Below are 54,738 nucleotides of genomic sequence, written 5' to 3'. Positions count from 1 at the left end.
TCTGCACCGGCAAGTCCACGCTGCACAACGCCGCGCGCGAGCCCGAGATCGTCGACCTCTGCAACCTGCTGGTCGCCATGGGCGCGCAGATCGAAGGGATCGGCACTTCGGACCTCACCATCCACGGCGTGTCCCGTCTTCACGGCGCGACCTACATGGTCATGCCCGACCGTATCGAGGCCGGCTCCTATGCCTGCGCGGCGGCGATCACCGGCGGCGAAGTGACGCTGAAGGGCGCGAAGATCGAGGATATGGAAGCCACCGTGCAGGCCCTGCGCGATGCCGGCGTCCATGTCGAGCCGACGGCTGACGGCCTCCATGTCGCGGCCGACGGTCCGCTGAAGCCCGTCACCCTTTCCACCGCGCCCTACCCCGGTTTCGCCACGGACATGCAGGCCCAGCTGATGGCCCTGCTGTGCCGTGCCGAAGGCTCCAGCGTGCTGACCGAGACGATCTTCGAGAACCGCTACATGCACGTTCCCGAACTCAACCGCATGGGCGCGCATATCGAGACCAAGGGCCGCACCGCCGTGGTCCACGGCGTGCAGAAGCTGACCGGCGCGGAAGTGATGGCCACGGACTTGCGCGCGTCGATGAGCCTGGTCATCGCCGGCCTGGCGGCCGAGGGCGAGACGCAGGTACACCGCCTCTACCACCTCGATCGCGGCTACGAGCGGCTGGAAGAAAAGCTCGCTCTGGTCGGCGCACAGATCGAACGGGTCGGCGGCGAGTAACGCAACCTATCGGCGCGATGGCGCGTTGCTCCCCCGAATACCCGAAAGGGTCCGGACACCCCAGGAGGAGCAACGACCATGGGCTTGATCAAATTGGCCGCAGCCGGAGCCATCGGCTACGCGCTTTACAAGTATGCCAATCGCGACGGCCAGCAGGCGGCAACCGCCGGCGGGTCCGAGAACTATAGCGTGCGCGATGCCGGGCCGGAGAACATGACTCACAAGCCGCCCCGCTGGTCCAAGACCGACGAGGCGATCGACGAGAGCTTCCCGGCCAGCGATCCGCCGTCCACTTACTGATTTCCTGCGGGAACACGATCTCCTGCGAGCCATCGCAGTGTACCCAAGGGGCGGGACCGCAAGGTTTCCGCCCCTTACCGTTTGGCGCCTCATCGCTTTGTATCGCAAGGCCGGGCGTTCAGGCCTGCAGGGCCGCGACCAGCCATACGCGAATGGCGCTTGCCAGACCGGGCGGGGTATCCGCTTCCAGCCGCTCGGCATCGATCCGGGCCACGAGCGCGTTGATCGGAATCCCCCCTTCCGCGGCGACCTGGCGCAGCAGGTCCCAGAACACCGGTTCGAGGCTGATCGAGGTCTTGTGACCCGCGATCTCGATCGAGCGCTTGACCGGCGGGTGGTAGATCGACGTCATTGCCCTTGCCTAGCAGGCGGCGCGACCCGGGTGAATGGCCTGGCCTCGCGTCAGGCTGACTTGCGCCGCTGATTCCGGGACGCCGGCGCTTTCGTCGCCTGCAGCCTGGCCGTTGCGCCATGGCCCGAGAAGCCGGGAGACAGGCTGGCCGCCCCTCGCTATCGATCGGGAATGCAGAGCGTTATCATCTACATCGGCGCGGCGCTGGCCGAAATCGGGGGCTGTTTTGCGTTTTGGGCCTGGCTGCGGATGGGGAAGTCTTCCCTTTGGCTATTGCCGGGCTGCGCTTCGCTGGTGCTTTTCGCCTGGCTGCTGACGCTGGTGGACAGCAGCAATGCCGGGCGGGCCTATGCCGCCTATGGCGGAATCTACATCTCGTCGGCCCTGTTGTGGCTCTGGATCGCCGAGGGCGTTCGCCCGGATCGCTGGGATCTCGGCGGAGTGGCCGTCTGTCTGGTGGGCGCGGCCATGATTCTCTTCGGGCCGCACAAGGTCTGAACCAAAGGGTCAGAAGAGCAGGGCGGACCGACCCGACGCGCGGGCCGGTCCGCCGATGGCTCAATACATGTGCTGGCCGCCGTTGATGCTCAGGGTAGAGCCGGTGACGAAGCCCGCATTATCGGAGCAGAGGAAGGCACAGCCGCGCGCGATCTCGTAAGCGTTGCCGAGGCGGCCGACGGGGATCTTGGCGACGATCTTCTCAAGGACCGGCGCCGGAACGGCGGCGACCATGTCGGTATCGATGTAGCCGGGCGCGATGGCATTGACGGTGACGCCGTACTTGGCGCCTTCTTGGGCCAGCGCCTTGGTGAAGCCGTGGATGCCGGACTTAGCGGCGGCATAGTTCACCTGGCCGTACTGGCCGGCCTGGCCGTTGATCGAGCCGATGTTGACGATGCGGCCCCAGCCGCGCTCGCGCATGCCGGAGAACGTGGCCTTCGCCATGTTGAAGCACCCGCCGAGGTTGATGCGCATCACCTCGTTCCAGTCATCGAAGCTCATCTTGTGAAGCACGCCGTCGCGCGTGATGCCGGCGTTGTTGATGACGATATCGACGGGGCCGACTTCCTCGGTCACCCGCGCGACGCCGTCGAGCACGGCTTCATGGTCGCCTACGTCCCACTTGTAGGCGGCAATTCCGGTCTTGTCCGTGAAAGCCTTGGCCTTCTCGTCATTGCCTGCATAATTTGCAACTACGGTGTGGCCCCTCTCCTGGAGGGCCAGCGACACAGCCTCCCCGATACCCCTGGTTCCGCCGGTAACGATAGCAACGCGCGCCATTCAAATAGCCTTTCGCTTAGTGAGCATCCACCAAGCACAGGCTAGGAAATGCCGTGCGCAAGGGCAAGCGGAAGCCCTCCCGCAGCAAGCTTTAATTACGCCATGTCGGATTGAGAGAAATGCAGCCTGAGTTGCAAAAATCAGAACTTGAACTGCGTGCCCACATAGACTGCCTGGCTGTCCTGCCTGCCGTCGGTCAAGGGCACCAGACGTTCGCGATCCTGCGAGTAGCGAACGCCTGCCGTCAGATCGAGATTGTCGGTCACGCGGTAGGCTCCGGCCAGGTCGACCTCACCCGCTTCGCCCACGAAAGTGTGCGGTGCGCGGCCAGGCGCGCGCTTTTCGTCGATCGACAGCCGCGTGGTGAACCGCGGTTCCTTCTGCGAAGGCGTTCCGGCCTGAAGGCTGAACTTCTTCAGTTCCGGCGCATCGGCAAGGCCGCGGGCAGGGGGGGCGGCCGGGGTGATGTCGGCCGCGAAGTTCTGATAGCCGCGCGCCACGCCCAGGTTGAAGGCGGCGGGGGCGATCTTCAAGCCGCCGACGCTGGCCAGCTCGCTATGCGGTATCGGGTTGCGATTGCGCACGATGATCGCCTGCGCGGCTTGGGGATCGACGCGCACCGCCACCGTGACGGCGCGTTCGCGGCGGCCCGCGGCCCCGGCGGGGGTGAACGGGAAGGCATCACCATTACCCAGCGAGCGCATGGCAATGGCGCGGGACAGATTCTCGGGCGAAGTCTCGGCATCGAGCGCATCGAGGGCGCGATTCGAGGGATCGGCCTTGAACGTGGTGGTGAAGGCCAGGACGGCGCTGGGCAAGGCGAGCACGGTCACGCAGCAGGCCAGCATCATGCTGGTCCTCATGCCGCTTTTCGACGCGTGGTTGCGCTCGCTTTCCGTCACTTCAAGTCCCAGTCATCTTCCATACCGGCCGGCCCCACTTCCGCCCTCCGGCGCCAAAACACCCTGTCCGGCCATGCCGGCCTGCAGGATGGTGCGGCGAAAGGCGATAGCCGGTAGCTCCATTCTGGCCGCGGTATCTTAACACAGGCTGATCCACGCGGGGAAGGGGCAGAAAGGCGCTTTCCCGCGCCGCGCCGCCGTTCAGCAAGCGTTTAGCCTTGCAGGGGTTATGGCCGCAAGCTGAAGAAGCCGCACTTGCCGCCGGGCAATGGCGGCTATAGAGGCGTTTCACGGCAGGCGCGCGGAAAGTCCGGCGCCTTCGCCAAGACAGGAACTGGGAATTACGATGACAGGCAGCACCCATACCGGCCTTCTCTCTGCTCGATCGCTGGCAACCGCGGGCTTCTGCGCCGTGGCCGCGCTTGCACTGGCCGGCTGTGGCGGTGGCCGCAAGCAGGTGAATTCCTCGATCGCGCCCTCGGCGGTGACCACGATCGGCGTGAACAGCTACCTGTGGCGCGCCAGCCTCGATTCGCTCTCGTTCATGCCGCTGCTCCAGTCGGACAGCGCCGGCGGCGTCATCGTCACCGACTGGTACGTGAATCCCAAGCAGCCGGGTGAGCGCGTCAAGGTCACCGTCATGATCCTCGACAAGGACCTGCGCGCCGACGCCCTGCGCGTCACCGCGCAGCGCGAAGTCTCCGCGAACGGCGGCTGGGCTGCGGCACCGGTGCAGGCTGCCACCGTGCAGAAGCTGGAGGACATCATCCTCACCCGCGCCCGCGACCTTCGCCGCGATTCGATCGGCGGCTGATTGTTTTTTGAACGCGGCACCGGCCGGTGCCGCGACTGTGCGGGGGCTTACCCGCAGGAGACTCGATTAAGATGACCGAGCGGTTCGATCCGGCTCAGGCGGACACGCGCTGGCAGGCGGCGTGGGACGACGCGCAGTGCTTCAAGGCGGACGACACCTCGTCGAAGCCGCGCAGCTTCGTGCTTGAGATGTTCCCCTATCCTTCGGGGCGCATCCATATCGGCCACGTCCGCAACTATACGATGGGCGACGTGCTGGCGCGCTACAAGCGCATGACCGGGCACGAAGTGCTCCATCCGATGGGCTGGGACGCGTTTGGCATGCCCGCCGAGAACGCGGCGATGGAAAAGGGCGTCCACCCCGGCGGCTGGACGCGCGAGAACATCGCCAACATGAAGGCGCAGCTGAAGCGCCTGGGCTTCGCGCTCGACTGGAGCCGCGAAATCGCCACCTGCGAGCCGGAATACTACGGCCATGAGCAGGCGCTGTTCATCGATCTCTACGAGAACGGCCTGGTCTACCGCAAGGAATCGGCGGTCAACTGGGATCCGGTCGACCAGACCGTGCTCGCCAACGAGCAGGTGATCGACGGGCGCGGCTGGCGCTCGGGCGCGCTGGTGGAGAAGCGCAAGCTCTCCCAGTGGTTCCTCAAGATCACCGACTTCGCCGACGAACTGCTGGACGGGCTTTCCACGCTCGACAAGTGGCCCGAGAAGGTCCGCACGATGCAGGAGAACTGGATCGGCAAGTCGCAGGGCCTGCAGTTCAAGTTCGACCTTACCGCCGAAGTGGGCGGCATCGGTTCGGTGGAAGTTTACTCGACCCGTCCCGACACGATCTTCGGCGCCAGCTTCGTCGCCGTCGCCGCCGATCACCCGATCGCGCAGGCGGTTGCCCAGGGCCGTCCCGAGGTCGAGGACTTCATCGCGCTGTGCAAGCAGGGCGGGACGACCGCTGCCGAACTGGAAACCGCCGAGAAGCTGGGCTTCGATACCGGCGTCAAGGCCAAGCACCCGTTCACGGGCGCCGACCTGCCGGTGTTCATCGCCAACTTCGTGCTGATGGACTACGGCACCGGCGCGGTCATGGCCGTTCCCGGCCACGACCAGCGCGACTTCGAATTCGCCACCAAGTACGGCTTGCCGATCCTGCGCGTCGTCGCGGCGAGCGAGGCCGATGCCGACAAGCCGTTCGACGGCGAGTCCGAGGCCGGTGATGGCGTCTGCGTCCACTCCGACTTCCTCAACGGCATGGCCGTGAAGGACGCCAAGGCCGCCGTCATTGCGCGCGCCGAGGCGGAAGGCTGGGGCGAGGGCAAGACCGTGTGGCGCCTGCGCGACTGGGGCGTCTCGCGCCAGCGTTACTGGGGCACGCCGATCCCGTTCATCCACTGCGAGGTTTGCGGCGTGGTGCCGGTGCCCAAGAAGCACCTGCCGGTCACGCTGCCCGAGGACGTCGATTTCACGACCCCCGGCAACCCGCTGGTGCGTCACCCGACCTGGAAGCATGTCGATTGCCCGCAGTGCGGCCATGCCGCGCGCCGCGAAACCGACACGCTCGACACCTTTGTCGACAGCTCGTGGTATTTCCTGCGCTTCGCCAGCCAGCCGGAAGATCGTCCGTTCGATCCGGCCAAGATCGCCGAATGGCTGCCGGTTGAGCAGTACATCGGCGGTATCGAGCATGCGATCCTGCACTTGCTCTACGCCCGCTTCTGGACGCGCGCGCTGGCCCGCATCGGCAAGATCGAGGTGAAGGAACCCTTCGCCAGCCTGTTCACGCAGGGCATGGTCACGCACGAAACCTATTTCCGCATCAACGATGCCAATGGCCAGCCGGTCTACTTCTCGCCCGGCGAGATCGAGCGGGGCGCCGAAACCGCCACGCTCAAGGCCGATGGCGCCCCGGTCGAAGTCGGCCGCGTCATCAAGATGTCGAAGTCGAAGAAGAACGTCGTCGATCCGGATGAGATCGTCGCGACTTATGGCGCCGACGCGATCCGCTGGTTCATGCTGTCGGACAGCCCGCCGGAGCGCGACCTGCCGTGGTCGGAAGCCGGCATCGAAGGCTGCGGCCGCTTCGTGCAGCGGTTGTGGCGCCTGTTCGCCCAGTACGACGCTGCGGCGACTGGCGAAGACAAGGCGATCGACCGCAAGGCACACCAGACGGTGGCCGCGGTCGCTTCGGACATCGAATCGCTGGGCTTCAACAAGGCCGTGGCGCGCATCTACGAGCTGACCGGCGCGGTCGAGAAGGCGGCCCCTTCGGCCAGCCGTTCGAGCGCGATCCGTACGCTTCTGCTGCTCGTCTCGCCGATGATGCCGCACTTGACCGAGGAAGCTTTCGCCCAGTTCGGCGAAGGTCTCGTCGCCCAGGCGGCCTGGCCTGCCGTCGATCCGGCGCTGCTGGTCGAGGACGAAGTGACCGTGGCCGTCCAGGTGAAGGGCAAGCTGCGCGACACCCTGACCGTGGCCAAGGGCACGTCGAAGGAAGAGCTTGAAGCGCTTGCCCTTGCCAGCGAGAAAGTGCAGCGTGCACTGGATGGAGCCGAGGTGAGGAAAGTGATCGTCGTGCCCGACCGACTGGTAAATCTCGTCGCGTGAAGGGTTTCCTGCGCCCTCGTTTCCTGCGTCTCGTCAGCCCGGCTCTTCTCGGGGCCGCTGTGCTGTCCGGATGCGGTCTCCAGCCCATGTATGCGGGGGGCGGCAGCGGTGCCGTTGCGCGCGGGCTTCAGGGCGTGCAGGTCGCGGCGATCGAAGGGCGTGCGGGCTGGCTGGTCCGCAATGCCGTGGTCGATCAGCTCGGCGCGGAAAAGAGCGGCGTAGCGCCGCGCTACCGCCTCGACATCCGCCTGGACGACAAGCTCGAAGGCTTCGCCCTGCTTTCGGACGATACCATCGGCCGTGAACGCCGCACGCTTCGCGCGCGCTATCAGCTGGTCGACATGTCCAGCAACGAGATCGTGCTCGACGCCACTGCCGGATCGGATGCGGGCATCGACGTCGTCTCTTCGGACTATGCGACGATCGCGGCGGAACAGACCGCGCTCGAAAACATGTCGAAGGACGTCGCCACCCGGATCGTCACCGCCGTCGCGCTGCGCCTGCGCGGCGACACCAAGCAGTAACCGGGCCGATGCGGCCCAGAGAAATGAGGCCAGCGCCCGTGCGTCCTTGCGGAGCGGGGGCGTGAAGGCCACCCAGAAGGACTTCGGCGGCCTTGCAGCCCGCGCCGCACAGCAGGCGCGGGTTTTCTTCTTCTGCGGCCCGGACGAGGCCGGCGCGAGCGACGCCGCGGCGAAGATCCTCTCTTTCCTGCCCGAACCGGGCGAGCGGGTGGAGATCGCCGGCTCCGAACTGCGCCGCGACCCGGTCAAGCTCGGTGACGAGGCGCGCTCCAATTCGCTGTTCGGCGGCACCTCTCGCCATATCTGGGTGCGCGCCCAGGGCGACGAGGCGCACGATGCCGTCCAGATCCTGCTCGAAAACGAAGTGGACGCCTGCCCGGTCCTGATCGTGGCGACTGGCGCCACCGACAAGTCGCGCACCGCCAAGCTTCTGGCGAATCGGCCCGACGGGCTGGTGGCGATGTTCTACCCGCCCGACCTGTCATCGGTGACCAGCGCGGTGCGCACGATGGCGAATGGCGCCGGCCTGAAGATGGGCAGCGACCTTGCCGAGCGAATCGCCCGGGCCTCCGGCCTGGATACCCGTCTGGCGCGCTCGGAAGTGACCAAGCTGGCGCTCTATCTCGATGCCAGCGCGGAGACGCCGCGCCCGGTATCCGCCGCGGATCTCGATGCCGTGGGCGCTGCGACCGAGGATGACGATTTCGGACCGCTGGTCGACGCGGTGCTGGGCGGCAAGCGGGATGCGATCGGCCCCGAACTCAAGCGCTTGCGCGACCAGGGCATCAATGCCGTTGGCCTGCTGCTTGCCTTCGAGCGGCGTACGGCGCAGCTCGCCGGGCTGAATTCGCGGCTTGGAAGAAGCGGCGACGTGGCCGCCCTGATCGATTCGGAAGCGGCTTCCCGCCGAATTTTCTGGAAAGACAAACCAGCACTTGGGGTGCAATTGCGGATCTGGCGTGGTAATCGTTTGGAGCGGCTGGTTGCCCGTCTTATTGCAATGCACCAAACCCTTTTGGGTAATAGCCAGGATGCTGACCTTCTTCTCGCGGAAGGGTTAGTCGAAATAGCTAGAATTGCTACGCTTGATGGCAAACAACGGATAAAAAGAACAGCTTAACTGAATCGGCTTTCCCGCGCCGATGGAATGTTCATAAGGACATTCGCCTATTGCAGTGCAGCACGGACTTTCATTCGTGGCATTGGTGGTAGGACAGGACGAGGGGATCCGGGGGGCATGAGTTCGACAATTCGGGAGTGTTGAACGCATGAATGCGCCATTTGCAGTATCGACCCAAGCCGTTCAGCGCTCCGAAGCAGACGAACTTCTCGTCGCACCTTCGCTCGAACGTAGACGGCTTCAATGTTATCTTGCCTTGCTGGTTGGGGACCTTGTGGCCCTGCTGGCTGGCTTCGCACTGGCTGGCTGGCTTTATGATACCGGCCGGGGATTTCAGATGGCACTCGTCTACGGACAAGTGCTCTTGCCGATTTTCCTCACATTGGCCTTGTACAATGCCGCCTACTCCACCGACGCGCTTCGCGACGGCTGGCGAGGTATCTTCCGTGCGGAAGTGTCGATGGTGGTGGCGGTCGTCGTCGTCGTCTTCGTGCAGTTCCTCATGAAGTCCTCCGCCGAGCTGTCCCGCGGGGCGTTCAGCGGCGGGGTGATCTGCGCCATGGGCTTTATCGCCTGGTCGCGCCTGCAGCTTCGCAGCTTCGTCCACTGGCGCTGCGGTGCCAATGTCATCAATGAGCTGATCATCGATGATGGCGGTCCGCAGCTGCGCATGCCGGGCGCGATCCGCGTCTCGGCGGCAGCCATGGGGCTGCGGCCCAACCTCAAGGACCCCGATTCGCTCGACCGCGTCGGCCTCGTGCTGCGCAACATCGACCGGGTCGTGGTGAGCTGCCCGGCCGACCGCCGCGCGGAATGGGCCATGGTGCTCAAGGGGGCCAATGTCGACGGTGAAGTGCTGGACGACGAAGTCGCGCGTCTGGGTGCCCAGGGTGCGCGCGTCACGGGTCAGCACGGCCTGCTGCTCGTCTCGGCAGGGCCGCTCGGAATACGTGAGCGCGCCATCAAGCGCATCTTCGACGTCGCCTTCTCCGGCGCGGCGATCCTGGCGCTCTCGCCGCTGCTGCTGGTCGTGGCACTGGCCGTGAAGCTGCAGGACGGCGGACCGGTGTTCTTCGTCCAGCGCCGGATGGGCCGCGGCAACCGCTTCTTCAACATGTACAAGTTCCGCAGCATGACGCAGGCCTTGTGCGACACGAACGGCAACGTCTCGGCCTCCAAGGAGGACCAGCGCATTACCCGGGTCGGCCGCTTCATTCGCGGCACCAGCATCGACGAGCTGCCCCAGCTCTTCAACGTGCTGCTGGGCGACATGAGCCTGGTCGGGCCGCGTCCCCACGCCACGGGCTCGCTGGCGGGCGAGAAGCTGTTCTGGGAAGTGGATCGCCGCTACTGGCAGCGCCACTGCCTGAAGCCGGGCCTGAGCGGCCTGGCGCAGGTGCGCGGCTATCGCGGCGCCACGGACCAGGAATCGGACCTGATCAATCGCCTCCAGTCCGATCTCGAATATCTCGAAGGCTGGACCATCATGCGCGACCTGCACATCATGTTCCTCACCCTGCGGGTTCTCGTCCACGATCGCGCCTTCTGACCCGGCGCGGAGCGCGGCCTTTCCCGAAGGCCGCCTCCGCCCGGAAGAAGGTCCAGGCACAGCAAAAAGGCCGGTCATGACCCCAGGGTCGTGACCGGCCTTTTTGCTGTGCCTGCTGAATGCGCTTTCGTCCTGGGGGGGTGCCCTGAGACGTATCGACCCTTCGGCGTCAGTTGGTCTTCTTGGGGACGTTGAAGGTGCCCTTGACGCGGCCGCCCGAGGCCGAGGAGACGCCGCTCTTGAGGTCCATCACGAAGCGGCCGCCGTGCAGGGTATCGCCGGTGCCGCGCTTGAGGCTGGCATTGCCGACCATCGTGATGATGCGCTGGTTGAAGTCGTAGATGGCGGTATCGCCGGTGGCCACCTGGTCCTGGCGGGTGACGACGACATTGCCGCTGGCGGTGATGCGCTGCACCTGGGTCTGGTCGCCCTTGGTGAAGTCGATCACCGTGCGCGCGCCGCGCAGGCGCAGGTCGGCCTGGGTAATGTCGACATTGCCGGTCAGCACGACCCGGTTCTGCTTGTCCTGCAGCTCGATGCGGTCTGCACCGAAATCGACGGGCGCATTCGAATTGTGGCCCGAGATCGCCTGCGCGCCCAGCTGCTGGCCGGCGGCGAACAGGGCCAGCCCGGCCACCGGGGCCGCGATGGAAGCGCGGAACAGGCGGGACTGGAGCAGGCCCGATTTGGACAGGCTGCCTCGGAAGGTCATTTTGGCGCGGGGGGTCATTGCGGCATCCTCAGCTTGCCGGGCGTAATGCGCATCCGGGCATTGCCTTCGAGCGTAATATTGCGGGTGTCGAGATCGGCGTGCATCTTGTCGGCCTTGAAGGTGCCGGAGGGCACGGTGCCCTGGACACCGCCCGATGCGACCGCCGTCTTCTCCTTGATGTCGACGTCCACCTTGCTGGTGGTCATCGTATAGCCGTCGGACGACTTGAAGTTGACCGGGCCGTCCACCGCCATGGTGTCATTGTCGAAATTGTAGGCGCCGCGCGGCGCGGCGATGTCGGCCGGGCCGTCGCGCAAGTTCATCCTGGCGATGAGCTTCTGCATCTCGACGATGGGGATTTCGGGCGAGCGCTGCACCGCGGTGCCGGCCGTGACCACGAAATCGCGGCCCTGGTTGTCCTGGCCGCGATAGGCGGCGTTGTCGACGGCGATACGCTCGCCGGTGGTCGCCACCTTGTTACGGTCGAGCAGGAAGCTGATCTCGCCCCGCGGGGAGAGCGGCACCAGGATCATGACGGCTGCCACCAGCCCGATGCCCGCGGGCAGGGCCTTGGCAAGGAAGGCCACCATGCGATCGTGCGAGCCGCCGGGCGCGGCAAAGTGCCGGCGGCGGTTGCGGACCTGGTTGGCTTCGACCGACATGCCTGTTTACGCTCCGATCAGGCGGCTTCGTGGCTGAAGATATCGTGGTCCGGCCAGCCGGCCAGGTCGAGCCGGGCGCGGGCAGGCAGGAAGTCGAAACAGGCCTGGGCGATGTCGCTGCGATTCTCGCGCGCAAGGCGCATCACCAGGATCTGGTGCATCGCATGAAGGTATCGCACGTCCGAAGCGGCATAGTCCTTCTGCGCCTCGGTCAGTTCGGCGGCGCCCCAGTCGCTGGACTGCTGCTGCTTGGAGACTTCCTTGCCCAGCAGTTCGCGGACCAGGTCCTTCAGCCCGTGTCGATCGGTGTAGGTCCGCACGAGCTTGCTGGCGATCTTGGTGCAGAATACCGGTGCGGCGGTGACGCCCAGGTAGTGCTCGATCGCCGCGAGGTCGAACCGCGCGAAGTGGTAGAGTTTCAGGCGCGCCGGATCGGCCAGCACCGCTTTCAGGTTCGGCGCGGCAAAGTCGCTGCCGGGCGCAAAGCGGACGAGATGCTCGTCGCCCTGTCCGTCGGAAATCTGGACCACGCAAAGGCGGTCGCGCGGGGTGATCAAGCCCATCGTCTCGGTGTCGACGGCGACGGGTCCCGGCGCAAGCACGCCTTCGGGGAGATCTTCTTCGTGGAGATAGACAGCCATGGTCCGGAAATGCTTAGGGACTGGGCCTGAGTTAGGCAATGGCCAAGGCGGCCGGAGTTTGATCCGAACGCACAAGTCCGGGACGCCGATGGCCGCCGACAGATCGGGAGTAAGCCGCAAGTGGACGCTTCAGGAGCCATGCAGGGCGTGCCGCCATCCTGGCAGGCCGCGCTAGGTCCGGTACTCGATTCCCCCGAATCGCGCCATCTCGGCGGCTGGCTTCAGGCCGAGGAAGACGCCGGAAAGCGGATCTATCCGCCGCGCGGCAGCCGCCTCAGCGCCCTGGAACTGACGCCGCTGGACGAAGTGCGCGTGGTCATCCTGGGGCAGGATCCCTACCACGGCGCCGGACAGGCGCATGGCCTGGCCTTCTCGGTGGCGCATGGCGTGCGGGTGCCGCCTTCGCTGGCGAACATGTACAAGGAACTGGCGACCGATTGCGGCGTCACGGCGCCGGGACACGGCAACCTGGAGCACTGGGCGCGGCAGGGCGTCCTGCTGCTGAACAATGCGCTGACAGTGGAGGAGGGCCAGGCCGGGTCTCACCAGAAAAAGGGCTGGGAGGCGATCACCGATGCTGCCGTGGCCGCCGTCGCCGCGAAAGCGGAGCCCTGCGTGTTCCTGCTCTGGGGCAATCACGCGAAGAAGAAGGCCATGCGGGTGCCGGGTCTGGCCTCAAGCCATCACCTCGTGCTGACCGCGCCGCATCCCAGCCCGCTGTCTGCCCATGCCGGGTTCTTCGGCAGCCGGCCCTTCAGCCAGGCCAATGCCTTTCTGGAGGCCAACGGTCGCGGCCGGATCGACTGGTAGGCCGCTGGCGCCGCGGCGCAGGATCAGCGCGTTCAGGCGGAGACGCCGGATATGGCCTCGTCCATGACGTAATGGCTCATCGCCCCGCCCACGCCCATGTCTCCGAAGGCGGCGCGGAAGCGGGTAAAGCTGTCCAGCGCGCGGGCAGCCTCGTGGGCTTCCATCGATGTCCACACGACGTTGAAGGTGAATTTCGACGGATTCTCCACGCCCCGGCCGAATCGGACGGAGACGACGCCTTCGCAGGCGGCGAGCTGCGCCAGCCCGTCTTCGTTCATGACCGCGGCGAAAGCGTCCTCGGCGCCCGGACGCACTTCGATCTCGGCGATTTCCAGCAGCATTCGGGCGTTCTCCGGGGGACAGGGACGAGCGAGCCTCGCCGCGTCCCGGCCTTGGGTCAATCGCCGGCCGGGAGTGATCGCCCGGACGGAATGCCGGCATGAAAAAGGGGCGCTCCTTGCGGAACGCCCCTTTTCAATTCAGCGGAACGGCCGGCTTCAGCGCGGCAGTTCGGAAGCGCCCATGAGTGCTTCGTCCACGGCGCGGGCGCACTGGCGGCCTTCGCGGATCGCCCAGACCACCAGGGACTGGCCGCGGCGCATGTCGCCGCAGGACCAGATGGCCGGGTCGCTGGTGCGGTAATCGACCATGGTGGCCTTGACGTTGCCGCGTGCGTCCAGATCGACGCCCGACTGGTCGAGCATGCCGGCCTTGCGGGGGCCGACGAAGCCCATGGCGAGCAGGATGAGGTCGGCCTGGAGCGTGAACTCGCTGCCTTCCACTTCCTGCATCTTGCCGTCCTTCCACTCGACGCGGACGCATTCGAGGGCACGGACGTCGTTGTCGCCGACGACGCGCTTGGTCAGCACCGCCCAGTCGCGATCGACGCCTTCCTCGTGGCTGGACGAGGTGCGCAGCTTGAGCGGCCAGTTCGGCCAGGACATCGCCTTGTTCTCGTGCAGCGGCGGCTTGGGCATGATTTCCAGCTGGGTGACCGAAGCGGCGCCCTGGCGGTTGGAAGTGCCGACGCAGTCCGAACCGGTGTCGCCGCCACCGATGACGATGACGTGCTTGCCGGTGGCCGAGAGCGTGCCGCGCGGAGCCGCGCGCAACTCGTCGTCGCCGGCATTGCGCTTGTTCTGCTGGGTCAGGAATTCCATCGCGAAGCGCACGCCCGGAAGTTCGAAGCCGGGGATGTTCAGCGGACGGGGATCTTCGGCACCGCCGGAGAACACGACAGCGTCGAAGTTTTCCTTGAGCGAGGCGACCGAGACCGTCACGCCCACTTCGGTGGAGGTGCGGAATTCCACGCCTTCAGCCATCATCTGCACCAGGCGGCGGTTGATGAGGTGCTTTTCCATCTTGAAGTCGGGAATGCCGTAGCGAAGCAGGCCGCCGACCCGGTCGTTCTTCTCGAACAGGGTCACCGAGTGGCCGGCGCGGGCCAGCTGCTGCGCGCAGGCCATGCCTGCCGGGCCGGAACCGACCACGGCCACCGACTTGCCGGTCTTCTTCTCGGCAGGCTTCGGCGTGATCCAGCCTTCCTGCCAGCCCTTGTCGACGATCGCGCATTCGATCGACTTGATGGTGACCGGCTGGTCGATGATGTTCAGCGTGCACGCGGCCTCGCACGGGGCGGGGCAGATGCGGCCGGTGAACTCGGGGAAGTTGTTGGTCGAGTGGAGGACTTCCAGCGCGTTCTTGAAGTCGTCCTCGTAGACCAGGTGGTTCCAGTCCGGGATGATGTTGTTGACCGGACAGCCGGTATGGCAGTGCGGCACGCCGCAGTTCATGCAGCGCGATGCCTGGTCCTTCAGCGCTTCCGTCGACAGCGGGACGACGAATTCGTTGTAGTTCTTCAGGCGCTCGGTGGCGTCGCCGTAAGTGCGATCCTGGCGGTCCAGTTCGAGGAAGCCGGTTTCCTTGCCCATCTTGATACGTTCCTAGATCTTATTCTGCTGCGACCGAGGCGGCTTCGATGCGTTCCGCCTCCTGCTGGCGCAGAGCCTTCGCATAGTCGCGCGGCATCACCTTGACGAACTTGCCCAGCGCGTTCGACCAGTCGTCGAGCAGCGCGCGGGCTCTTTTCGAGCCGGTGTGCAGGTGGTGGCGTTCGAGCAGGATGCGCAGGCGCTCCGCATCGTGGCGCAGCATGTCGCCCATGCCCAGGTCGCGGACCGAGACGGTGCGCTGCTGGGGACGGCCGGTTCCCTCTTCGTCTTCGTCTTCGTCTTCGGCCGAGATGCGGATGAGGTCGACCATCGCCGGGTTCACCAGCTTCTCGAACTCGCCATCCTCGTCGTAGACGTAGGCGATGCCGCCGGACATGCCTGCCGCGAAGTTGCGGCCGGTCTTGCCCAGCACCGTGACGACGCCGCCGGTCATGTATTCGCAGCCGTGGTCGCCGCAGCCTTCGACGACCGCGATCGCGCCCGAGTTGCGGACTGCGAAGCGCTCGCCGCCGACGCCGTTGAAGAACGCCTCGCCGGAAATCGCGCCGTAAAGCACGGTGTTGCCGACGATGATGTTCTTGAGCGGATCGCGGTTCACATGGCCGGGCTGGCGCACGATCACGCGGCCGCCGGACAGGCCCTTGCCGACGTAGTCGTTGGCATCGCCGGTCAGGTCGAGCGTGACGCCGTGGGCAAGCCAGGCGGCGAAGCTCTGGCCGGCGACGCCGGTGAGCTTCACGTTGATCGTGTTGTCGGGCAAGCCGTCATGGCCGTAGCGACGGGCCACTTCGCCCGAGAGCATCGCGCCGACCGTGCGGTTGACGTTGATGACACTCTTTTCGATGCGAACGGCCTGGCGGTTGTCCAGGGCGTCGCCCGAAGCGGCGATCAGTTCGTTGTCGAGCGCGTTCTCAAGACCGTGGTCCTGCGCTTCGCTCCAGCCCAGCGAGGGGCTGTCGCCCAGCGGTGCCTGGTAGAGCACCTTGGACAGGTCGACACCCTTGGCCTTCCAGTGCTGGACGGCCTTCTTCATGTCGAGCTTGTCGACCCGGCCGACCATTTCCGCGATCGTGCGGAAGCCGAGTTCGGCCATGATCGCGCGCAGTTCCTCGGCGACGAAGAAGAAGTAGTTGACCACATGCTCGGGCTGGCCGGTGAAGCGGGCGCGCAGGACGGGGTCCTGGGTGGCGACGCCGACCGGGCAGGTGTTGAGGTGGCACTTGCGCATCATGATGCAGCCGGCCGCGATCAGCGGTGCGGTGGCGAAGCCGAATTCTTCCGCGCCGAGCAGCGCGGCCACGGCAACGTCACGGCCGGTACGCAGGCCGCCGTCGGCCTGGACCACCACGCGGCTGCGCAAGTTGTTGAGCAGCAGGGTCTGCTGGGTTTCGGCCAGGCCGATTTCCCAGGGCGAACCCGCGTGCGTCAGCGAGGTGAGCGGCGAAGCGCCGGTGCCGCCTTCGTAGCCCGAGATCGTGATGTGGTCCGCGCGCGCCTTGGAAACGCCCGCGGCAACCGTGCCCACGCCCACTTCGGACACCAGCTTGACCGAGACGCGGCTGGTCGGGTTCACGTTCTTGAGATCGTGAATGAGCTGCGCGATGTCTTCGATCGAGTAGATGTCGTGGTGCGGCGGCGGCGAGATCAGGCCGACGCCCGGCGTCGAGTGACGGGTGGCGCCGATGGTCTTGTCCACCTTGTCGCCCGGCAGCTGGCCGCCTTCGCCGGGCTTGGCGCCCTGAGCCATCTTGATCTGGATGTCGTCGGCGTTGACGAGGTACTCGGTGGTCACGCCGAAGCGGCCCGAGGCGACCTGCTTGATCGACGAACGCATGGAATCGCCGCCCGGCAGGGGCTTGAAGCGCGAGGGATCCTCGCCGCCTTCGCCGGTGTTCGACTTGCCGCCGATGCGGTTCATCGCCATCGCCAGCGTGGTATGCGCCTCCCACGAGATCGAGCCGTAGCTCATCGCGCCGGTGGCGAAGCGCTTCACGATCTCGCTGGCAGGCTCCACTTCGGAAATGTGGATCGCCTGGCCGGGAACGAACTCCATCAGCCCGCGGATGGTGAGCATCCGGGTCGACTGGTCGTTGATGGTGCGGGCGAATTCCTCGTACTTGGCGGGGATATTGCCGCGCACGGCGTGCTGGAGCGCGCCGATGTTTTCGGACGTCCAGGCGTGTTCCTCGCCGCGGACGCGCGAGCCGTAGATGCCGCCGACGTCGAGCATGCTGGCGTAGATCGGGTTGTCGCCATAGGCCGCATCGTGGCGGCGGACGGCTTCTTCCGCGATTTCGGTCAGGCCTGCGCCTTCGATGGTGGTGGCGGTTCCGGTGAAGTACTTGTCCACGAAAGCGGTCGAGAGGCCGACCGCGTCGAAGATCTGCGCGCCGCAGTACGACTGATAGGTCGAGATGCCCATCTTGGACATGACCTTGCGGATGCCCTTGCCGACGGCATAGACGTAGTTCTTCGCCGCCTGCTCCGCCGTCACCGGCAGGTTCTTGCGAACGCGCACGGCCTCGATGGTTTCGAAGGCGAGATAGGGGTTGATCGCTTCGGCGCCGAAGCCCGCCAGCGCGCAGAAGTGGTGGACTTCACGCGCTTCCCCGGTTTCCACGACGAGGCCGGTCTGCATGCGCAGGCCCTGGCGAACGAGGTGGTGGTGGACGGCGGCCGTCGCCAGCAGGGCCGGCATCGGGATACGGTCGGGGCCCTGGGCACGGTCGGACAGGACGAGGATGTTCTTGTCCGCCAGCACCGCTTCGGTCGCGGCCCAGCACATTTCCTTGATCGCCATTTCGATGCCCGCGGCGCCGGTCTTGGCGTCCCAGGTCATGTCGATGGTGGCGGTGCGGAAGGCCCCGTCGAGCGCGGCTTCCACCGAACGGATCTTGGCAAGGCCAAGGTCGGTCAGGATCGGCTGGCTGACTTCCAGGCGCTTGTGCGTGCCGGCATCGTGGCCGAGCAGGTTCGGGCGCGGACCGATCATCGAGACGAGGCTCATGACCAGTTCCTCGCGGATCGGGTCGATCGGCGGGTTGGTGACCTGCGCGAAGTTCTGCTTGAAGTAGTCGTAAAGCAGGCGGGCCTTGTTCGACAGCACTGGGATCGGCGTGTCGGTGCCCATCGAGCCGAGCGGATCGTCGGCAGCGACGGCCATCGGCTCCAGGAAGCGGCTGACGTCTTCCTGGGTATAGCCGAAGACCTGCTGGCGATCGAGCAGCGTGCCCGTGGGGGCGGGCAGCTCGGCCAGTTCGGGTTCGATCACGTCGAGATCGGCCAGCTTGTACTGCGCCTGGTCGAGCCACTTCTCGTAAGGCTCTTCATTGGCAAGCTGGGTCTTGATTTCCTCGTCCTCGATGATGCGGCCCTGATCGAAGTCGATCAGGAGCATCCTGCCGGGCTGGAGGCGCCACTTGCGGACGATGTTGTCTTCCTTGATCGGAAGCACGCCGGATTCCGACGCCATGACGCAGATGTCGTCGTCCGTGACGAGGAAGCGCGCGGGGCGCAGCCCGTTACGGTCGAGCGTGGCGCCGATCTGGCGGCCGTCCGTGAAGGCCACGGCGGCCGGACCGTCCCAGGGTTCCATCAGGGCAGCGTGGTATTCGTAGAAGGCGCGGCGTTCCGGCGTCATCAGCGGGTTGCCCGCCCATGCTTCCGGAATCAGCATCATCATCGCGTGGCTGAGCGAATAGCCGCCCGCCAGCAGCAGCTCGAAAGCGTTGTCGAGGCAGGCGGTGTCCGACTGGCCATGCGGGATCAGCGGCCACATCTTGTCGAGATCGGCGCCGAGCAGCTCCGATTCCATGGTGCGGCGGCGCGCGTTCATCCAGTTCACGTTGCCGCGGACCGTGTTGATCTCGCCGTTGTGGGCCATGAAGCGGAACGGATGCGCCAGCTTCCAACTCGGGAAGGTGTTGGTCGAGAAGCGCTGGTGCACGAGGCCGAGCGCCGAGACGAATTCGGGGTTGCGCAGATCGTCGTAGAACGAGCCCACCTGGGTCGCCAGCAGCAGGCCCTTGTAAACGATGGTGCGGCTGGAGAAGCTCGGCATGTAGAGCTCGGTCAGGCCGGGCAGCTTGTGCTTTTCGGCCATGGCCTTGAGAGGGTTCTGCGTCTGCTTGCGGATCGCCAGGATCTTGCGCTCGAAAGCGTCCTGGTCGGCGCAGTTGTCGCCGCGGCCGACGAAGCACTGGCGGATCACCGGCATCGAGTTGATGACGGTCTTGCCCAGGCCATCGAGCGTGACGGGCACGTCGCGCCAGCCGATCAGGTGCTGGCCTTCCTTGGCGATGAACTTTTCGAAGGTCTGCGTGATGAGGTCGCGGCTGGCCTCGTCCTGCGGCAGGAAGCACATGGCGACGGCATAGTCGCCCGGCTGCGGCAGTTCGACGCCGGTCGCGGCGGCCCAGCTGCGGAACAGGCCATCGGGAAGCTGAGTCAGGATTCCTGCGCCGTCACCCAGCAGCGGGTCGGCACCCACCGCACCGCGGTGGTCGATATTTTTCAGGATTTCCAGCGCCTGAGTAATGATAGCATGCGTTTTCTGGCCTTTGATATGGGCTACGAAGCCCACACCACAGGAGTCGTGTTCGTTACGCGCATCATAAAGGCCCTGGGGCTTAGGAAATCCCATCGATATAAACCCATCCTGTCATTTTTTGCCGGGGACCTGTCCACGCCCCGCCGCGCACGAATCGTGCGGCGCCGGTGCGCGTCATGGTGGTCCCTCGCGCCCCCATGACGATTGCGGGACGCTTTTGCAATGGTGAAGGCAGGGGTGCGCGCAAAATTTAGTGCGTGTGCGCGGGAAAAAAGGGAATTTTGTTATGCGAAAACGTGTTTCAGTTGCGTGGAACGCGTTTTGGCAGGGACCGGCCGCTTAAAGGCCAGTCCCGGGGACCGACCGTTCAGGCGGCCCCGCTCATGCGCTGGAGCGTGGCAAGCGCGGCGCGCAGGGCCTTTTCTGTTTCGCTGGGATCGGGGCGCGCGGGCGGGTCGAACGGGCGGTGCCCACCGTCCTCGGCAAGGTGCGCCTCTTCCACCGGGCCTGAGTCCTCGCCGAAAGCCTCGGCGGGGGCGGCGTTCTCGTCGAAGCGCACGAAGTTCTGGCGGGGCGCCTGGCGCGAGAGGTTGAGCAGCGAGGAGTAACCCTGCTCGAGCACGGCCTCCTGTTCGTCGTCCTCGGGAGCCTCGGCATAGTCGAAGTCCTGCGAGAGCGGGTCGAAGGCGGCATATTTGCCGAGATCCTCGGCCTCGGCCTCATCACCAAGCCGTTCCGCCTCTTCGGCATCCGCCAGGGTGCGGGCCAGGACCGAGATCGGGCGGGCCGGCGCCAGGCCGATGTGGCGGGGCGGGACGTAGCCGGGGAGTGCGTCCTCGGCTTCGTCATGGCCGAAGGCATCGAAGCCCACCGGACGCAGGGCCGCGGGGATGCGGGTGGTGGCGGAAGGGACGATGTCCTGCTCCGGCGATTCCCGATCCGGCGATGCTTCGTCCGGGACCGGGCGCAGGGGCGCCGTGAACGGCGCTACCGAGGCAAGGCGCGGGAGCGTGGAGAGGGAAGTGGCAGGCGCGGGGAAAGCGATGGTCTCGGTGCCCGGCGATGCGGGATCGAAAAGCGGCGCCGGCATTTCGGCGGTTGCGGTGCCGTTGGGCGCCGCGATTTCTGAAGCCGTGCCGTCGGACGGCGCGCTGTCAGGAGTGGCGGCCTGAAGACGGCGCCTGCGCTGCTGCTCCATGGCCAGCGCCAGGCGTTCGAGCAGCTCGACTTGCGAAAGGTCTTCGAGATCGGCGCCGGCAATCCGCTCCGCGGCCTGCGGCAGCTCTTCTGCGGCCCGGAAGGACACGGCGATATCGGCCGTCTCCGCCGCTTCGGAGGAAAACAGCGGCCGGCCCTCGGAAGCCGGCGTTTCGGCCACTTCGGACAAGGAGCGCGAATAGGCTTCGAACAGGCGGTTGTTCAGGGTTTCGGGCGCCGGTGCGGATGCGGCAGGCTCGGGGACATCGTCCTGCGAAACGGCCCAGGCGGCCGGCGAGAAGGTGTGGGTTTCCTGGCGCGGTTCGAGCCATTCCGGGATGCGGCCGAAGGGGCCGTGATCGTCTTCGGCAAAACCGCCTGGGCCAGGAACGTCCTGGCCGATGGTTTCCGGCGCGGCCTCCTCAGCGCGGGCCTCGGAAGCGATTTCCGCTTCGTCCTCGTTCGCGACAGACCATTCGGCGGCCAGCGATTCGGGCATGTGCGATTCGGGCATCTCGGCGGTTTCGAGAGCGCCGGCCGTGTCCAGGTCGCTCTCGGCCAGAGTCGGTTGGCGATAGGCGTGCTGCTCGGGCGGGAGCGCCGGGTCGGTCAGGCCGGCGGCCTCGATGCCTTCCAGGTCGAGATCGGAGAGGTTGAGAATCGGCGGCTGGCCGTTCCCGGAAACTTCGGCGTCGGTTTCGGCTGCGGCATCGGCCTCTTCCAGCCGGGGCGCTTCCTCGGCCACCAGCGCGAAAGCACGGCGGCGGCGCGGCATGGCGGCGGACTTGCGATCCTGCGCCGGGTCGGCTTCGGGTTCGAGATCGGTTTCCGCAGGTTCCAGCCCGGCGAAAGGCATGCGCGCCGTGCCGGTTTGCGAGGTCTGCGCTTCGGCGGTCTGGGCCACGCGGCGGGCGGCCACCAGGCCGATCAGTCCGCCCAGGCCGGTAAGCCCGAGGGCAAACAGGATGCGGGCGGTCGTCCCCAGCGGGGGCGCGGCCATGGGCACCAGCTTGGCAATGCCGGTCGACAGGACGATATGCTCGATCAGCGCCGGACTGACGATGATCGAACCCAGGCCGAACAGGGCCGCGAACCACAAGGCCACGATGGCGGGGAACAAGGGATGACGGCTGATCGGCTGGGGCTTCCTGTTCTCTGGTTTCGCCACGTTTCTAAACCCCGTTCTCAGATCTGTTTGAGCGGAAGCCGCCAGCTCAGGCAGCGGTTTCCAGCCTTTTTCGTGCATTGAGAGGTGCCACCATTTGGTAAACGTCTCGATAACGACCGGCATTGACGGCCCAATCGTGCCGTTCCCGGACATGTTGGAGCCCGGCCCGGCGGTAGGCATCCCACGATTCGCGCGCCTCCAGCAAGCCCGCAAGTGCGGCGGCGCAGGCGGCGGGATCGTCTGGTGCGAAGAGAGTGCCGGTCTTGCCGTGAGTGACCAGTTCGCGGTGCCCGCCCACGTCGCTGGCGGCCACGAGCTTGCCCTGCGCCATGGCCTCCAGCGGCTTGAGCGGCGTGACGAGGTCCGTCAGCCGGCTTTTCTTGCGCGGATAGGCCATCACGTCGGCCAGCGCGTAATAGCGCTCCACGTCCTGATGCGGCACGCGGCCGATGAAGCGGATCGCGCCGGCAGCGGGAGAAGCCAGCGCCTGCGCCCGCAGCGCCTCCTCGCGCGGGCCGCCGCCCACCAGCAGCAGCCGCGCCAGGGGCTGGCGTTCCAGCAGCAGCGGCATGGCGGCGATCAGGTCGTCCAGCCCTTCGTAGTCGTAGAAGCTCCCGATGAAGCCGATCACCGGGCAGGCCAGGGCGCCGGCGGGGCCATCCACCTCGAACCCGAGTTCGCGGGCGAGCGCGGGATCGCGCGGGGGCGGCGCGCCGAACAGGCTGAGGTCGACACCGTTGGGCATAAGCGTGATCTTCTCCGCCGGAACGCCGCGCGCGACGAGGTCTTGGCGCAGGCCGTCGCAGATCGTCACGACGGCATCGGCGCGCGACACCACGCGGTTCTCCAGCGCCCGGGTCAGGCGGTACTTCAGCGAGCCTTCGCGGCCCGTGCCGTTGCCGACAGCGGCGTCTTCCCAGAAGGCGCGAATTTCATAGACGAGCGGAATGCCGTGGCGCCGGGCGACGCGCGCGGCGGCCGCGCCGCAGAGCGAGGGCGAGTGGGCATGGAGCACGTCCGGCCGCCATTCGTGCACCACCCGCTCGATGGATTCGGCAAAGAGCCCGATCTCGCGCCATTCGCGCAGGACCGGCGGGCCGCCGACCGATCCCGACGTGCGATGGAACACCAGGCCATCGGCTTCCTCCACCGCGGGGCCGGCCGCCTTGTGGCGTATGCCGGTGACGCCCCGGACTTCGAAGCCCATGGCCTCCTGCGCCTTCAGGATCGCGCGGGTGCGGAAGGTGTAGCCGCTCTGCATCGGCAGCGAATGGTCGAGGACGTGAAGGACGCGGGTCATGAGCCAGGTCGTAAGTCTGCAAGGCTTAACGCCGCGTCAACTCCGCACTGCTAGGCCCGGCGCCGATGGTCGACATCCTTGCCCTTGCCCTGAGTCACGGACTGCTGGCGCTGGCCGCCTGGCGGCTGCTGATGCGGCCGGATCTCGATGTCGAATCGGCGCGCGGGAACGCATCCTCTCCGCCCGACACGGCGCCGGCTGCCGGCGGAAAGGCCCCGGCCTCGCGGTCGAGAACCGCGCCCGTCCGCCGCGAGATGCGCTGGCCGGGCGGAGACGACCCGCGCGAGGACGGCGATGCTTGACCTTGCGCTGACGGGCTTCGTCGCCTGCTTCCTGCTGATCGGCTTCCGGCGCCCGTTCCTCTGGGTGCTATGCTATCTCTACGTGGACATCGTCTCCCCGCAGATCATCTCCTGGGGCATCCTGGCCCATCTGCCGATCTCGCTGATGGCCTTCGCGGCGGCGTTCCTGGGCTGGGTGGCCCTGGACGACAAGCGCGATTCGCGGTTCACCTGGCGGCAGGGCATCCTGGTGCTGCTGCTGCTCTATTGCGGCTTCACCACCTGGACCGCCGTCTATCCGGCCGAAGCGGCGGAAAAGTGGGCCTGGGTGTGGAAGGCGCTGGTCTTCGCGATCTTCCTGCCGTTCACCCTGCGGACCCGCCTGCGGATCGAGGCGGTGGCGCTCGTGATGGTGCTGGCGGCGAGCGCGCTCATCATCGACGGCGGGCTCAAGACGGCGGGCGGCGGCGGCGGCTACGGCACGCTGCGCATCTTCGTGGAGAACAACACCGGCCTTTACGAAGGGTCGATCCTCTCGGCCGTGGCGATCTCCATCATTCCCATCATTCTCTGGCTGGTGAAGTACGGCACGGTCTTTCCGGCGGACTGGCGCGTCTATCTGTTTGCCGGAGCGCTGATCTTCGCCGCTTCGCTGATCCCGGTGGGCACGCAGGCCCGCACCGGGCTGGTGTGCCTGGGCGTGCTCTGCCTGTTCTACCTGAGGACCGCGAAGCACAAAGTGCTGATCGCCGGGGGCATGGCGCTGGCGGTGATGGTGGTGGTGCCGTTCCTGCCACCGGCCTTCCTGGCGCGCATGGGCACGATCGAGAATCACGAGGCCGACCAGTCCGCCAGCACGCGTCTGGGCGTGTGGAAGTGGACCTGGGGCTATGTGAAGCAGCACCCCCTGGGCGGCGGCTTCGTGGTCAACCAGTCCAGCCGCGTCGAATACGATACCGTGGCCAAGACGACCGTGGACGGCAGCACCGAGATTCGGCGCACTCATGTGGTGGAGGAGGGCCGGGCCTTCCATTCGAGCTACTTCGAGATGCTGGGAGAGCAGGGCTTCCCCGGTTTCGGACTATGGATCCTGCTCCAATTGACGGGCCTGCTGCAGATGGAGCAGATCCGCCGCCGCTGGCGCAAGCGTAGCGGTCCGGACGAGGCCTGGGTGGCGCCGCTGGCGGTGTCGCTCCAGCTGGCCCAGGTGGTCTACCTGATCGGATCGCTGTTCGTGGGCATCGCCTTCCAGCCGTTCATCCTCATGCTGATCGGGCTGCAATGCGGGTTCTGGAGCTATCTGAAGCGCATCGACGTGCGGCTGCCGCAAGCCCCGATTCGCCCCGCCAAGACGGCCATGCGAACTGCCTGACCCGGCTTTCGGACATCGCGCACCGGTTTTCCGCGATGAAATATTCCTAACACCCGCGGATTCCCTATCGCCCTGAAAATGCCCGGGCATTCGCATTTACGGCAAATTAACCTTTAACCTTCATTGGTCCTATGGTTAATACATGGAAATATCCGTTCCGGCTGGGGATTTGGGCCGATGGACGGGGGGCGAAAGGGAATTCCGATGCGAGTGCTGCTGATCGAGGATGAACCGACTACTGCGCGGGCCATCGAACTCATGCTGACGGCCGAAGGTTTCAACGTCTACTCCACCGATCTCGGTGAAGAAGGCCTCGATCTCGGCAAGCTCTACGATTACGACATCATTCTGCTCGACCTCAACCTGCCGGACATGCATGGCTATGACGTGCTGAAGAAGCTGCGCGTGGCCAAAGTGCAGACGCCGGTTCTCATTCTTTCCGGCATCTCCGAAATGGATTCGAAGGTGCGCTCGTTCGGCTTCGGCGCCGACGACTACGTGACCAAGCCCTTCCACCGCGAAGAACTGATCGCGCGTATCCACGCCGTCGTTCGTCGTTCGAAGGGCCATTCGCAGTCGGTCATCCGCACCGGCAAGCTGGTGGTGAACCTCGACGCCAAGACCGTCGAAGTCGACAGCGCCCGCGTGCACCTGACCGGCAAGGAATATGCGATGCTGGAGCTGCTCTCGCTCCGCAAGGGCACCACGCTGACCAAGGAAATGTTCCTCAACCACCTCTACGGCGGCATGGACGAACCGGAACTGAAGATCATCGACGTCTTCATCTGCAAGCTGCGCAAGAAGCTGGCCCACGCCTGCGGCGGCGCCAACTATATCGAGACGGTCTGGGGCCGCGGCTATGTGCTGCGCGATCCGGACGAGCTTCAGGAAGTCGCGTAAAACCTACCCCTTGCGCGCCCCTTGCGGGGACATGACGCGCGAATGGAACGGCCTGCCCCTTGGGGTGGGCCGTTTCGTTTTGCGGGCCTTGTTTGTGGGGCTGGGCTGGGCACCGGCGCGTTCCGGGCGCATGCTTGGCACATGCCGATGTTTGTGCCCGCCCCGCTGGGCACCCCGACCCTGATCGATACTCGCTCTCACCACCTCCTTCGTCATTGCGAGGAGGCGAAGCCGACGTGGCAATCCAGGGCGGCGTGGAACTGCCCTGGATTGCTTCGCTACGCTCGCAATGACGAAGGTGGGGGTGGGTCGGGCATACGGTGCCAAGGTGCCAGAGTGCCAGAGTGGCAGAGTGCGAGGCACAGGGCGCGCAGGACCGGACCGAAACCTTACCCCCAATCACACACAAAAGGCCCACGAAACCCCACCCTCGGCCGGTAAATCGCCGCCTCCACGGCCCCGTCAGCGGCTGCCACGTTGACCTTGCCCCGCATCGGTGCCAGTGGCCCGCGCCATGACGGCTCACAAATCCGGCGATCCGACCACGCTCAACCGCCTTTACGGCCGCGCCAAGGGCAAGCCCCTGCGCGCGGGCCAGCAGGCGCTGGTCGACAACCTGCTGCCGCGAATCGCGGTTCCCCTCGAAGGTCCGGTGACGGCCGAGCTGCTGTTCGGCGAGAATTGTCCGCTCCATTTCGAGATCGGCTTCGGCGGCGGCGAGCACCTGGCCTTCCGCGCGGACCTGCTGCCGGGGCATGGCTTCATCGGTGCAGAGCCCTTCATCAATGGCGTGGCGCAGGCGCTCACCCATGTCTCGGGCGAGAATCCGGTAGGCGGCGGGCCGGCGCAGCCGCCGCTCGGCAACGTTCGCATCCATCACGGCGATGCCCTGGAAGTGCTCTCGCGCATTCCGGACGGCTCGCTCTCGTTCCTCTACCTGCTGCACCCGGACCCCTGGCCCAAGGCGCGCCACGCCAAGCGGCGCATGATGAACGACGGCCCGGTGAACATGTTCGCGGCCAAGCTCAAGCCCGGCGGCGAGTTCCGCTTCGGCACCGACCATGCGGTCTACGTGCGCCATGCGCTGATGGTGATGCAGCGCCATACCGACCAGTTCGAGTGGCTTTGCGACAAGCCGCAGGACTTCCAGGTCCGTCCCGGCGGCTGGCCGGAAACGCGCTACGAAAACAAGGCGCGCACCGTCTATGGGCATGAGGTCTGGTATTTCCGCTATCGGCGGAAGTGAGGCGAGGATGATGTCCCGGCAATGACGTCGTCCCGGACTTGATCCGGGACCGCGAGCCATGACCAGCCCAAATCGCGGGCAGGCGCTCTTCTGAACGGTATGTCTGAAAAAGCGGCGCCCGGCATGATCCGGGCGCCGCTTTTTTCGTTATCCGGCGATCCCGGCCGCAGCCAGTACCGCCAGCGTCAGCACGTCGGGTGCCAGTGCGGTCATCGGCACGATCTGCACCGGCTTTTCCGCGCCCAGCAGCATCGGCCCGATCGAGGTTGTGCCGCCGATCTCCTTGAGCAGCTTGGCCGAGATATTGGCCGACTGCAGGCCCGGCATGATCAGCACGTTGGCAGGCGCCGAAAGGCGGCTGAAGGGATAGAGCGCCATGATCTTCGGGTTCAGCGCGGCGTCGGGGGCCATTTCGCCTTCGTATTCGAAGTCGGGCTGTTCCTCGTCGAGGATGCGGATCGCCTCGCGGGTCTGTTCCAGCCACTTGCCCGACGGATTGCCGAACGTGGAGTAGCTGAGGAAGGCCACCCGCGGTTCATGGCCGAGGCGGCGGGCGACAGCCGCGGTTTCCTTGGCGATCACCGCGAGCTGCTCGGCGGTGGGGCGCTCGTTGATGGTGGTGTCGGCCATGAACACCGTGTGGTTCTTGCCCACCAGCATGTGGATGCCGAAGGCCAGCTTGCCCTCGGCCGGATCCAGCACGCGGCGCACTTCCTTGATCGACTGCGCGAAGGGGCGGGTCATGCCGGTGATAAGGCCGTCACCCACGCCCAGCTTGAGCAGGCCGGAAGCGAAGATGTTGCGATCGGTATTGACCATGCGCTGCACGTCGCGCTGCAGGAAGCCGCGACGTTTCAGGCGTTCGTAAAGCATCTCCACCATCGGGGCGACATGCTCGGAGACCATCGAATTCTCGATATGGAAGCTCTCCGGGTTGGGCACGCCCAGTTCGGCCATCTTGTCGAGGATGACCTGGGTGCGGCCGACCAGCACGGGTTCGCCATAGCCGAAGTCGCGGTACTGGATCGCCGCGCGCAGCACCACTTCGTTGTCCGCTTCGGCGAAGATCATGCGCTTGGGATTGGCGCGGACCTGTTCGTAGACGCGGGTGAGCACCGAAGTGGTGGGATTGAGGCGCGCCTTGAGCTGGTCGCGGTAGGCCTCGAAGTCCTCGATCGGGCGCTTGGCGACGCCCGAATCCATGGCGGCCTTGGCGACCGCCATGGGCACGACTTCCATCAGGCGCGGATCGAACGGTGCGGGGATGATGTAGTCGCGGCCGAACTGCTGCGATTCGCCGTAAGCGACGGCCACGTCCTCGTGAACCTGCTCGCGCGCCAGTTCGGCGATGGCCGTGGCGGCAGCGATCTTCATCTCTTCATTGATGGCGGTGGCGCTGACATCCAGCGCGCCGCGGAAGATGAAGGGGAAGCCCAGCACGTTGTTGACCTGGTTCGGATAGTCCGAACGGCCGGTGGCGACGATGGCATCGGGGCGCACGGCCTTGGCTTCGGGCGGGGTGATTTCCGGGTCCGGGTTGGCCATGGCGAAGATGATCGGCTCGGGCGCCATGGTCTTGACCATCTCGGGCGTGATCGCGCCCTTGGCCGAGAGGCCGAGAACGACGTCCGCGCCTTCGAGCGCTTCGGCCAGCGTGCGCCGGTCGGTCTTCACTGCGTGGGCGGACTTGAACTGGTCCACGCGTTCGCGGCCCGGATAGATCACGCCGCGCGTATCGCAGACGAGCACGTTTTCGTGGCGCACGCCCATCGACTTGATCAGCGCGGTGCAGGCCAGCGCCGAAGCGCCTGCGCCGTTCACCACCACCTTGACGTCCTCCAGCTTGCGGCCGGTGATGAGGCAGGCGTTGATCAGGCCGGCGGCGGCGATGATCGCGGTGCCGTGCTGGTCGTCATGCATGACCGGGATGTTCATGCGTTCGCGCAGGGCCTGCTCGATGATGAAGCATTCGGGCGCCTTGATATCCTCAAGGTTGATGCCGCCGAAGCTGGGCTCCATCATGGCGATGGCCTCGATCAGCGCGTCGGTATCCTCGCTGGCGAGTTCGATATCGATGGAATCGACGTCGGCGAAGCGCTTGAACAGCACTGCCTTGCCTTCCATCACCGGCTTCGATGCCAGGGCGCCAAGGTTGCCCATGCCCAGGATCGCGGTGCCGTTCGAGATCACCGCAACGAGGTTGCCCTTCGCGGTGTAATCGTAGGCCGTGGCGGGATCGTCGGCGATGGCCTGGACCGGAACGGCGACGCCCGGCGAATAGGCAAGCGAGAGGTCGCGTTGCGTCGCCATGGGCTTTGACGCAATGATCTCGATCTTACCGGGGCGGATGGTGTTGTGATAGAACAGCGCTTCGCGCTCGGTGAACTGGATCTTCGACTTTTCGGACAAGCGATTTCTCCCGATTTGGGAGTGGCCCTAACGAATGTTCTCGCCACGCGATAGGGGAAAGGCGGCGCCCCGGCGCTTCACAAAAAGGGACGCGCGGGGCTAACGCTCACAGCCATGAGCACAGCGTCCGAGAAAGCGGGGGTGACCCCGATGATGGCCCAGTACCTTGCCTTGCGGGAAGTGGCGGGGGACTGCCTGCTGTTCTATCGCATGGGCGACTTCTTCGAGCTGTTCTTCGAGGATGCAAAAATCGCAAGCCAAGTGCTCGACATTGCACTTACCACTCGCGGCGAACACGGCGGTCAGCCCATCCCGATGTGCGGCGTGCCGGTCCATGCGGCGGAGGGTTATCTGGCCCGTCTGATCAAGGCGGGTTGCCGCGTGGCGATTGCCGAACAGACCGAAACGCCCGCCGAGGCCAAGGAGCGCGCCAGAAAGGAAGGCCGGGCTTCCAAGGCGCTGGTCGCGCGCGATATCGTGCGCTTCGTCACGGCCGGCACGTTGACCGAGGAATCGCTGCTGGAACCGCGCCGCGCCAATGTGCTGGCGGCGGCCTGCGATCTGCGGGGCACGGTGGGGATCGCGGCCTGCGACATCTCGACCGGGCGCATGGAACTGGAAGAGTGCCCGCCCGAGCGGCTGGGCGCGGCGCTGGCGCGTCTCGGTGCGCGCGAACTGGTGGTGCCGGAGGGCTGGGAGCTGGCGCCGGATGGCGCGATCCCGCGTTCGGGGCACGAGTTTTCGTCTGACGGCGGTGACGAGCGGCTGAAGCTGGTCCACGGCGTCGCCACGCTCGACGGCTTCGGCACCTTCACGCGCGCCATGTTGGCGGCGGCGGGCGGTTTGATCGCCTATCTCGACCATGTCGGACGCGGCAAGCTGCCGCTGCTGCTGCCGCCGGAAGCGCGCGCGGGCGATGCGGCGCTGGCGATGGACGAGGCGACGCGCGCCAGCCTGGAGATTCTCGAATCGTCGCAGGGCGGCCGCAAGGGCAGTCTGGTCGAGGCGATCGACCGCTGCGTGACCGGCGCCGGTGCGCGCCAGCTGGCCGAAGACCTGTCCGCGCCGCTGACCGATCGCCACGCGATTGCCGAGCGGCTGGAACTGGTCGAATGGCTGCACGACGATCCCCTGCTGCGCGAGGACATGCGCGCCGCGCTGCGGGCGCAGCCGGATATCGGCCGGGCTCTGGGCCGCGTTGTGGCGGGGCGCGGCAGTCCGCGCGACCTGGGGCAGCTTCGCGACGGTCTGTCGGGCGCGCGCCGGATCGGGGAGCGACTGGCGCAGATGGATGGGTTGCCGGTGCTGCTCGATCGGCTGATGCCGGAGCTTGGCGGAAGCCAGGATCATTGGGCCGCATTGGTCGATCACTTCGCGCAGGCGCTGGTGGAAACCCCGCCCACCGAGCGCGGGCAGGGCGGCTATATCGCCAGCGGCTACGATGCCGGGTTGGACGAACTGCGCGTCACCTCGGGCAATGCCCGCCGCGCCATCGCCGCGCTGGAAGCGAAATACCGCGAGGAAACCGGCGTCGCCGCGCTGAAGATCAAGCACAACAACGTGCTCGGCTACTTCATCGAAGTGCCGCAGCGCCATGCCGACAAGCTGCTGGAGCCGGACAGCGGATTTTCGCACCGCCAGACGATGGCCGGGGCCATGCGCTTCAACGCGCTGGCGCTGCATGAGGAAGCGAGCCGCATTACCGAGGCAGGTGCCCACGCGCTCGCCGCCGAGGAAGCGCATTTCGAGGGACTGGTGGCCGAAGCGGTCGCCGCCCGCCATGCGATAGCCCGCACCGCTGCGGCGCTCGCCCGGCTCGACGTCGCCGCCGGACAGGCCGAGCGCGCGGTCGAGGGCGGCTGGGCGCGGCCCGAAGTGGTGGACGGCCTCTCGCTGGATATCGAAGGCGGCCGTCATCCGGTGGTGGAGGCGGCGCTGAAGGTTCAGGGCGAGCGCTTCGTCGCCAACGATTGCCGCCTTGCCAGCCATGACCGGCTCTGGCTGATCGGCGGCCCCAACATGGGCGGTAAATCGACGTTCCTGCGCCAGAACGCGCTGATCGTGCTGCTGGCGCAGGCGGGCGGCTTCGTGCCGGCCAGGTCGGCCAAGATCGGCATGGTGGATCGCCTGTTCAGCCGCGTCGGCGCTTCGGACAACCTGGCGCGCGGCCGGTCGACGTTCATGGTCGAGATGGTGGAAACCGCAGCGATCCTGGCGCAGGCGACCGAGCGCAGTTTCGTCATCCTCGACGAAGTGGGACGCGGGACTTCGACGTACGACGGCCTGGCGCTGGCATGGGCCGTTGCCGAAGCGGTGCACGAAACCAACCGCTGCCGGTGCCTCTTCGCCACGCACTATCACGAGATGGCGCGGCTGGGTGAGACGTGCGAGGCGCTGTCGCTCCACCACGTCCGCGCGCGCGAATGGAAGGGCGACCTGGTGCTGCTCCACGAACTGGCCGAAGGCCCGGCGGATCGCAGCTACGGCTTGGCCGTCGCACGCCTTGCCGGGGTGCCGCCCAAAGTTATCAGCCGCGCCAAGTCGGTGCTGGACAAGCTGGAGAAAGGCCGCGCCGAGACGGGCGGGCTGGCAGCGGGCCTCGGCGACCTGCCGCTGTTCGCGGCGGCGCTCGATGCCCATGAGGAACAGTGCGATGCCCTGCGCGACAAGCTGCGCGATATGGACATCGACGCGCTATCGCCGCGTGATGCGCTGGAAATCCTCTACGACCTGAAGCGCGAGGCGGGTACGGACTCTTAACCCTGCTCCGCTAGTATGCGCGGATGTTCGGGCCCAAGATCAGGAATGTCTTCAAGAGCCGGTGGCATGCGCTGTTCTGGTCTGTCAGCATGTTGCTGACGGCCTATTGCTCCGTGCCCTCGCCGGACGAGGGCGGCGATGCGAATGACGCTGCCCAGTTGGCCGGGACCCTGGCGGCGCATGCCGATAAGCAGCCGCCGGCGCACCGGAATCCCTGGGCCTTGGACAAGCCGGCGAACTAGCCGGACTGGAAGCCCGGCTTGCGCTCCTGACGAAGGCCGGTTCGCAGGCCCGACTCCGTCGAAAGGCGCGGGTCCCATGGTTTTCAGGCCGCGCGGCATCTGACGACAAGAAGCCGCCCCCTGTGCAGGGAGCGGCCTGCTTCCGTTAAAAGCGCCCCGGAACCTGGTTTTCGCCATCGGTCCCGGCCTTCAACGCCGTGTCAGCTGTCGTCGTCTTCGAAATCCTCGTCAGCGGCGTTCTGGGCGCCGTAGCGGTTTTCGAGGTCGTCCATCGTCTCTTCGCCGCGATAGGCGGACATGTCGATGACGCCGCTGGTGTCCATCTGGTTCATGTGATCGACCAGATCCTCGACGTCATCCTCGTCGTCGATGCCGCCTTTCACCTTCTCGCTGTCTTCCAGGCCGAAAGGCGCGGTGGCGCGGTCCTGTGCCTCTTCGGCGACGGACTGGGCCTGCGCTTCTTCGTCATCCTGTTCGGGGTTGAAGGTTTCGGGCGCGGAATCGTCGGGACGTTCGGTCATGGCGTGTCTCCTTTGCCGGGATAACGGCTAAGGGAACACGCGGGTTCCGGTATAGGACGAACGCGACGGGAAACGGCTTCCCGTCGCGTTTCCTGTCCGCGCGCCAGACCTGTCAGCGGGCCGCACCCGTCAGCGAGTAGGAACCGGCACTTCGCCCGAGTAATCGTAGAACCCCCGGCCGGACTTGCGGCCGTACCAGCCGGCCTCGACATACTTCTGCAGCAGCGGGGCCGGGCGGTACTTGGGATCGCCGGTGGTCGCCAGGAACACCTTCATGATCTCGTAGAGCGTATCGAGGCCGACGAAGTCGGCGAGCGTCAGCGGGCCCATCGGATGGTTCGCGCCCAGCCGCATGCCGGCGTCGATGTCCTCTACCGAGGCGAGCCCCTCGCCCAGCACGAAGATCGCTTCATTGAGCAGCGGGCAGAGGATGCGGTTGACCACGAAGCCGGGGGCATCGCCCGCCAGCACCACGGTCTTGCCCAGGGCCTCACCGAAGGCTTTCATCCGCGCGGTCGTTTCCTCGGAAGTGGCGAGGCCGGGGATCACTTCCACCAGGCCCATGACCGGCACGGGGTTGAAGAAATGCAGCCCGCAGAAGCGCGCCGGATCGGGCGAACTGGCGGCCATGCGGGTGATCGGGATCGAACTGGTGTTGGAGGCCAGGATTGCGTTCGCGCCCAGCACTTCGCCCACGGCGGCAAAGATCTTCAGCTTGATATCCTCGCGCTCGGTCGCGGCCTCGATGATGAGGTCGCAGTCGCCCATTCCCGAGTAGTCTCCGGCCGTAGCGATGCGGGGCAGCAGCGCGTCCACGTCGGCCTGGGCGATCTTTTCCTTTGCCACCAGCCGGGCCAGGCCCTTGGCGATGCCGGCCTTGCCCTTCTCGGCGATGTCGATCGAGATGTCGGACAGGACCACGTCCATGCCCTTGCTCGCCACGGTCTGGGCGATGCCCGAACCCATGATGCCCGCGCCGATGATTCCGACTTTCCGCACTGCCAAACTCCTCTGGTGATCCCTTTGCGCCGGAAGGATTATCATCGGCGCTCGGCGAGGGAACCTAGCGATTCTGGCCGGGTACCCAAAGCACGTCGTCGGCCCCATGGCCATTCACCGCCCGGGCGAGGACGAAGAGATAGTCGCTGAGCCGGTTGAGATAGCCGAGCGCCGCCGGATTGGTGGGCGTTTCGGCGGCCATGGCGACGGCGGCGCGCTCTGCCTTGCGGGCGGAGGCGCGGGCGATGTGGACACGCGCGGCGGCCTCGCTGCCGCCGGGCAGGATGAAGCTGCGCAGCGGCTGGAGATGGGCGTTGATCGCGTCGATCTCCGTTTCCAGCCACGTCACTTGCGAGGGGACCACGCGCAGGGTCATCTCGCCGGGCGTGAAATCCTCGTCACCAGGGGCCTTGGGCGTTGCGAGATCCGCGCCAAGGTCGAACAGGTCGTTCTGGATGCGGGTGAGCACGGAACCGTGCGGCGTTTCCGTCAGCGCGCAGACGGCGAGGCCGATGGCGCAGTTCGCCTCGTCCACCGCGCCGATCGCTTCCATGCGTGCCGCATTCTTGGGCAGGCGGGAGCCGTCGACCAGGCCGGTCGTGCCGTCGTCACCGGTGCGGGTGTAGATCTTGTTGAGACGGACCAAGGTGGAATCCTTTGAAAATCCGCCCAAGGCGGATTTTGGCGGCGAAAGCCCTAGCGCGCCATGGCCAGCAGGATCGCGCAGACGATCACCGCCGCGGCCTGATACTTGATGCGGTTGAACATCATCTTGTTCTGGAGGAGCTGGTTCGCCGTGGGCTCCGTGGAGGCGGGATCCCGGTTCAGATCTTCCTTCGCGCCCTGCATGAAGGCCACGATACCGCGCACGAGGCTGACGACGACCATGATCATCAGCAGGATGATGATGGGGATGAGAATGGTGCTCATGGGCTTTGGTGTAGGCCCGCCGAAAGCGAAATGCCAGCAGGGAAGCGGTGCTGCCGAAGCGCCTCGGCGATGGCCTTGCCGTCCTCTCCCGCGCGCCGCCGGTCACCCAGCGAGGGCGCGCCGCGCCGCTTGGCGAGTTTGCGCCCGTCCGGCTCCACCAGCAGGGCATGATGATGCCACAACGGCACCGGCAGGCCGAGCAGCGCCTGCAGCAGCCGGTGGACATGGCTCGCCGGAAACAGGTCCATCCCGCGGGTGACGAGGGAAATGCCGTCAGCCGCGTCGTCCAGCGTGGCGGCCAGGTGATAGCTGGCGGGCAGGTCCTTGCGCAGCAGCACCACGTCACCGAAGATTTCGGGGGTGGCGGGCTGGAGCCCGGCCCGTTCGTCCGTCCATTCGAGCGGGCCGGTCAGGTCCAGCGCGCCTGCGACGTCGAGCCGCCAAGCCGCGCCTTCGGGGTCGATCTCCCGGTGGCGGCAGGTGCCTGGATAGACCGGGCCGTCCGGTCCCATCGCGGTGGCTGCGGCGGCGATCTCGGCGCGGGTGCAGCGGCAGGGATAGAGCAGGCCCAACGCCTTCAGGCGCTCTCCCGCCTCGGCATAACTGTCCAGGCGGCGGGACTGGAAGCGGACGTCTTCATCCCATTCCAGGCCGAGCCATTCGAGGTCGCGGAAGAATTCCTCCACGAATTCCGGGCGGCTGCGCTCTCCGTCGATATCCTCGATCCGCAGCAGGAACGCGCCGTCCCGCGTGCGGGCAAGGTCATGCGCCATCATGGCCGCATAAGCATGGCCGAGGTGCAGCGGGCCGTTGGGGCTGGGGGCGAAGCGGGTGCGGATCATCGCTCCTGCTCCTAGCCGCGCTGCGGCGTGCCGCAAGGGCAAGTGGCGATAGGCGTTTCCGTTTCGCGCTTCCGGCGGGGTTCTGGCTGTGCCTTCGCCTCTGCCGGTGTCCCCTGGCCTTGCCCTGCCTTTGCCTCGACCGCCGCCCCCCCCCTTCGTCATTGCGAGCGCAGCGAAGCAATCCAGGGCGGTTCTGCGCGGCTCTGGATTGCTTCGCTGCGCTCGCAATGACGAAAAGTAGGGCCGAAAGCGGCAGGACTTCACGCACACCCAGGCGTGTGGATAAGCCTGGCATAACCTGTGCGCCGGGCGTTGGCAGCCTGAGGACATCCTGTGGAATGCTTGTGGCGAACCTGTGGATTGTTGTATGGCGCGAACCCGGTCCCGGCTTGACGGCGACTCGCGTAAATGCTGCAAAGAAACTCATGCGTTGCCATGAAACCGCAATCAGGGCCTGCGACAGGAGGCCATGCTCAAGTCGGAGCTGATCGAGCGCGCGGCCCGGTTCCGCAGCGCGGAGGATGACCCCTCCCGAAGTCTTTCCGACTGTCCTGCCTTAGTGCTCAATGCGGATTACACGCCGCTTTCCTACTACCCCTTGAGTCTCTGGCCCTGGCAGACCGCGATCAAGGCGATCGTTCTGGAAAGGGTGGACATCATTTCCAGCTACGACCGGGTGGTGCACAGTCCCAGCTGGTCGATGCAGATCCCCTCGGTGATCGCCCTGAGGCAATACGTCCGGCCTTCCGAATTCCCCGCCTTCACCCGTTTCAATCTTTTCCTTCGCGACCGCTTCAGCTGCCAATATTGCGGCTCTCCTCAGCAACTGACGTTCGATCACGTCGTCCCGCGCCGTCTGGGCGGAAGGACCAGCTGGGAAAACATCCTCACCGCCTGCGCGCCCTGCAACCTCAAGAAGGGCGGCCGTACTCCCAAGCAGGCGAACATGCCGCCGCTGGTGGCCCCGATCCGGCCGACGAGCTGGCAGCTCCAGGAGCGCGGCCGGGCCTTCCCGCCGAACTACCTCCACGAAACGTGGCGGGACTGGCTCTATTGGGACATCGAGCTGGAGGCCTGAGCCCTCCGATGCCGCCCCACGCGGGCGCGCCTCCCGAACTCAGCGCTTCCCCGTTCCGCGACGGCACCGGCTGGCCTCGGCGGCCTTCAGGTCGGGATCGACGCGCGCGTCGGCGTAGGACCACGCTTTCATACCCGGCTTGAAGAAGGCGACTTTCCCGTCTTCGGTCTGGAAAAAGTAGGCGCCGGCCTGCGCGGCATGAGTCTTGCCCCCCACCGTGATGGCCGGACCCTCGGGCCGCGTGTCGATGACGACCTGACCGTAGCGCGCGAACTGGCAAGTGTAGACGGCGGCGCGCTGGTCCGCGAAAGCGGAGGAACCGCTTGTGAAGATGAGCGCGACGGCGAGTGCCAGGCACGGCCCTGTCCGCATCAGATGCCCAGCATTTCCGGCTTGAACAGCCTTTTTCGCGACACCCGCTTGCCGGACAGCATGAACTGCCCGTCACCCAGGTAGTGGACGAATTGCGGCGCCTTCGGGCTGGTTGCGGCGCGGATGCGCAGGACTTCGAGGATGAACAGGTCGTACTGGCCCACCATGGCGTCGTCATGGAGACGGCATTCGAGCTGGGCGTGGCATTGCGGAAGGAGGGGGGCGGCGACATGGGCGGCCGGTTCGCGCTTGATGCCGAGATCGGCGAACTTGTCGCAGTCCGCGCCGCTGCAATTGCCGATCCGCACGACCATGTCGAGCAAGTCTGCAGTGGGCACGTTGATGGTGCACTCGCCGCTCCGTCGCAGCAGCGCATGGCTGTGGTTTCCGCGCGAAACGAGGCAGGAAATCAGCGCAGGCGTGAATTCCAGTACCTGGTGCCAGCCCATGGCCATCACGTTGTCCGCAGACGCGCCGGCATGGTGCGTCGCCAGCAGGACGACCGGCCCGGGTTCGAGGAACTGCCGGGCGTGGGACGGCGGGACTTCGCGCCAGTGAGTCATGCGGGGCTCCTTTCCTGTCGGATCAGGAGCGCCTCAGGGCCGGCGCGGTTCCACGGGCGCAGCTATGGTCAGTGCAGGGTCTCGGCCGGGGTTTCGGCTTCCTCGCCCTCCACGCCGCGGCCGACGGCGGTGGTCAGGGCCACATCCATCGTCACGTTGCCCACGGTGCGCATGAGGTCCGGCAGCACTTCCACGGCCACCAGCACCCCGAGCGGCCAGAGCGGCGTGCCCATGGCCGCCGCGATCGGCCCGATAGAGGATACGAAGCTGATCGTGCCGGGCAGCGAGACGGCGCCGAACGTGGTGGCGAAGGCCACCAGGGCACCCGCCACGAGCGCGCCGGTGGTCAGCTCCATGCCGGCGAGCCGTGCGGCGTAGACGGCCACGGCCATGTTCATCGCCGGACCCGTCGCGCGGAACAGCGTGACGGCCAGCGGCAGGACGAACTCCGCGGTCGTGCCCGAAACGCCGAGGCGGCGGCTGGAGGCGAGCATGGCGGGCAGTGTGGCGATGGAGGACTGGGTGGAAATGGCCACGACTTGCGCGGGCAGCACGGCCGCGGCGAAAGCGGAAAGGCGGCGCCGCCCGGCGAAAGCGGCGATCAGGTATCCGGCCACCATGACGACGGTTCCGACCGCGGTGACCAGCACGATGTAATGGGCGAGCGCGCCCAGCGCGGCCCCGCCGCTGCGCACGCCCAGGCCGAAGCCGAGCGCGAAGACGCCGATCGGCGCGAGCGCCAGCACCCAGCCGATCACCACCATCATCGCGCCGGCAACCCCTTCGAACAGCACGGCGAGCGCGCGTCGCGGCTCGTCCGCAAGCCGGGTCGAGGCGACGGCGAACAGCGCGACGAAGACGATCACCGGCAGCATTGCATTGGCGGCGGCGGCGGAGATGACGTTCTCGGGCATGAGCGAGGAAAGGAAGTCGGCGATGCCGGGCACTGCGGCAGGTTCCTCGCCGTGAGTGAAGCGCACCCCGGGAGGGACGGGGAACAGGTCCAGCAGCAGGGGCATGGCCACCGCGCCCAGCGCGGCGCTGAAGGCCAGGAAGCCGATGATGATCCCCAGCGTGCGCCGGGCCATGGCGCCGGCCTGGGCGACGGCGATGGTCTCGACGATGCCGCTGAACAGCAGGCCCGCGACCAGCGGCAGGATCGTCATCTGCAGCCCCTGCAGCCATAGCGAGCCGATCGGTCCGGCCACTTTCAGCACCGGAATGGCGCGCGGATCGCCCGCCAGCACGAGGCCCAGCACCAGCCCCGCGACGAGTCCGGCCAGGGTCAGCTTTCCAGGAACGCGAATATCCGGAATGCGCGAGGAATTTCCGGGTTTTGCGGGACTTGGGGTGCTCATCGGGCTCCTGGGAGATATGGCCGCGCGGGGGCCTGCGGGGTCGGCCTTGCTCATAAGCGGTGCCGCCGCTCTTGGCAATTTGGCGGCGCTGCGGCTAGAGGATGGGCGAGGGAGCCGCGCGAGCGGGCTGCGGACGTCATCCGGTATTCACGAGACAGTCTCCAAGGGGCAGGTCATGAGCAGACAATTCTTCGGCACCGACGGTATCCGCGGCCGCACCAACCAGGGCGCGATGACGGCGGCCATCGCCATGAAGGTCGGCCAGGCGGCCGGCACCCGCTTCCTGCGCGGCAAGCACCGGCACCGCGTGGTGATCGGCAAGGATACCCGCCTCTCGGGCTACATGCTGGAAAACGCGCTTGTCGCCGGCTTCACCAGCGTGGGCATGGACGTGGTGCTGCTGGGGCCGATGCCGACCCCGGCCGTCGCCCTGCTGACCCGCGAGCTGCGCGCCGACGTGGGCGTGATGATCTCGGCCAGCCACAACCCTTACGAGGACAACGGCATCAAGCTGTTCGGCCCCGACGGCTTCAAGCTCTCCGACGAGGACGAACTGGCGATCGAGGCCATGCTGGCCCAGGATCTGGCGCTCGCCCCGTCCGAGGACATCGGCCGCGCCCGCCGCATCGACGATGCACGCGGGCGCTACATCCACGCCGTCAAGCGCTCGCTGCCCCATGACATTCGCCTGGACGGGCTCAAGATCGCGGTCGATTGCGCCAATGGCGCCGCCTACCAGGTCGCGCCCTCGGCCCTGTGGGAACTCGGTGCCGAAGTCGTGGCGGTGGGCGTCACGCCCAACGGCCGCAATATCAACGACAAGTGCGGCTCCACGCATGTCGACCTGCTTCAGGAAACCGTGGTCACGACCGGGGCGGATATCGGCATCGCGCTTGACGGCGATGCGGACCGGCTGCTGGTCGTGGACGAAAAGGGCAAGACCGTGGACGGTGACCAGATCATGGCGCTGATCGGCACCCAGCTGGCCGCGCGCGGCGCCCTGCGCGGCGGCGGCGTGGTGGCGACGGTCATGTCGAACCTGGGCCTCGAACGCTATCTGCAGGGGCAGGGCCTCACGCTCGAACGCACCAAGGTGGGTGACCGCCACGTCCTCGAACGCATGCGCGCGGGCGGGTTCAACGTGGGCGGCGAGCAATCGGGCCACATGATCCTGCTCGACCATGCGACCACCGGGGACGGCACCGTGGCGGCGCTTCAGGTGCTGGCGGCGCTGGTCCAGTCCGGCAAGCGGGCGAGCGAATTGCTCCACCTTTTCGACCCGGTCCCGCAGCTGCTGCGCAACGTCCGCTTCTCGGGCGGGCAGCCGCTGGAGGCCGCCAGCGTGAAGACTGCCATTGCCGAGGCGGAGGCTTCGCTCAACGGCAGCGGCCGCCTCGTCATCCGTGCCTCGGGCACCGAGCCCCTGATCCGCGTCATGGCGGAAGGCGACGATGCCGGGCAGGTGGAGGCCGCCGTGGCCTCGATTTGCGCGGCCGTGGAAGAGGCGGCAGCCTGATGGCCCTCGAAATGCGCCCCGACTGCGAACGCTGCGGTACCGACCTTCCGGCCGATGCCCCCGGCGCGTTCATCTGCAGCTTCGAATGCACCTACTGCGCCGAATGCGCGGACGACCTCGACGAGCTTTGCCCCAATTGCAGCGGCGAACTGCTCGACCGGCCGACGCGGGCCAAGCGGCATTTCGATTCCGCGCCCCCGTCGAAGGAGCGCAGGTTCAAGGGCTGATCGGCTCCCGCAAGGGCGCGAAGCGGGCAGGGCGGCTTAGCCGGCTGCGCGACGTCTTCGCGCCTTGGCGGCTTTGCGCGATGCCATCCGGCGCATGCTTGCCGAACGACACCCCGGGTGCCATCAGCCCGTCATGACCACACCGCCCCGCATCCTTTCCATCGCCGGCTCCGACAGTTCGGGCGGTGCCGGTATCCAGGCCGATATCAAGACCATCACGATGCTCGGCGGCTATGCCATGACCGCGATCACCGCGATCACCGCGCAGAACACGTGCGGAGTCACGCATGTGGTGGCGCTCTTGCCGGAGATGGTGGCGGCGCAGATCGACGCCTGCGTAAGCGACATCGGCGTGGACGCGGTGAAGATCGGCATGCTCGGCAGTCCCGAGATCGCCCATGTCGTGGCGGAACGGCTGGAGCGGCTGGGCGTGCCGGTGGTGTTCGATCCGGTGATGATCTCCACCAGCGGCTCGGTCCTGGCGGATGCGGCCACCATTGCCGCTTTCGAACGGCTGATGACTCTCGCCACGCTGACCACGCCGAACGTTCCCGAACTGGAGGCGCTGGGCGGGGACCGCGCCATGGCGGCGCGCGGAGTGGCCTATATCGCCAAGGGCGGCGATGCGGAGGGGCCGATCGTGGAAGACAGGCTGCTGCGGCCCGGCGAACCGCCGATGTCGTGGACCGCACCGCGCATCGAGACGCGCCATACCCACGGCACCGGCTGCACGTTCTCCAGCGCCATCGCCACGTTCATGGGGCAGGGCGCCGGCCTGGAAGCGGCGATCGTCAGCGCGCGCGACTATGTGCGCGCGGCGCTGCTCAATGCGCCGGGTTTCGGCGCGGGACATGGCCCGCTGGGACACCACGTTCGCGGCTAGGCAGCGGACAGCCCGGTCAGGGCCGGCCGCAGAAACGCCAGAGAGCCGAAGAACTCGACCGGCCGAAGAGTGTGCGTCCGGAAAAGGGGCGGCCCGGCGGCCGCCGCCCTGACCTCAGCAGCAGTCGAGATCGTAGAACTTCTGCACGACCTTCCAGCCTTCCTCGCCGGTTTCGCACCAGTGGAACAGCTTGAGGTCCTGCCGGTTGATGACGCCTTCGTCGGCCAGGGCCTCGAAATTGACGACGCGTTCCCAGAATTCCTTGCCGTAGAGCAGGATCGGGATCGGCTTCATCTTGCCGGTCTGGATCAGGGTAAGCAGCTCGAAGAATTCGTCGAACGTACCGAAACCGCCCGGGAACACGGCCACGGCGCGCGCGCGCAGCAGGAAGTGCATCTTGCGCAGCGCAAAGTAGTGGAACTGGAACGAGAGCCGCGGCGTCACGTAAGGGTTGGGCGCCTGCTCATGGGGCAGCACGATGTTGAGGCCCAGCGATTCCGCGCCGACTTCCGAAGCGCCGCGATTGGCGGCTTCCATGATCGACGGGCCGCCGCCCGAGCAGACGACGAACTGGCGCATGCCCTTTTCCACCACCGAGCACTGGCTGGCCAGCTTGGCGAGGGTCTTGGCTTCCTCGTAATACTTCGCCTTGGCGACGAGCCGCTCGGCGACTTTCTTCTCTTCGTCGGTCTTGGCCTGGGCCAGGACGCTTTCAGCATTCTCGGGCGCGGGGATGCGGGCGGAGCCGTACATCACCATGGTCGAGCCGATATTGGCTTCTTCCAGCAGCATCTCGGTCTTGAGAAGCTCAAGCTGGAAACGGACGGGGCGCAGTTCGTCGCGCAGCAGGAACTCGGTGTCCTGGAAGGCCAGGCGATAGGCCGGGTTCTGCGTCTGGATCGTGCCTTCCTGCGCGTCTGCGAAGTTGGCTTCCTGCTCGGCCTTGTAGAACCGGCGGTTGGTGACTTTCTTGTCTTCTTGTTCGGTCATCTGCATTCCATGGCCGCTGGGAGGCGCGGCGTCGAGGGATAAGGATTTAATTATGATATGCTTGCGCGCAAGCACGGCATGCGGTTGCCCGCAGCCCCGATGCACCAGTTTCACGGTTGGCCGCGTTTTCCGGGTCATCAGGTGATTCCCCCTGCTGGGAAAACGCTCTAGGCTGCACGACATGTCGAACATGACCATGACACGCCGCGCCGCGATGGCCGGTTTCGGCGCCGTGGCCGCAGGCTCCGTGCTGCCGGTACTCCCCGCTCTTTCGGCCCAGGTCCGCAGCCCCGCGCGCAAGCTGGTGAAGCCCCCGCGCCTGAAGGAAGGCGACGTGCTGGGTCTGGTCGCGCCGGCGGGCTTCGTGGGGGATCGCTTCGGACTGGACCAGATCATGGCGACCGTGCGCGCCATGGGCCTGGAGCCGAGGCCGGCGCTGCACATGCTCCAGCGCGAAGGCTACCTGGCCGGCTCCGACCGGACGCGGGCTGACGATCTCATGGCCATGTTCGCCGACGACAAGGTCCGCGCCATCATGGCCGTGCGTGGCGGCTGGGGTTGCGCACGCATCCTGCCCTTGCTCGATTTCGACAGGATCGCGGCGAACCCGAAGCTCTTCGTGGGCTTCAGCGACAATACCGCGCTCCACCTGGCTTTCGCGGCGCGGACGGGCGTGGCCAGCATCCACGGGCCGAATGCTTCCGCCTCGTGGCCGCCGGCGGCCTGGGCCTCGTTCCATGCGCTGGCCTTCGAAGGCGGGACGCCGACCTGGCAAGTGCCCGAGGGGGCGGGCGTCAATCTTTCGGGCCGGGGCAAGGACTTGCGCACGTTCCGCGGCGGCAAGGCGCGCGGCCGGCTGCTCGGCGGCAATCTCAGCGTGCTTTCCGCCCTGGTGGGCACGCCCTACCTGCCGGACTTCACGGGGGCCGTGCTGTTCATCGAGGACACCAACGAATCCGAATACCGCATCGACCGCATGCTCACCCAGCTTGCCCTGGCGGGGATCTTCGACCGGGTGGCCGGGGTCGTCTTCGGCCAATGCACCGGCTGCCAGAACCCCGACGGCGGCTATTCGAACTTCACGATCTACGAAGTGCTCGACCGGCAGTTTTCCGGCCTCAGGGTTCCCGCGTTCCAGGGGCTCCAGATCGGCCATATCGCCTCGCAGCTCAGCGTGCCGGTGGGCCTGCCGGTGGAGATCGACGCCGATGCCGGGACGATGCGCCTGCTGGAAGCGGCGGTTGCGTAAGCTGACGCAAGTCGGCCTGCCCTGCACTTGAGACATGGCGAAGCGACTGTTATCGCGGGCACATGTCCAACTGTGACCTGTGCGTCGTTCGGAACCGGGCGATCTGTTCATCCCTCGATGCGAAAGAGCTGGAAGCGCTCAACGCCATCGGGCGTACCCGCACGATCCAGCCCGGCGAATCGCTGATCTGGGAAGGCGAGGACTCGGTTCTCGTGGCCAACGTGATCGACGGCGTGCTGAAGCTATCGACCAATACCGAGGACGGGCGCGAGCAGATCGTCGGCGTGGTCTATCCTTCGGACTTCATTGGGCGTCCCTTCGGCGGAACCACCGGCCACGGCGCCACCGCCCTGACGGAAGCGACGGTCTGCGTCTTCTCCCGCCGCGATTTCGACGCTTTCGCCCGCGAGCATCCGGCGCTGGAACATAAGCTGCTGGAGCGGACCCTGGGCGAACTGGACCGCACGCGCCGCTGGATGCTGCTGCTCGGCCGCAAGTCGGCCTCGGAAAAGCTGGCAAGCTTCCTGCTGGAAATGGCCGAGCGGTTGCAGCCCCCCGGCTGCGCCTGGAATTTCGAGGATGCCGGCCCGCGCCGCATCACCCTGCCGTTCTCGCGCCAGCAGATCGCCGACGTGCTGGGCCTCACCATCGAGACCGTGAGCCGCCAGTTCACCCGCTTCAAGAACGAGCGGCTGATCGACCTGCCTTCGCGCCGCGACGTGATCCTCCTGGACCACGAGGCGCTGACCGCCGAAGCGGGCTGAAGGGGCGTCGGTCCCCGGATCAGGCCTTGATCGCGATCTCCTGGCAGTAATGCAGGCGAGCCCGCCGCCCCTGCTTTCGCGGGGACGACGGGCATCCGGCTATGGCCGAAGTGCCTGCCGGAACCGGACCGTCTCTCAGAAGCGGTAGGACACGCCTGCGCTCAGCACCCAGGGATCGAGATCGTGGCGCGTCTTCAGCGCCAGCACGCCATCCTCGTAGAACGAGGCGGTGGGCTTCACCCAGTACTTCTTGGCATCGAGCGAGAGGCCCAGCCCCTTGTCGTTGATGGCGATGTCCACGCCGCCCTGCAGCGCGAAGCCCACCTTGTTCGACATCTTCACTTTGTCCACGCCCAGCGCGCGCGCCGTCTCGCCCGGCTTCTCGTCGAACACGAAGAACCAGGCCGGGCCGGCGCCCACATAGGGCTTGAAGGGCGTTCCGGTGTCGAGATGCGCCTTGGCAGTCACCGTGGCCGGCAGGATGAGAACGTGATCGACCAGGCTGGCGCCCGCCACGTCGCCGGTGCCGCTGACGTGGTGCTGGGTGAAGCAGCAGATCGTCTCCACCGAGAAGGCGTTGCTGAAGAAATATTCCACCGCCAGCGTGGGCACCACGTTGTCGTTCGCCTTGGTGCCCACGGTTTCGAGCCCGGCGAGCGTGCTGCCCAGCGCGGTGTCGGTGTCGATCGACCTGATCTTGTCGATCTGGCCGTCGGGCAGCACGGCAGTGCCCAGAACCTTGACCTGCCACTTGCCGTCCGGGCTTCCGGCCTGGGCCGGGGTGACGATCGCGGTGGCGGCGGCGGCCGTCAGGGCAGCGGCCGCGAGCATGGACATCTTGCGCATCTTGGGTCTTTCCTGCGCCGCCGGGGCCGCACCGTGCGGGTCCCCCCTCTTGAGCGGCAGCAGGGCCGCTTTGGTCCTCCCGCGCGGCGGGGACATTGATCGCGCGCAAAAATCGGCAGATCGAGCCGGTTTCCCGCCCGTTGATCGAGCGCAATGACGCGGCCGCCTCCAGGCGCGATGGGTCTGCGCATGTGGACCTATCACCCCGAACTGCTTGCGGTGCCCGTGCCGCGCTACACCAGCTTCCCCACCGCCGCCGAATTCGACCAGACCGTCGGCGCCGAGGCTTTCGTGCAGGCGCTGGAGGCGGTGAACGGCGAGGTCTCGCTCTATGTCCATATCCCGTTCTGCGAGAAGATCTGCTGGTACTGCGGCTGCAACACCAGCGTCGCCAACCGCACCGATCGCGTCTCCGGCTATCTCGATGCCCTCCACCGCGAGATCGGCCTTGTCGCCGAACGCTTGCCACAAGGCGCCCGGGTCACGCGCATCGCCTTTGGCGGCGGCAGTCCCAACGGAATTCCCCCGGTCGACTTCGTGCGGCTGGTGGACGCGCTGACGCTGCAGTTCCCCGCATCGCGCCCGGTCCTGTCGATCGAGCTGGACCCGCGCACGATGGGCCGCGAATGGGCGGCCGTGATCGGCGCGGTGGGGATCACGCGCGCCAGCCTGGGGGTGCAGACGTTCGCGCCGGGCCTTCAGCAGGCCATAGGACGGGTGCAGCCGGCATGGATGATCGAGGAAACGACCGCGATGCTGCGCGCGGCAGGCATCGCTTCGCTCAACTTCGACCTGATGTACGGGCTTCCCGGGCAGACCATGGCCGATCTGGATGATTCGCTGGCGCGAACCGCCGCGCTGGGGGCCGACCGGATCGCGCTGTTCGGCTATGCCCATGTGCCGCACCTGATCGCGCGCCAGCGCAAGATCGATGCCCAAGCCCTGCCCGATGCGGAGCAGCGATTCGCCATGGCCGCGCGCGGCCATGCGGTTCTGGTCGAGGCCGGTTATGTGCCCATCGGTTTCGATCACTTCGCCCGGCCCGGAGACGCCCTGGCGCAGGCGGCGCTATCGGGAAGCCTGCGCCGCAACTTCCAGGGCTTCACCGAAGACAAGGCGCCGGTGCTGCTGGGTCTGGGCGCTTCGTCGATCAGCGGCTTTCCCGAGCTGCTGGTCCAGAACGAGAAGAACACCGGGCGCTATCGCATGATGCTCTCGCAGGACCGCATCGCCGCCAACCGCGGGATTCGCCGCAGCGGTGAAGACCGGCGGCGCGGCGCGGTGATCGAGGCGCTGCTGTGCCGGGGCAGGGCGCCGATCCCGCGCGACCTGCAATGCGAGGCCTGGCCGCTGCTGCTGCCCTATTTCGATGCCGCGCTTTGTGACAGCGACGGAGAGGATCTGGTGATCCTGCCCCAGGGCCTGCCCTATGCCCGCTCGATCGCGGCGCGCTTCGATCCCTATCGCAAGGATTCGCTGCGACGGTTCAGCTCGGCGGTCTGACAGCGCCTTGCTCCCTCAGGGGCGAATGTCGAATTCCACGCCGAAGAGATTGCCGTCCACCCAGCGCACGAGGCCCCACAGTTCGCGGCCGTCGTCCATCGCCGCGCGCACGACTTCGTTGCAGGCAGGCGGCTGGCCTGCCGCCGCCGCGCTCAACCCTCGTGACGAGACATTGCGCACGATCACGTCGATCGGCCTGCCGTGCGAATCCATCAGCGTGACATGGGCGCAGCGGTCACGACGGCGTTCACGCAGGATCGGTGTGGGCCTGAAATGCGGATCATCCATTTTCGGCAGGACGGCGAATCGGCGAAAAATTGAAGGCCGGGGCAGGCGCGAATCGGTCGATTGACCACGATCAATGCCGTGCGGAGCGGGGGCTGGCAGATGGGCCGTGCCGGTCGTGCACCGCCAAGTCGAACCTTGCCGGCGGTGGCAACCGCTTCTCCCCGACTTCGGGCGGCTCTTCCCCGCGAAGGGCCGCCCCTCTTTCCGGGCGGGCGCCAACTCCAGACATGAACCGGAAAACCGCCGGGATCCGGCACGATTCGCACGCCGCCAGGGCATGCGAAAGCGTCCGGCGATGCCAGACGCGCTTCCCGAAGAAAAAGCGGATTTCAGCGATTTAGGAAGAATTGGATGCCCCGCGAGGATTCGAACCTCGATAGACGGAATCAGAATCCGTAGTCTTACCATTAGACGACGGGGCATCGGGAGGCGCCCCTCTAGTAGGGCTTCTGATTCGCGTCAAGCACCCTTTTTGCAGTCAGGGTTGCCCCTTGGCCCGGGGGGCGTTAGCATCGCCCCAGGTATCCGCCGCGCACGGCGGTAAGATTTATTCGAACGAGATTACATATCATGGCGGAGCAAGATCCGCCGGCAGCAAGAGTCGATGTGTCGGGCCGCACTGGAAGGCGGCGCAAGGCGAGGAAGGGCAAGTCACGCTCGTCCGGACCCGACACGGCCAAGGCGAAGGCGCGCCCTCCGGGCGGCGCCGCCGAGGCAGGCGGAGCGCCGCGCGAAGAGAAGACATCCGGCTCGCAGGCGTCGCCCCGCCAGGCGGAATCGCGCCGGGCGGCTGCCCGGAAGCGCGGCTCCCGCAAGGGCGCAGCGCGTTCCTCCAAGAAACCGCGCGCCCAGGGCGAAGCCGTTGCCCCCAAGACGGTGCCGGCAGAAGCGAAGACCGTTGCACCGGGCTTCCCGGCCGCCAGCTTCGTGCCTGCCGGCTTCACGCCCGTGCTTCCGGGCGCGAACGGGCCGTCGTCTCGCCCGTCCTACCGGCAATCCTATGCCGCCATCGACCTCGGCACCAACAATTGCCGTCTCCTGATCGCCCGGCCATCGGGCGAGAATTTCACGGTGATCGATGCGTTCAGCCGCGTCGTGCGGCTGGGAGAAGGCCTGGCGCAGTCCGGCCGTCTGTCCGAGGCGGCGATGGACCGGACGCTGGCAGCGCTACGGGTCTGCGCCGAAAAGCTGATGCGCCGCAATGTCTATCTCGCCCGCTCGGTGGCGACCGAGGCCTGCCGCCGCGCGGAGAACGGCCCGGAATTCATCGAGCGCGTGCGCGAGGAAACCGGCATCGCGCTCGACATCATCAGCGCGCGCGAGGAAGCGCGGCTGGCCGTGCTCGGCTGCCATGTGCTGCTGGAGGAAGGCTTCGGCCCGGCGATGATCTTCGACATCGGCGGCGGATCGACCGAACTCGTCCTGATCGAGAGCACCGGCACGGTGCCGCGTATCCTCGACTGGCAATCGGTGCCCTGGGGCGTCGTTTCGCTGACCGAGAGCTGCGGGCCGGAAGGCACGACGCTGGAGGAACGCCTCGCGCGCTATCGCCACATGCATGGCCTGGTCTCGGAAAGCTTTTCCGCCTTTGCCAAGCGCGTCGGCCCGGCGCGCGGCAGCGCGGCGGAAACGGGTCCGCTGCGCCTGCTGGGCACCAGCGGCACGGTGACGACGCTGGCCAGCCTCCACCTCGAACTGCCGCAATACGACCGCCGCATGGTGGACGGATTGATCGTTCCGGCCGAATCGATGCGCGACATCAGTTCCCGGCTCTCCTCGATGTCGATCGAGGAGCGGCGCGAGGTGAACTGCATCGGGCGCGAGCGTGCGGACCTGGTCGTGGCCGGCTGTGCGATCCTCGAATCGATCCTCGACCTCTGGCCCGCGGCGCGGCTGGGCGTGGCCGATCGCGGCATTCGCGAAGGCATCCTGCGCAGCCTCATCGCATCCCATTCCAGCGGCAGGCCCACGGTAGCCCCCGCGCCATCACACCTATTGGAGAACCGGCCATGAGCCGTTCCGGACGCGATCCCAACGAGCGGCTTCGCACTGGCAAGAAGCGCACGACCAGCTCGGCGCGCTGGCTGACCCGCCAGATCAACGATCCTTACGTGAAGCAGGCCAAGGCCGACGGCTACCGTAGCCGCGCCGCCTACAAGCTGCTGGAACTCGACGAGAAATTCGACCTGTTCAAGAACGTGACCCGCGCGGTCGACCTCGGCATCGCGCCGGGCGGCTGGAGCCAGGTGCTGCGTCTCAAGGCTCCCAAGGCCAAAGTCGTGGGCATCGACCTGCTGCCCACCGACCCGATCGAGGGCGTGACCATCTTCGAGATGGACTTCATGGCCGACGAGGCCCCCGCGGCGCTGGAACAGGCCCTGGAAGGCGCGCCGGACCTCGTCCTCTCGGACATGGCGGCCAATACCGTCGGCCACAAGCAGACCGACCACTTGCGCACCATGGGGCTGGTGGAAACGGCGGCCGATTTCGCGATCCAGTACCTCGCGCCCGGCGGTACTTTCGTTGCCAAGGTCTTCGCGGGCGGCACGGACACCGAGTTGCTCGGCATTCTCAAGCGGCGTTTCACCAGCGTGAAGCACGCCAAGCCGCCGGCCAGCCGCAAGGGCTCGTCCGAATGGTACGTGATCGCCAAGGGGTTCAAGGGGCCGGCGGACAGCGGCGAATGAGCGCCTATCTGGTCCTGCCCGGAATTGGCGGTTCAGGGCCGGAGCACTGGCAATCGCGGTGGGAAGCCGCCGAGCCGGAGATGTGGCGGTTCGCGCCCGACAGCTGGGACGCGCCGCAGCTCGATCAGTGGATCGCCGCGCTGGACGCGGCCGTGGCCGCGCTTTCCGAGGCGCCGATCCTCGTCGCTCACAGCCTGTCCTGCCTGCTCGTCGCGCATTGGAGCGCGCGGTCCGACCGGGCGGTGCGAGGCGCGTTCCTGGTGGCGATGCCGGATCCGCAAGGCCCGGATTTTCCGCAAGAGGCGGCGAGCTTCGGCAATCCGCCCGAGCTTTTCCTGCGGTTTCCGGCGGTGGTCGTGGCGAGTTCGGACGATCCCTATGGTCCGCTCGTCCATTCCCGTACGCGCGCCCGCCAATGGGGCGCGTCCTTCGTCGAGGCCGGGGCACTGGGGCACATCAATGCCGCAAGTGGCCTGGGCGACTGGTCGTGGGGCCGCGAACAGCTCCGCCGCTTCGAAGATGGTTTGACGGGCAAGATCGAAGACTAGGGCAGTTTCCGATCCGAATGCATCGGATCAACTGCTCCAGGCTTCTGGTTTGCCGCATTTTTCCGAGTCATACAGGTGCTTCCACCTGCTCGCAAATTGGTTCGCGATCGGGGCCGAGGCCGCCTCTACGTCCTGACGAAAACGGCCCGCAAGGCGACTCGGTGGCGCCCGCGGGACCGTTTTCTGCCGGCCTGGCCGGATTCCTGGACCGGGCGGTTCCGGCCCGACAGAGTCAGGCCGGACCGCTACCGGAAATCGGGTATTACTCGGCAGCCGCGGCGGCTGCGGGCGCGGCTGCGGCTTCGCTGCTGGCGGCGGCGGGCGCATCGCCGGCTGCCGGTGCTGCTGCTGCTGCTGCTGCAGGTGCGGTGGGAAGCGGCAGGTTCGAACCCTGGGCGTTGAGATAGGCGATCACGTTGGCGCGATCCTCACCCTTGGGCAGGCCGGCGAACGTCATCTTGGTGCCGGGCGCGAAAGCCTTCGGGCTCTTCAGCCAGTCGTTCAGCTTGTCGAAGTCCCACTTGCCGCCAACGCCCTTGAGCGCGTCGGAGAAAGCGAAACCGCCGACGCCCTGGCCGATGCCTTCACCGACCACGCCGTAGAGATTGGGACCGATGCCGTTGGTGCCGCCCTGGTTGATCGTGTGGCAGGACTGGCACTTGGCGAAAGTGGCTTGTCCCTTGGCCGGGTCTGCGCTGGCAAGAAGAGTGGCGATCGGCGCTTCGGCGCCTGCTTCGCCTTCCTGTTCCACGCCTTCGATGGCGTAACCCATCGTCTCGGGACGATGCGGCTTGTCTGCACGGAAGTAATGAGAGCTGACGGTGGTCAGACCAAGACCGACGATACCGGCGAACAAAGCCCAGCCGGCAATGGTGTTGAAACGATCATCCATTTCTTGTTTGCCCTTGCCCCACGGGTGGAGTTTTTTCTCATCCTCTTTGGGTTGAGGCTCTAGAGTTGCCAGCAGGTTAGTGCAAGAGCCATTGCGGACATCGCCTTTGCGGCTTAATCGCGCGGACGCTATGCATTCCTATCCCGAACCCGCTCTCGACCTGGTCGCCCGCATGAACGAGGCCGCTGCGGCCGATCCCTCGCGCGCGGCGGCCTTCCAGGGCGCCCCCGGATGCAATTCGCACCGAGCGGCGTTGGAACACGATCCCGACTGTCTGCCGCTGCCGTGCTTTTCCTTCGAGGATGCGCTGGATGCGGTGAAGGACGGGCGGGCCGACCGGGCCATCATCCCGATCGAGAATTCGCAGCACGGCCGCGTGGCGGACATCCATTTCCTGCTGCCGGAAAGCGGGCTGTCGATCGTGGGCGAGCACTTCATGGGCATCGAGCATGCGCTGATGGCGCTGCCCAATGCGGACGGCACCATGGGGCCGTTCTCGGGGGCCTACAGCCACCCGCAGGCGCTGGGCCAGTCGCGCCACTACTTGCGCGAGCGGGGCATCGTGCCGATGGCCTATGCCGATACCGCCGGCGCCGCCGCCTTCGTGCGCGAGCAGGGCGATACCGCTGCTTGCGCCATCGCCCCGAACCTGGCTGCGGAACTCTACGGCCTCAAGATCGTCGAGGAGAATGTCGAGGACGCGGCGGACAACACCACGCGCTTCGTCGTCCTCTCGCGTGAGCCGCTCGATCCCTTCGCGCTCAAGGGCGAGAAGGCGGTGACGACGTTCATCTTCGAGGTGAAGAACATCCCCGCCGCGCTCTACAAGGCTCTGGGCGGCTTTGCCACCAATGGCGTCAACATGACCAAGCTGGAGAGCTACCAGATCGGTGCCAGCTTCGCGGCCACCACTTTCTACGCCGACATCGAAGGCGCCCCCGGCGAGCCGCGCATCGACATGGCGCTTCAGGAACTTGCATTCCATTGCAAGTACGTGCGTCCGCTCGGCACCTACAAGCAGGCACGCTCGCGCGGATAGGCGATCCTGGTTCGGTCCGGCACGGCGCGCGTCCTGGCCGGGGGCGCGCCGTGCCGTCCATGACGGGCAGGCGGCCGCAACCCCTCCTCGATCGCTATCCAATCCTTTCATCGCAACGGCTTGCGCCTGCTCCCGGCCCATGCCAATCATCGGCGGGTAATGGCTGCTAGGGGTCAGATGGCGGGTGCGGCCCGGGACGCCGCGAGCGACTGGGAAGCCGTGCGTGGCGCGGCCGATATCCAGTACGCGCCGTTGCCGCCCTTCAAGCCCGATCCTCCGGGGCAGGCTCCGGAATGGCTCCAGGCGCTCGGCCGCATGCTGGAGGCGATCTTCGCGCCGCTTGGAAGGTTGCTGGGCATGTCCTGGCCGGTGTTCTCCAACATATTGATCGCGCTGGCGGTTCTTCTGGCGCTGTTCATCCTCTGGCGCCTGGCAGGCCCGGCCATCGAGGCCTGGCGCGGCCGCAGCCGCGAGGAAGCGCCCGAGGCCTGGGTGCCGGCCGAGGCCGAGGCGCTGGCCCTGCTGGAGGACGCGGACCGCCTTGCCGGGGAAGGCCGGTTCGACGAGGCCACTCACCTGCTCCTGCGGCGCAGCGTGGGGCAGATCCGGCAGGCGCGGCCGGACTGGCTGCATCCGGCCAGCACCGCGCGGGAAATTTCGGTATTGTCCTCGCTCCCGGACAGCGGCCGCGAGGCGTTCGCCACGATCGCCGCCCGCGTGGAGCGCAGCCGCTTCGCGCTGCGCGAACTGGGCGCCGACGACTGGGCCGCCGCGCGCGAGGCCTATGCCCGCTTCGCCCGGCTGGAACTGCGCGCATGAGCGAGATGGCAGCAACAGCGCCCGCCGATGCGAGACCTGCTGCGCAAGCCGGTATTTCTGTCGGCGCCAATCCGTTCTCGCGCTGGGCGGTGCTGGCGCTGGTGCTGATCGGATCGGCGCTGTTCCTGGCGCTCTTGTGGATGATTGGGACCGGCACCGGCTTCGGCTCCACCAACGACGGCCAGTCCCATGCCGACGGGCGCGGCCTCAACGGCTATGCCGCCATGGCGCGCTATATCGAGAAGCGCGGGCACCCGGTGGTTCGCGCGCGCAACGTGGGCGCGCTCGACAAGCCGGGCCTGCTGGTGCTCACTCCACCTGCCGGGGCCGATGGCGAGGATATCGAGAAGATCGTCTCGAAGCGGCGCTACATCGGGCCGACGCTGGTGATCCTGCCCAAGTGGATGGCCTTGCAGCCCGGGCGCGAGCAGGAAAAGGCCAAGACCGGCTGGGTCAATCTCCAGGGCATGCGGCCGCTCGAATGGCGCGGTTTCCTCGATGACGTGACGGTCGTGCAGGGCGAGGTCGACGCCAACGGCGCGAAGGCTCGCTGGCACGGCTTCGGCCTGGAGGGCGCGCTGCCCAGCCGCAAGGCGCTGCAATCGGGCAAGGGCGATACGCTGGTGCCGGTCGTGGAGGAGCAGGACGGGCGCGTTCTCGCCGCCTTCATCGATGACGGCGGCAGCTATCCCGCGCTCGAGGACGCGGCGCTGACAGGCATGAGCAGCGACCCGGAGGACGAGGACCTCTACCCCCTGGTCCTGGTGTTCGAACCCGACCTCGTCGACAATTGGGGCATGGCCGACCGCCGCGCCGCGCAGTTGGTGGACGCGCTGGTCGCGGCCAGCGAAGTCGAGCCTCGTGGCACGGTGACGTTCGACCTCACCATGAACGGTTTCGGCCGCGCGCAGAATCTGCTGACCTTGGCTTTCACCCCGCCATTCCTGGCCGCCACGCTCTGCCTGCTGCTGGCCGCCCTGGTGCTGGGATGGCGCGCTTTCCTGCGCTTCGGGCCGCCGCTGGCGGGAGAGCGGGCCATCGCTTTCGGCAAGCGCGCGCTGGTGGCCAATTCTGCGGGACTGGTGCGCCGCTCGCATAGACTGCACCTGATCGGCGGACCTTATGCCGACCATGCCCGCGACCGGTTGATCCGTGCTCTCGCCCTGCCGCGCACGCTCCCGCCCGAGCAGGCCGACGCCGCGATCGACCGCGCCCTTGCTTCGCGCAGGGCCGATGCCGAACCCTTTTCCGCGATTTCCGCGCGCCTTCGCCATGCGCGCAAATCGCACGATCTCGTCAAGGCTGCGCGCGATCTTCACGCGCTCGAAAGGATGCTGACTCGATGACCGATGCCCACTCCCCGAATGCCGAAGGCGATTTCGCTCGGGGCGATTTCGCGGTCGATCTCGCCGGGGTCGCCGCGCTTGCGGGAAGCATTCGCGAG

The 54,738-nt window shown here is 66.7% G+C and carries 53 protein-coding genes and 1 tRNA gene (2 of these 54 running past the window's edge); 29 read left to right on the top strand and 25 right to left on the bottom strand.

Features of this window, described 5'->3' with window-relative positions:
- Positions 1-734 carry the 3' portion of a UDP-N-acetylglucosamine 1-carboxyvinyltransferase gene (murA, locus tag ACZ1J6_RS17710; RefSeq protein WP_132264415.1) on the top strand. The gene continues 550 nt to the left of window position 1, outside the view, so the window shows 734 of its 1,284 coding nt (coding positions 551-1,284); the start codon falls outside the window, past its left edge; it ends in the stop codon at positions 732-734.
- 78 nt (positions 735-812) lie between these two features.
- On the top strand, positions 813-1,034 hold the full coding sequence (locus ACZ1J6_RS17705) for a hypothetical protein (RefSeq protein ID WP_132264417.1): 222 nt from the start codon (positions 813-815) through the stop codon (positions 1,032-1,034).
- A gap of 118 nt (positions 1,035-1,152) precedes the next feature.
- Here the strand turns inward: ACZ1J6_RS17705 and ACZ1J6_RS17700 are convergent, their stop codons facing one another.
- Positions 1,153-1,386 carry a ribbon-helix-helix domain-containing protein gene (locus ACZ1J6_RS17700; RefSeq protein WP_431566986.1) on the bottom strand — a complete coding sequence of 78 codons (234 nt, stop codon included), beginning with the start codon at positions 1,384-1,386 and terminating at the stop codon, positions 1,153-1,155.
- Positions 1,387-1,557: 171 nt separating this feature from the next.
- Between ACZ1J6_RS17700 and ACZ1J6_RS17695 the strand changes: the two genes are divergently transcribed.
- Entirely contained in the window at positions 1,558-1,884 is a 327-nt protein-coding gene (locus ACZ1J6_RS17695) for a YnfA family protein (RefSeq protein ID WP_465127644.1), read from the top strand.
- A gap of 60 nt (positions 1,885-1,944) precedes the next feature.
- Here ACZ1J6_RS17695 and phbB read toward each other — a convergent pair whose 3' ends face one another.
- Positions 1,945-2,667: an acetoacetyl-CoA reductase gene (gene phbB, locus ACZ1J6_RS17690; protein WP_132264422.1), complete on the bottom strand. Its 723-nt coding sequence runs from the start codon at positions 2,665-2,667 to the stop codon at positions 1,945-1,947.
- 140 nt (positions 2,668-2,807) lie between these two features.
- Positions 2,808-3,530, bottom strand: coding sequence for a hypothetical protein (locus tag ACZ1J6_RS17685; RefSeq protein WP_132264424.1), 723 nt, complete (start codon positions 3,528-3,530; stop codon positions 2,808-2,810).
- 385 nt (positions 3,531-3,915) lie between these two features.
- Here ACZ1J6_RS17685 and ACZ1J6_RS17680 point away from each other — a divergent pair, with 385 nt between their 5' ends.
- The 5 genes from ACZ1J6_RS17680 (at position 3,916) to ACZ1J6_RS17660 (ending at position 10,179) form a co-directional block, all read left to right on the top strand.
- The gene (locus ACZ1J6_RS17680) at positions 3,916-4,383 is read left to right on the top strand and encodes a DUF3576 domain-containing protein (protein WP_132264426.1); all 468 of its coding nucleotides are present in this window, start codon (positions 3,916-3,918) and stop codon (positions 4,381-4,383) included.
- Positions 4,384-4,454: 71 nt separating this feature from the next.
- On the top strand, positions 4,455-6,986 hold the full coding sequence (leuS, locus tag ACZ1J6_RS17675) for a leucine--tRNA ligase (RefSeq protein ID WP_465127643.1): 2,532 nt from the start codon (positions 4,455-4,457) through the stop codon (positions 6,984-6,986).
- An 86-nt stretch (positions 6,987-7,072) separates the two neighbouring features.
- Positions 7,073-7,510: an LPS assembly lipoprotein LptE gene (lptE, locus tag ACZ1J6_RS17670; RefSeq protein ID WP_165921377.1), complete on the top strand. Its 438-nt coding sequence runs from the start codon at positions 7,073-7,075 to the stop codon at positions 7,508-7,510.
- Positions 7,511-7,571: 61 nt separating this feature from the next.
- Positions 7,572-8,630, top strand: a complete 1,059-nt coding sequence (gene holA, locus ACZ1J6_RS17665; protein ID WP_132264430.1) for a DNA polymerase III subunit delta — start codon at positions 7,572-7,574, stop codon at positions 8,628-8,630.
- Between the two features lie 148 nt (positions 8,631-8,778).
- Positions 8,779-10,179, top strand: a complete 1,401-nt coding sequence (locus ACZ1J6_RS17660; protein ID WP_132264432.1) for a sugar transferase — start codon at positions 8,779-8,781, stop codon at positions 10,177-10,179.
- A 169-nt stretch (positions 10,180-10,348) separates the two neighbouring features.
- On the opposite strand, the gene ACZ1J6_RS17655 is transcribed toward ACZ1J6_RS17660, so the two are convergent.
- Genes ACZ1J6_RS17655 through ACZ1J6_RS17645 form a run of 3 tightly spaced genes read right to left on the bottom strand, consistent with a single transcriptional unit; the run spans position 10,349 to position 12,194 of the window.
- Entirely contained in the window at positions 10,349-10,909 is a 561-nt protein-coding gene (locus ACZ1J6_RS17655; protein ID WP_465127642.1) for an LptA/OstA family protein, read from the bottom strand.
- A complete protein-coding gene (gene lptC / locus ACZ1J6_RS17650) occupies positions 10,906-11,553 on the bottom strand; it encodes an LPS export ABC transporter periplasmic protein LptC (RefSeq protein WP_132264436.1) in 648 nt (215 codons plus the stop codon). Before lptC ends, ACZ1J6_RS17655 begins: the two co-directional genes overlap by 4 nt.
- Before the next feature lie 17 nt (positions 11,554-11,570).
- The gene (locus ACZ1J6_RS17645) at positions 11,571-12,194 is read right to left on the bottom strand and encodes a ribonuclease D (RefSeq protein ID WP_134094778.1); all 624 of its coding nucleotides are present in this window, start codon (positions 12,192-12,194) and stop codon (positions 11,571-11,573) included.
- 138 nt (positions 12,195-12,332) lie between these two features.
- Here ACZ1J6_RS17645 and ung point away from each other — a divergent pair, with 138 nt between their 5' ends.
- A complete protein-coding gene (ung, locus tag ACZ1J6_RS17640) occupies positions 12,333-13,004 on the top strand; it encodes a uracil-DNA glycosylase (protein WP_132265279.1) in 672 nt (223 codons plus the stop codon).
- Positions 13,005-13,036: 32 nt separating this feature from the next.
- On the opposite strand, the gene ACZ1J6_RS17635 is transcribed toward ung, so the two are convergent.
- The 5 genes from ACZ1J6_RS17635 to ACZ1J6_RS17615 all read right to left on the bottom strand — a co-directional run bounded on the left by ACZ1J6_RS17635 (position 13,037) and on the right by ACZ1J6_RS17615 (position 23,170).
- A complete protein-coding gene (locus ACZ1J6_RS17635; RefSeq protein ID WP_465127641.1) occupies positions 13,037-13,345 on the bottom strand; it encodes a putative quinol monooxygenase in 309 nt (102 codons plus the stop codon).
- A gap of 156 nt (positions 13,346-13,501) precedes the next feature.
- The gene (locus tag ACZ1J6_RS17630) at positions 13,502-14,935 is read right to left on the bottom strand and encodes a glutamate synthase subunit beta (RefSeq protein WP_132264441.1); all 1,434 of its coding nucleotides are present in this window, start codon (positions 14,933-14,935) and stop codon (positions 13,502-13,504) included.
- Between the two features lie 19 nt (positions 14,936-14,954).
- Positions 14,955-19,598, bottom strand: coding sequence for a glutamate synthase large subunit (gene gltB, locus ACZ1J6_RS17625; RefSeq protein ID WP_465127640.1), 4,644 nt, complete (start codon positions 19,596-19,598; stop codon positions 14,955-14,957).
- Positions 19,599-19,872: 274 nt separating this feature from the next.
- A complete protein-coding gene (locus tag ACZ1J6_RS17620) occupies positions 19,873-21,870 on the bottom strand; it encodes a hypothetical protein (protein WP_465127639.1) in 1,998 nt (665 codons plus the stop codon).
- Between the two features lie 46 nt (positions 21,871-21,916).
- On the bottom strand, positions 21,917-23,170 hold the full coding sequence (locus tag ACZ1J6_RS17615; RefSeq protein WP_465127638.1) for a TIGR04063 family PEP-CTERM/XrtA system glycosyltransferase: 1,254 nt from the start codon (positions 23,168-23,170) through the stop codon (positions 21,917-21,919).
- Positions 23,171-23,235: 65 nt separating this feature from the next.
- Here ACZ1J6_RS17615 and ACZ1J6_RS17610 point away from each other — a divergent pair, with 65 nt between their 5' ends.
- From ACZ1J6_RS17610 to trmB, 4 genes are all read left to right on the top strand, one after another.
- A complete protein-coding gene (locus tag ACZ1J6_RS17610; RefSeq protein WP_132264449.1) occupies positions 23,236-23,472 on the top strand; it encodes a hypothetical protein in 237 nt (78 codons plus the stop codon).
- The gene (locus ACZ1J6_RS17605) at positions 23,465-24,823 is read left to right on the top strand and encodes a putative O-glycosylation ligase, exosortase A system-associated (RefSeq protein ID WP_465127637.1); all 1,359 of its coding nucleotides are present in this window, start codon (positions 23,465-23,467) and stop codon (positions 24,821-24,823) included. Before ACZ1J6_RS17610 ends, ACZ1J6_RS17605 begins: the two co-directional genes overlap by 8 nt.
- Positions 24,824-25,027: 204 nt before the next feature.
- The gene (gene ctrA, locus ACZ1J6_RS17600; RefSeq protein ID WP_021233000.1) at positions 25,028-25,723 is read left to right on the top strand and encodes a response regulator transcription factor CtrA; all 696 of its coding nucleotides are present in this window, start codon (positions 25,028-25,030) and stop codon (positions 25,721-25,723) included.
- 514 nt (positions 25,724-26,237) lie between these two features.
- Positions 26,238-26,969, top strand: a complete 732-nt coding sequence (gene trmB, locus ACZ1J6_RS17595; RefSeq protein ID WP_134094772.1) for a tRNA (guanine(46)-N(7))-methyltransferase TrmB — start codon at positions 26,238-26,240, stop codon at positions 26,967-26,969.
- Between the two features lie 147 nt (positions 26,970-27,116).
- Here the strand turns inward: trmB and ACZ1J6_RS17590 are convergent, their stop codons facing one another.
- Positions 27,117-29,378, bottom strand: coding sequence for an NADP-dependent malic enzyme (locus ACZ1J6_RS17590; RefSeq protein WP_132264456.1), 2,262 nt, complete (start codon positions 29,376-29,378; stop codon positions 27,117-27,119).
- A 114-nt stretch (positions 29,379-29,492) separates the two neighbouring features.
- On the opposite strand from ACZ1J6_RS17590, the gene mutS reads away from it, so the two are divergent.
- Together mutS and ACZ1J6_RS17580 are read left to right on the top strand one after the other, a co-directional pair.
- Complete coding sequence (gene mutS / locus ACZ1J6_RS17585; protein ID WP_465127636.1) at positions 29,493-32,138, top strand: DNA mismatch repair protein MutS; 2,646 nt, start codon at positions 29,493-29,495, stop codon at positions 32,136-32,138.
- Between the two features lie 23 nt (positions 32,139-32,161).
- The gene (locus tag ACZ1J6_RS17580; protein WP_465127635.1) at positions 32,162-32,380 is read left to right on the top strand and encodes a hypothetical protein; all 219 of its coding nucleotides are present in this window, start codon (positions 32,162-32,164) and stop codon (positions 32,378-32,380) included.
- 200 nt (positions 32,381-32,580) lie between these two features.
- Here ACZ1J6_RS17580 and ACZ1J6_RS17575 read toward each other — a convergent pair whose 3' ends face one another.
- The 5 genes from ACZ1J6_RS17575 to gluQRS form a co-directional block, all read right to left on the bottom strand.
- Positions 32,581-32,901: a hypothetical protein gene (locus ACZ1J6_RS17575; protein WP_132264459.1), complete on the bottom strand. Its 321-nt coding sequence runs from the start codon at positions 32,899-32,901 to the stop codon at positions 32,581-32,583.
- A 129-nt stretch (positions 32,902-33,030) separates the two neighbouring features.
- The gene (locus tag ACZ1J6_RS17570) at positions 33,031-33,900 is read right to left on the bottom strand and encodes a 3-hydroxyacyl-CoA dehydrogenase family protein (protein WP_465127634.1); all 870 of its coding nucleotides are present in this window, start codon (positions 33,898-33,900) and stop codon (positions 33,031-33,033) included.
- A gap of 64 nt (positions 33,901-33,964) precedes the next feature.
- Positions 33,965-34,546, bottom strand: a complete 582-nt coding sequence (locus tag ACZ1J6_RS17565; protein ID WP_132264463.1) for a cob(I)yrinic acid a,c-diamide adenosyltransferase — start codon at positions 34,544-34,546, stop codon at positions 33,965-33,967.
- A 50-nt stretch (positions 34,547-34,596) separates the two neighbouring features.
- A complete protein-coding gene (locus ACZ1J6_RS17560) occupies positions 34,597-34,830 on the bottom strand; it encodes an HIG1 domain-containing protein (RefSeq protein WP_132264465.1) in 234 nt (77 codons plus the stop codon).
- Positions 34,827-35,672, bottom strand: a complete 846-nt coding sequence (gluQRS, locus tag ACZ1J6_RS17555; RefSeq protein WP_465127633.1) for a tRNA glutamyl-Q(34) synthetase GluQRS — start codon at positions 35,670-35,672, stop codon at positions 34,827-34,829. The genes ACZ1J6_RS17560 and gluQRS overlap by 4 nt, the downstream gene beginning before the upstream one ends.
- A 469-nt stretch (positions 35,673-36,141) precedes the next feature.
- Between gluQRS and ACZ1J6_RS17550 the strand changes: the two genes are divergently transcribed.
- Positions 36,142-36,750, top strand: coding sequence for an HNH endonuclease (locus tag ACZ1J6_RS17550; RefSeq protein WP_132264468.1), 609 nt, complete (start codon positions 36,142-36,144; stop codon positions 36,748-36,750).
- A gap of 39 nt (positions 36,751-36,789) precedes the next feature.
- Here ACZ1J6_RS17550 and ACZ1J6_RS17545 read toward each other — a convergent pair whose 3' ends face one another.
- The 3 genes from ACZ1J6_RS17545 to ACZ1J6_RS17535 form a co-directional block, all read right to left on the bottom strand.
- Positions 36,790-37,122, bottom strand: a complete 333-nt coding sequence (locus ACZ1J6_RS17545; protein ID WP_465127632.1) for a hypothetical protein — start codon at positions 37,120-37,122, stop codon at positions 36,790-36,792.
- Complete coding sequence (locus ACZ1J6_RS17540) at positions 37,122-37,685, bottom strand: flavin reductase family protein (RefSeq protein ID WP_465127631.1); 564 nt, start codon at positions 37,683-37,685, stop codon at positions 37,122-37,124. The genes ACZ1J6_RS17545 and ACZ1J6_RS17540 overlap by 1 nt, the downstream gene beginning before the upstream one ends.
- Positions 37,686-37,753: 68 nt before the next feature.
- On the bottom strand, positions 37,754-39,043 hold the full coding sequence (locus ACZ1J6_RS17535; protein ID WP_465127630.1) for a dicarboxylate/amino acid:cation symporter: 1,290 nt from the start codon (positions 39,041-39,043) through the stop codon (positions 37,754-37,756).
- A 175-nt stretch (positions 39,044-39,218) separates the two neighbouring features.
- Between ACZ1J6_RS17535 and glmM the strand changes: the two genes are divergently transcribed.
- The 3 genes from glmM to thiD all read left to right on the top strand — a co-directional run bounded on the left by glmM (position 39,219) and on the right by thiD (position 41,669).
- Positions 39,219-40,559, top strand: a complete 1,341-nt coding sequence (glmM, locus tag ACZ1J6_RS17530; RefSeq protein WP_132264474.1) for a phosphoglucosamine mutase — start codon at positions 39,219-39,221, stop codon at positions 40,557-40,559.
- On the top strand, positions 40,559-40,786 hold the full coding sequence (locus ACZ1J6_RS17525; protein WP_132264476.1) for a DUF1272 domain-containing protein: 228 nt from the start codon (positions 40,559-40,561) through the stop codon (positions 40,784-40,786). The genes glmM and ACZ1J6_RS17525 overlap by 1 nt, the downstream gene beginning before the upstream one ends.
- A gap of 133 nt (positions 40,787-40,919) precedes the next feature.
- Positions 40,920-41,669 (top strand): bifunctional hydroxymethylpyrimidine kinase/phosphomethylpyrimidine kinase, encoded by a 750-nt coding sequence (thiD, locus tag ACZ1J6_RS17520; protein WP_132264478.1) that lies wholly within the window; start codon positions 40,920-40,922, stop codon positions 41,667-41,669.
- Between the two features lie 114 nt (positions 41,670-41,783).
- Here the strand turns inward: thiD and ACZ1J6_RS17515 are convergent, their stop codons facing one another.
- The gene (locus tag ACZ1J6_RS17515; protein WP_132264479.1) at positions 41,784-42,659 is read right to left on the bottom strand and encodes an LOG family protein; all 876 of its coding nucleotides are present in this window, start codon (positions 42,657-42,659) and stop codon (positions 41,784-41,786) included.
- 190 nt (positions 42,660-42,849) lie between these two features.
- Between ACZ1J6_RS17515 and ACZ1J6_RS17510 the strand changes: the two genes are divergently transcribed.
- The gene (locus ACZ1J6_RS17510; RefSeq protein ID WP_465127629.1) at positions 42,850-43,908 is read left to right on the top strand and encodes a S66 peptidase family protein; all 1,059 of its coding nucleotides are present in this window, start codon (positions 42,850-42,852) and stop codon (positions 43,906-43,908) included.
- A gap of 62 nt (positions 43,909-43,970) precedes the next feature.
- Complete coding sequence (locus ACZ1J6_RS17505) at positions 43,971-44,672, top strand: Crp/Fnr family transcriptional regulator (RefSeq protein WP_132264483.1); 702 nt, start codon at positions 43,971-43,973, stop codon at positions 44,670-44,672.
- A 135-nt stretch (positions 44,673-44,807) separates the two neighbouring features.
- Here ACZ1J6_RS17505 and ACZ1J6_RS17500 read toward each other — a convergent pair whose 3' ends face one another.
- On the bottom strand, positions 44,808-45,518 hold the full coding sequence (locus ACZ1J6_RS17500) for an OmpW/AlkL family protein (RefSeq protein ID WP_465127628.1): 711 nt from the start codon (positions 45,516-45,518) through the stop codon (positions 44,808-44,810).
- A gap of 189 nt (positions 45,519-45,707) precedes the next feature.
- Between ACZ1J6_RS17500 and hemN the strand changes: the two genes are divergently transcribed.
- A complete protein-coding gene (hemN, locus tag ACZ1J6_RS17495; RefSeq protein ID WP_465128262.1) occupies positions 45,708-47,021 on the top strand; it encodes an oxygen-independent coproporphyrinogen III oxidase in 1,314 nt (437 codons plus the stop codon).
- A gap of 15 nt (positions 47,022-47,036) precedes the next feature.
- On the opposite strand, the gene ACZ1J6_RS17490 is transcribed toward hemN, so the two are convergent.
- Together ACZ1J6_RS17490 and ACZ1J6_RS17485 are read right to left on the bottom strand one after the other, a co-directional pair.
- The gene (locus ACZ1J6_RS17490) at positions 47,037-47,309 is read right to left on the bottom strand and encodes a histidine kinase (protein ID WP_465127627.1); all 273 of its coding nucleotides are present in this window, start codon (positions 47,307-47,309) and stop codon (positions 47,037-47,039) included.
- A 348-nt stretch (positions 47,310-47,657) separates the two neighbouring features.
- A tRNA-Gln gene (locus tag ACZ1J6_RS17485) sits at positions 47,658-47,731 on the bottom strand.
- Between the two features lie 148 nt (positions 47,732-47,879).
- On the opposite strand from ACZ1J6_RS17485, the gene ACZ1J6_RS17480 reads away from it, so the two are divergent.
- The 3 genes from ACZ1J6_RS17480 to ACZ1J6_RS17470 are packed head-to-tail and all read left to right on the top strand — an operon-like array spanning position 47,880 to position 50,544.
- Positions 47,880-49,322 carry a Ppx/GppA phosphatase family protein gene (locus ACZ1J6_RS17480; protein WP_465127626.1) on the top strand — a complete coding sequence of 481 codons (1,443 nt, stop codon included), beginning with the start codon at positions 47,880-47,882 and terminating at the stop codon, positions 49,320-49,322.
- Positions 49,319-49,996: an RlmE family RNA methyltransferase gene (locus ACZ1J6_RS17475; RefSeq protein WP_132264492.1), complete on the top strand. Its 678-nt coding sequence runs from the start codon at positions 49,319-49,321 to the stop codon at positions 49,994-49,996. Before ACZ1J6_RS17480 ends, ACZ1J6_RS17475 begins: the two co-directional genes overlap by 4 nt.
- Entirely contained in the window at positions 49,993-50,544 is a 552-nt protein-coding gene (locus tag ACZ1J6_RS17470) for an RBBP9/YdeN family alpha/beta hydrolase (RefSeq protein ID WP_465127625.1), read from the top strand. Before ACZ1J6_RS17475 ends, ACZ1J6_RS17470 begins: the two co-directional genes overlap by 4 nt.
- 262 nt (positions 50,545-50,806) lie before the next feature.
- On the opposite strand, the gene ACZ1J6_RS17465 is transcribed toward ACZ1J6_RS17470, so the two are convergent.
- Positions 50,807-51,436, bottom strand: coding sequence for a c-type cytochrome (locus ACZ1J6_RS17465; protein WP_465127624.1), 630 nt, complete (start codon positions 51,434-51,436; stop codon positions 50,807-50,809).
- A 130-nt stretch (positions 51,437-51,566) separates the two neighbouring features.
- On the opposite strand from ACZ1J6_RS17465, the gene ACZ1J6_RS17460 reads away from it, so the two are divergent.
- The 4 genes from ACZ1J6_RS17460 to ACZ1J6_RS17445 all read left to right on the top strand — a co-directional run.
- Complete coding sequence (locus ACZ1J6_RS17460) at positions 51,567-52,475, top strand: prephenate dehydratase (protein WP_132264498.1); 909 nt, start codon at positions 51,567-51,569, stop codon at positions 52,473-52,475.
- 159 nt (positions 52,476-52,634) lie between these two features.
- Positions 52,635-53,294, top strand: coding sequence for a hypothetical protein (locus ACZ1J6_RS17455; protein ID WP_465127623.1), 660 nt, complete (start codon positions 52,635-52,637; stop codon positions 53,292-53,294).
- Positions 53,291-54,640 carry a DUF4350 domain-containing protein gene (locus ACZ1J6_RS17450; protein ID WP_465127622.1) on the top strand — a complete coding sequence of 450 codons (1,350 nt, stop codon included), beginning with the start codon at positions 53,291-53,293 and terminating at the stop codon, positions 54,638-54,640. Before ACZ1J6_RS17455 ends, ACZ1J6_RS17450 begins: the two co-directional genes overlap by 4 nt.
- A protein-coding gene (locus ACZ1J6_RS17445; RefSeq protein ID WP_134094761.1) for an AAA family ATPase crosses the window boundary here: on the top strand, positions 54,637-54,738 show its 5' portion. Its footprint extends 912 nt past the window's final position; only the first 102 of its 1,014 coding nucleotides appear in the window; the start codon lies at positions 54,637-54,639; its stop codon lies off the right edge, out of view. The genes ACZ1J6_RS17450 and ACZ1J6_RS17445 overlap by 4 nt, the downstream gene beginning before the upstream one ends.

This window comes from Novosphingobium sp. BL-S-21 (assembly GCF_055521655.1).
This window is presented reverse-complemented; position numbering and strand designations above follow the sequence as displayed.

Bases quoted from the DNA above. Each gene is read 5' to 3' on its own strand.
- ACZ1J6_RS17500 (WP_465127628.1), bottom strand. From the start codon at position 45,518: ATGCGCAAGATGTCCATGCTCGCGGCCGCTGCCCTGACGGCCGCCGCC.
- ACZ1J6_RS17455 (WP_465127623.1), top strand. From the start codon at position 52,635: ATGGCTGCTAGGGGTCAGATGGCGGGTGCGGCCCGGGACGCCGCGAGC.
- leuS (WP_465127643.1), top strand. From the start codon at position 4,455: ATGACCGAGCGGTTCGATCCGGCTCAGGCGGACACGCGCTGGCAGGCG.
- ctrA (WP_021233000.1), top strand. From the start codon at position 25,028: ATGCGAGTGCTGCTGATCGAGGATGAACCGACTACTGCGCGGGCCATC.
- ACZ1J6_RS17545 (WP_465127632.1), bottom strand. From the start codon at position 37,122: ATGCGGACAGGGCCGTGCCTGGCACTCGCCGTCGCGCTCATCTTCACA.
- ACZ1J6_RS17550 (WP_132264468.1), top strand. From the start codon at position 36,142: ATGCTCAAGTCGGAGCTGATCGAGCGCGCGGCCCGGTTCCGCAGCGCG.
- ACZ1J6_RS17655 (WP_465127642.1), bottom strand. From the start codon at position 10,909: ATGACCCCCCGCGCCAAAATGACCTTCCGAGGCAGCCTGTCCAAATCG.
- gltB (WP_465127640.1), bottom strand. From the start codon at position 19,598: ATGGGATTTCCTAAGCCCCAGGGCCTTTATGATGCGCGTAACGAACAC.
- ACZ1J6_RS17490 (WP_465127627.1), bottom strand. From the start codon at position 47,309: ATGGATGATCCGCATTTCAGGCCCACACCGATCCTGCGTGAACGCCGT.
- ACZ1J6_RS17685 (WP_132264424.1), bottom strand. From the start codon at position 3,530: ATGAGGACCAGCATGATGCTGGCCTGCTGCGTGACCGTGCTCGCCTTG.
- ACZ1J6_RS17635 (WP_465127641.1), bottom strand. From the start codon at position 13,345: ATGCTGCTGGAAATCGCCGAGATCGAAGTGCGTCCGGGCGCCGAGGAC.
- ACZ1J6_RS17660 (WP_132264432.1), top strand. From the start codon at position 8,779: ATGAATGCGCCATTTGCAGTATCGACCCAAGCCGTTCAGCGCTCCGAA.
- mutS (WP_465127636.1), top strand. From the start codon at position 29,493: ATGAGCACAGCGTCCGAGAAAGCGGGGGTGACCCCGATGATGGCCCAG.
- ACZ1J6_RS17510 (WP_465127629.1), top strand. From the start codon at position 42,850: ATGACCATGACACGCCGCGCCGCGATGGCCGGTTTCGGCGCCGTGGCC.
- ung (WP_132265279.1), top strand. From the start codon at position 12,333: ATGCAGGGCGTGCCGCCATCCTGGCAGGCCGCGCTAGGTCCGGTACTC.
- thiD (WP_132264478.1), top strand. From the start codon at position 40,920: ATGACCACACCGCCCCGCATCCTTTCCATCGCCGGCTCCGACAGTTCG.
- ACZ1J6_RS17470 (WP_465127625.1), top strand. From the start codon at position 49,993: ATGAGCGCCTATCTGGTCCTGCCCGGAATTGGCGGTTCAGGGCCGGAG.
- ACZ1J6_RS17705 (WP_132264417.1), top strand. From the start codon at position 813: ATGGGCTTGATCAAATTGGCCGCAGCCGGAGCCATCGGCTACGCGCTT.
- ACZ1J6_RS17605 (WP_465127637.1), top strand. From the start codon at position 23,465: ATGCTTGACCTTGCGCTGACGGGCTTCGTCGCCTGCTTCCTGCTGATC.
- ACZ1J6_RS17460 (WP_132264498.1), top strand. From the start codon at position 51,567: ATGCATTCCTATCCCGAACCCGCTCTCGACCTGGTCGCCCGCATGAAC.
- ACZ1J6_RS17645 (WP_134094778.1), bottom strand. From the start codon at position 12,194: ATGGCTGTCTATCTCCACGAAGAAGATCTCCCCGAAGGCGTGCTTGCG.
- ACZ1J6_RS17525 (WP_132264476.1), top strand. From the start codon at position 40,559: ATGGCCCTCGAAATGCGCCCCGACTGCGAACGCTGCGGTACCGACCTT.
- ACZ1J6_RS17480 (WP_465127626.1), top strand. From the start codon at position 47,880: ATGGCGGAGCAAGATCCGCCGGCAGCAAGAGTCGATGTGTCGGGCCGC.
- hemN (WP_465128262.1), top strand. From the start codon at position 45,708: ATGTGGACCTATCACCCCGAACTGCTTGCGGTGCCCGTGCCGCGCTAC.
- ACZ1J6_RS17560 (WP_132264465.1), bottom strand. From the start codon at position 34,830: ATGAGCACCATTCTCATCCCCATCATCATCCTGCTGATGATCATGGTC.
- ACZ1J6_RS17515 (WP_132264479.1), bottom strand. From the start codon at position 42,659: ATGACCGAACAAGAAGACAAGAAAGTCACCAACCGCCGGTTCTACAAG.
- ACZ1J6_RS17580 (WP_465127635.1), top strand. From the start codon at position 32,162: ATGTTCGGGCCCAAGATCAGGAATGTCTTCAAGAGCCGGTGGCATGCG.
- ACZ1J6_RS17540 (WP_465127631.1), bottom strand. From the start codon at position 37,685: ATGACTCACTGGCGCGAAGTCCCGCCGTCCCACGCCCGGCAGTTCCTC.
- ACZ1J6_RS17615 (WP_465127638.1), bottom strand. From the start codon at position 23,170: ATGACCCGCGTCCTTCACGTCCTCGACCATTCGCTGCCGATGCAGAGC.
- glmM (WP_132264474.1), top strand. From the start codon at position 39,219: ATGAGCAGACAATTCTTCGGCACCGACGGTATCCGCGGCCGCACCAAC.
- ACZ1J6_RS17680 (WP_132264426.1), top strand. From the start codon at position 3,916: ATGACAGGCAGCACCCATACCGGCCTTCTCTCTGCTCGATCGCTGGCA.
- ACZ1J6_RS17535 (WP_465127630.1), bottom strand. From the start codon at position 39,043: ATGAGCACCCCAAGTCCCGCAAAACCCGGAAATTCCTCGCGCATTCCG.
- ACZ1J6_RS17700 (WP_431566986.1), bottom strand. From the start codon at position 1,386: ATGACGTCGATCTACCACCCGCCGGTCAAGCGCTCGATCGAGATCGCG.
- ACZ1J6_RS17475 (WP_132264492.1), top strand. From the start codon at position 49,319: ATGAGCCGTTCCGGACGCGATCCCAACGAGCGGCTTCGCACTGGCAAG.
- ACZ1J6_RS17450 (WP_465127622.1), top strand. From the start codon at position 53,291: ATGAGCGAGATGGCAGCAACAGCGCCCGCCGATGCGAGACCTGCTGCG.
- lptE (WP_165921377.1), top strand. From the start codon at position 7,073: ATGTATGCGGGGGGCGGCAGCGGTGCCGTTGCGCGCGGGCTTCAGGGC.
- phbB (WP_132264422.1), bottom strand. From the start codon at position 2,667: ATGGCGCGCGTTGCTATCGTTACCGGCGGAACCAGGGGTATCGGGGAG.
- ACZ1J6_RS17630 (WP_132264441.1), bottom strand. From the start codon at position 14,935: ATGGGCAAGGAAACCGGCTTCCTCGAACTGGACCGCCAGGATCGCACT.
- ACZ1J6_RS17505 (WP_132264483.1), top strand. From the start codon at position 43,971: ATGTCCAACTGTGACCTGTGCGTCGTTCGGAACCGGGCGATCTGTTCA.
- gluQRS (WP_465127633.1), bottom strand. From the start codon at position 35,672: ATGATCCGCACCCGCTTCGCCCCCAGCCCCAACGGCCCGCTGCACCTC.
- ACZ1J6_RS17575 (WP_132264459.1), bottom strand. From the start codon at position 32,901: ATGACCGAACGTCCCGACGATTCCGCGCCCGAAACCTTCAACCCCGAA.
- ACZ1J6_RS17695 (WP_465127644.1), top strand. From the start codon at position 1,558: ATGCAGAGCGTTATCATCTACATCGGCGCGGCGCTGGCCGAAATCGGG.
- ACZ1J6_RS17465 (WP_465127624.1), bottom strand. From the start codon at position 51,436: ATGGATGATCGTTTCAACACCATTGCCGGCTGGGCTTTGTTCGCCGGT.
- trmB (WP_134094772.1), top strand. From the start codon at position 26,238: ATGACGGCTCACAAATCCGGCGATCCGACCACGCTCAACCGCCTTTAC.
- ACZ1J6_RS17610 (WP_132264449.1), top strand. From the start codon at position 23,236: ATGGTCGACATCCTTGCCCTTGCCCTGAGTCACGGACTGCTGGCGCTG.
- lptC (WP_132264436.1), bottom strand. From the start codon at position 11,553: ATGTCGGTCGAAGCCAACCAGGTCCGCAACCGCCGCCGGCACTTTGCC.